The organism is Wenzhouxiangella sp. YN1, from assembly GCF_056324145.1.
The window spans coordinates 112189-165000 of sequence record NZ_JBJNIO010000147.1; the positions used below are offsets into that span (position 1 = coordinate 112189).

Sequence of the window (52812 nt, forward strand, 5' to 3'; positions counted from 1 at the left end):
CTCGCTTTCCGCCGCGGCCAGTCGAGCGACGCCGAAATCGAGCAGCCGCACCCGCCCATCCTGGCCGATGCGAACGTTGGCCGGTTTGATGTCGCCGTGCACCACTTGACGCTGATGCGCGTGCGCGACCGCCTCGGCCAGGCGAAGAAAGCGCGCCAGGCAGGCGCGATAGTGCGGGTATTGCTCCGCGCGGCACTGGTGCAGATCGCGACCGCTGACCCACTCCATGACCAGCCAGGCCTGGCCGTCGTCGGTGGTGCCACCGTCGAGTATGCGCGCGATGTTGGGGTGGTCGAGCCGGGCGAGCAGCTGACGCTCGATGGTCAGCCGCGTTCGCAGGCGCCGATCCCGGCGCAGGCGGATGACCTTGACCGCCGCGGTCATCTCGAAGGCGCCGTCGGCGCGCTCGGCGCGGTAGACCTGCCCCATGCCGCCACGGCCGACCAGTTCGATCACGCGCCAGGCACCGAGCTCGGTTCCCGGCTCCAGGCGATCACAGGCACGGTCGATTTCGGCTACCGCCGAGTCGGCCACCTCGCGAATCATGCCGTCGAGATGATCGGCCTTTGCCGACAGTGCATCGAGCAGCGGGCCGAGCCAGCGCATCAGCCGGGGGCAGCGCCGGGCGAGCTCACGCAGGCGCCTTGCCCGCGCGTTCTCGTCGAGCTCGAGCAGGCGCTCGAACTCCGCATCGAGCACGCGGCGACGCATCGGCGTCAGGCGCCCGGCCGGCAGATTCACTGCTCGGGCTCCCTGGCGAACGGGGCTGATGCAGCGGGCGCTGGTATTGCCCCGCGTCTGGATCGTCGGAAAGTCACCGGCTTGAAAGCCGGATCGCAGGCGTCGCTCATACCGCATTCCCTCCCGAATGACAGACTGCCGGGCCGGCGCGCCGCCTGGCTTTGCGGGCTTCCTCCGGGCCCGAAAAGGATATTAACCCGACAGCACCGTCGTTTGCATGCAGCCGGCGTCCGTGACGATTGGCCCATGCCCGTTGGTCGGGCAGTTGTTATATTCGGCCCGGAAAATCACTCACCACTGGAGAACCCGCCCGTGCCCATGCTCAGGATCTGCCTGCTCGCAGCGGCTTTCATGCTTTCGCATGCTGCCGCTGCCGAACCCGTTCGCCTGCTCAGCCAGCCCGCCGTCTCCGGCGAGCATCTGGCTTTTGTGTATGCCGGCGATCTGTGGGTGAGCGATCGCGATGGCGGCAACCCGCGCCGTCTGACCACGGCCGCCGCCGAAGAGAACAATCCGTATTTTTCGCCGGATGGCAGCCAGATTGCCTTCGCGGCCAACTACGGGGGCAACACCGACGTTTATGTCATTGCCGTCGAAGGTGGCCAGCCCAAGCGCCTGACCTGGCACCCCGGACGGGATGTGCCGGTGGGCTGGAGCGCCGATGGCAAAGCGGTGGCGTTTGCCTCTGGGCGCGAAACCGATCAGGGCCGTTCGGCGCAGCTGTGGCACGTGCCGGTTGCCGGCGGCGCGCCGGTCCGGCAGATGCAGGCGCGGTTTTTCCGCGGCCGCTGGGATGCTCAGGGCGAGCGCCTGGCCTACATCGATTTCGGGCCCGCCTACAACGGGCTTTACGGCGGCTCGGCCGGCTGGCGCGGCTATCGTGGTGGCACCACGCCCTCGATTCGCATCATCGCGCCCGATGACAACGAGGTCACCGATATTCCCGGCGAGCGCGTCAACGACATCCAGCCCTTCTGGATGGGCGACAAGGTGGTGTTCATCTCCGACCGCCACGACAAGCGGCTGAACCTGCATGTCTTCGATACCGCAACCGGCGAGATCGAGCGTCTCACCGATCAGGCCGACTGGGACGTGCACTGGGCCGACGGTGTTGGCCAGCACATCGTGTTCGAGGCCGGCGGCGAGCTCCACGAGCTGAACCTGGCCAACGGCGAGCAGCGCACGCTCGAAATCGCGATCAATCCCGATTTGCCGCAGCAGCGCGTGCAGTGGAAAAGCGTCCAGGGCAACATCGAGCGCGTCGGCATTTCGCCGCACGGCAAGCGCGTGCTCGTGACCGCCCGCGGCGAGGTCTTCACCGTTCCGGTCGAGCATGGCTCGACCCGTAATCTCACCGTTACCGACGGCCAGCGCGAATACCCGGCGCTGTGGTCGCCCGAGGGCACCGAGATTGCCTGGATCGTCGAATCACTCGACGGCCAGCAGCTGGTGATTGCCGACCAGCACGGCGAGGAAATCGCGCGCCACGCCCTGGGCCCCGACTTCTATACCCTGCAGGCCTGGGATGCCGCCGAGGGCCGGATTGCCTACAGCGACAACGGCGTGAGCCTGTTCGTGATCGACACCGAAAGCGGCGATCGCGACACCATTGCCCGCTCAGCGCGGATGGGCAGGTTTGACGTTGCCTTCTCCCCTGATGGGCGCTGGTTGGCCTATACCGTCAATCGCGACAACTACCTCAGCGATCTGATGATTCACGACTTCGAGTCGGGCAAGGCAACGCCAGTCAGCGATGGCATGGCCGATGTTGCCTCGCCGGCCTTCAGCCGCGACGGCAAGTATCTGTTCATGGCCGCCTCGACCAACGCCGGGCCGCTGCAGTTCGGGCTCGACATGTCGACCCAGGAGCGGCCGTATCGCGCCGGCATCTACGCGCTGGTGCTGGCCGCCGACGGCGATTCGCCGCTGGCGCCGCGCCGCGGCGACGAAGAGCCGGGTGACGAGAACGGCGAGGACAAGGACAAGAGCAAGAAGGACAAGAAGGGCGAGGAAGAGCCCGAAGTCGAGGTTCGCATCGACTTCGACGGCCTGGCCGAGCGCATGGTCGCCCTGCCGGTTGCCAAGGGCAATTATCGCAATCTCCAGGTCGCCGGTGACGGCAGCCTGTTCTGGATGCGTTATCCGCAGCCCGGATCAAGCGTGCAGATGCCCGGCGAGAACACGATTGACGAAAACCGCCTGCTGCGTTTCGATTTTGAAAAGCGCGCCGCCGCGACGGTGTTCAGCGGCCTCAACGGTTTCGGCATCAGCGCAGCCGGCAGCCATGTGCTGATTCACGGCAATGGCTCGGTTCAGGTGGCTGAAGCCGGGGAGACGATCAAGCCCGAGGCCGTTGACCTGTCGGGCCTGCGTATGCAGATCGACCCGCAGAAGGAGTGGGCGCAGATCTTCAATGAGGGCTGGCGCATGCAGAAGGAGTACTTCTACGCCGATAACCTGCACGGCCTGGACTGGGACGCCGTGTACGAGCAGTACCGCCCGCTGCTCCAGCACGTTGGGCGCCGCGAGGATCTCAACGCGGTGATGGTGGAGATGATCGCCGAGCTGCATGCTGGCCACAATCGCGTCAGCGGCGGTGATGTCCATCGCGAATCCGGCCCCGGCGTCGGCCTGCTTGGCGCCAATTACGTCATCGACAGCGGCCGCTGGCGCATTGATCGCATCTACACCGGCGAGTCCTGGAACGCATTCTTGCGCAGCCCGCTCGACCAGCCCGGCAACGAGGTGCATGAGGGCGAGTACATCCTGGCGGTCAACGGACAAACCATCACGGCCGACGACAATCTGCATGAGCATCTGTACAACACCGTCGGCGAGCAGGTGACTCTGACCGTCGCCTCCGAGCCCGGCGGTGGCGGCAAGCGCGAGGTCGTCGTCGAGCCGGTGGACAGCGAAAACCAGCTGCGCTTGTGGGCCTGGGTGGAGGCCAACCGCAAGCGCGTCGATGAGGCCAGCGACGGGCGGGTGGGCTATGTCTATCTGCCCAATACCGCCGGTGCCGGCTATACCTTCTTCAACCGCATGTTCTACGCCCAGCTCGACCGCGAGGCGATCATCATCGACGAGCGCGGCAACGGTGGCGGTCAGGCGGCCGACTATATCGTCGAGGTGCTCTCGCGCCCGCATCTGTCCAACTGGGTCTATCGTCATGGCGAGATTTCGCGCACGCCCTTCGGTAGCCTGCACGGGCCGAAGCTGATGATGATCGACCAGGATGCCGGCTCCGGCGGCGACTACCTGCCCTACGCCTTCCGCGAGCTGGGTATCGGCCCGCTGCTGGGCAAGCGCACCTGGGGCGGGCTGATCGGCATCTTCGCCAACCCGGGTTTCGTTGACGGCGGCACCATGACCGTGCCGCACTTCCGTTTCGCCAATGCCGACAACGAGTGGGCAGTGGAAAACGAAGGCGTGGCTCCGGACATCGAAGTTGCGCTCGATCCGGTGGCGACCAACAACGGCCGCGACAGCCAGCTGCAGGCAGCCATCGAGCAGATCATGACGATGCTCGAAGGCTATTCCGACGATATCTCCCGGGAGGCTCCAGCGCTGCCTACCGAGCTGGGTCAGTAGGGCCAGCCGGCTCACCGCACTTCGGCTCCGGGCTTGCTCCGGAGCCGAAGTACAGCGGTGTTTTTCAGCGGCCCAGTTCGATCAGTACCGCCACAACAAGCAGCGCCACGACGGCCGCGCTGTTGCCTGCCCGCATGCGTCGGTACCAGCCGGGCTGGGCCTTTCGTACCCACAGGTACTCGGCCGTCCAGTGCAGCGCAAACAGCACGGCCAGCAGCACGGCAGCGGAAATGGCCGGCAGCAGAAAGGCCGGCAGCGCGGCCAGCACCAGCACGATGCTGGCAATCAGCGGCGCTTCGGGCTCCTGCGGTTTGTCGAGCGCGGCCGACCACAGCGTGCCGCCCATGAAAGCCAGGATCAGCACGCCGTAGCCAATCAGCAGTTCGACCAGCCACTCCGGCGCCCCGGTCCATGCCACCAGGGTCCAGGCGGCAAAGGGCAGCACGCCGGCCCAGCCCAGAATCCTTGCCGTTTGTTGTCTGTTTCGCATGCTCGGTTCCTCGTGCGCCATGAAGGTGTGCAGCTCACAGGATACCGCCCGTTCGGCATGGCTTAGAATACCGGCCTGCTCACGCGGTCCGGTTGTGGTGTCCGAATTCTTCGCTTTTTTCGTTCCCTGGGAGTTCAGCTGGCTGGTCCAGATCAGCGTCTGGGGCGCATTGCTGCTGTATTTCAACGGCCTGCGCAACACGCCGGCGAGCGAATTGCCGGGCTACTGGCCGATTATCGGCTTTGTGGTCGGCGTGGTGCTGATGTATCTGGTGACCCAGACGCGCTATGACTACTGGTCGCAGTACATGTTCTTTGTTCACCGTATTCAGCACCTGGTGCTGCACCACACGGCGCCTTTCTTGATTGCGCTGGCCCTGCCCGCGCCGGTGCTCGCGCGCGGCATTCCCGCGCCGGTGCGCGCGTGGTTTTCCCGCCGGCGCTGGCTGCGCTGGATTTATGTGGCACTGTATCGTGTGCTGCAGCAGCCGGCGGTTGCCAGCATCCTGTTCGTGGGTCTGATCGCCTTCTGGCTGATGCCGGAGCTGCATTTCGACGCCATGCTCAGCCGCAATCGCTACTGGGTCATGAACTGGTCGATGGCGCTCGATGGGCTGCTGTTCTGGTGGCTGATGCTCGAGCGCGGCGGCCGCGGCATCACTCCGCGCTTGGGTTACGGTACGCGCATGCTGCTGCTGGCCGCGGTGATGGTGCCCCAGATCATCATCGGCGCGAGCATCACGTTTGCCGAAACCAATGTGTTCGATGTCTACGCCGTATGCGGGCGGGCCTGGCCGCTGGATCCGATGACCGACCAGCATATTGGCGGCCTGGTCACCTGGATTCCGGCGGCGATGATGAGCGTTGTGGCCGCGCTGGTGGTTCTCAGGTTCTGGGTGCACGACGACGCAAGGCAATACGCTGCAGGCGCTGAAGCGGCGCCGGCCTGATCGACCAATTGACAGGAGGAGTACAGAGAATGAAAGCCTTATCCGGGATCTTGCTCATTGTTGTGCTGCTGGGCGGCGCGATCTGGTGGGTGGCTGGCATGCCTCCGGCCGAGCCGATCGAAATAAATAACCCGCGCGTGCGCCTGGTGCCGGGCGGGGCGCCGATGGCCGGGTATTTCAGCATCGCCAATCACACCGACCTGCCCGTGCGTCTGGTGTCGGCCTCTTCGGAGGCTTTCGGTCACGTGATGATGCATCGCACCGTGGTTGATGACGACGGCGGCGCGCGCATGGAGCACCAGGACGGCGGGGTTCTCGTTGGCTCCGGCGAAAGCGTTGCCTTCGAGCCCCGCGGGCTGCACCTGATGCTGATGGACGCCACCACCGAGCTGGAGGTGGGCGAAGCCGTGGAGATCGTGCTCGAATTCGAAGACATCGAACCGGCCGAGCGGACGGTGAGCTTTACCGTGGTGCCGGTGACCTCGCAGTGACTCTTCGACGCGTTGTGCTGATCTTGGCTGTGGGGCTGATGCTTGCCGCCTGCAGCGATCGGAGCTGGAACGGCAAATCGATCGAGGGCCTGATGCCGCAACTGGAGTTCGAGCTCACCTCAGAAACCGGTGAGGTCGTTACCGAAGCGGTGTTTGCCGGTCGCCCGGTGGCGATCTATTTCGGTTTTACCCACTGCCCCGATATCTGCCCGGCCACCCTGGCGCGTCTGGTTGCCGCCGTGCGCCGCCTGCCCGAGCCGCTGCAGCAGGAGCTCCAGCTGGCCTTCATCAGCGTCGACCCCGAGCGCGACGGCCCGCAGCAGCTTGCCGACTACACCAGCGCCTTCAGCGACCGCATGCTTGGCCTGACCGGCGACACGAAGCACCTCAGAGAGCTGATGCACCGCTACCGCGGCACCTTTGGCTACGACGACAAGCGGCCCGACGGCAGCTACGACGTCAGCCACAGCTCGGCCATCTACGTCTTTGACGCCGCCGGTGAGCCCCGGCTGATGCTGCTCGACCGCCTCGGCGTGGAGGAAATTGCGGCCGACCTGCGGCGGCTGCTCTCCGACGGGGCAAAAAGCGCCGATGGCGCTTGATCTGCGGGCGGATCTGGGGTATAAAGTGCGGCTCGATTGCAACCAAATAAATTTCAGGAACATTCGTCATGTCCCGAGTGTGTCAGGTGACCGGCAAGCGCCCGCTGGTCGGCAATAACGTTTCCCACGCCAACAACAAGACCAAGAAGCGGTCGCTGCCGAATCTGCACCGTCACCGATTCTGGGTCGCCAGCGAGAATCGCTGGGTCCGGCTGCGGGTCTCCTCGAAGGCGCTGCGCATTATCGACAAGAAGGGTATCGACCAGGTGCTTACCGACCTGCGTGCCCGCGGCGAACACGTTTAAGGAGCTTCAGGCATGTCCAACAGCGCGCGTGACAAGATCAGAATGGTTTCCAGTGCCGGTACCGGCCACTTCTACACCACCGACAAGAACAAGCGAAACACTCCGCACAAGCTGGAGATGAAGAAGTACGATCCGGTGGTGCGCAAGCACGTGATGTACAAGGAAGCCAAGATCAAGTAAGCGCTCCGCCCCTCGCGGTGCCGCTTCGAAAACGCCGGGCATGCCCGGCGTTTTTGCGTTCAGGAGATTGCGCGGGGCGTTGGTGGCGTGCTTCGCTTCATGCATCTACGCAGGCCACGGTCACACCCCGCAATGCCTTGAGGCCCCGACCGCGGGCGGCGGTCACAGGGCATCTCATGGTGCCGCGCCGGGTAACGCCCGCCGGTCGAGAAGACCATCACGCCGTGGTCGTGGCGCAGCGCGAAACCCGAGCTGGTGACGCCCGCGCTTGCGCGCTACAATTTCCACCCATTCCGAATCCAGGGCCAGACAGCAGTCATGACCGACGATCTCATCCGCGGCAACGCCGCCTGGGCGGAGTCGATACGGAGCGGGGCTCCGAACTATTTCGAACGTCTGGCCGACGTTCAGAAGCCCGACTATTTCTGGATCGGCTGCGCCGATTCGCGGGTGCCGGCCAACGTCGTCACCGGCCGCGATCCCGGCAAGATCTTCGTTCATCGCAATATCGCCAACGTGGTCCATTCGACCGACCTCAATCTGCTTTCCTGCCTCGAGTTCGCCGTCGACGCGCTGGGTATTCGCAATATCGTCATCTGCGGCCACTACGGCTGTGCCGGCATCCGGGCCGCTACCGAGGACGTGATCCACGGCCTGGCCGATCACTGGATCGAGCCGATTCGGCGCGTGGCTCGCCACAAGGCTGACGAACTCGATGCGCTGGGCGATGGCGAGGCGCGCCTCAATCGGCTGGCCGAGCTCAACGTGGTCGAAAGCGTCAGCCGGACGGCTGAAACGCCGGTGATCCAGCGCGCCTGGTCACGCGGTGACGAGATTGCCGTCCACGGTCTGATCTACGGCCTCAAGGATGGCTTGCTCACGGATCTGGACTGCTCCGTTCGTCGCACCGCCGCGTAGCGAGCCAGCTGCAGGTCTTCGACTGGATCGCCGCGCTGGCCATCGCCAGCAGGCGAAGTGGGCATGGCTCAGACCAGGCCGCGTTCGGCCAGCGACACCACTTCGCCATCGCCGACGATGAAGTGGTCGAGCAGGCGGATGTCGACCAGCGCCAGCGCGTCGCGCAGCCGCCGGGTGATCGCCAGATCGGCCTGGCTGGGTTCGGCGACGCCCGAGGGGTGGTTGTGAGCGATGATCAGGGCCGCTGCCCGGCGTGCAAGCGCCTTTTCGACGACCACGCGCGGGTGCACATGCGCCGCGTCGATGGTGCCGGCAAACAGCTCGTCGAAGGCGACCACGCGGTGACGGGTATCCAGATGCAGTGCACAGAACACCTCATGCGGCCGGTCGCGCAGCGCCGCGCGCAGGAATTCCCGGGTGGCCTGAGGGCTGGTCAGTGGCTGGCCGCGTTCGAGATTTTCACGCAGGTGACGGCGGGCCAGCTCCAGCGCGGCCTGCAGCTGCGCGTACTTGGCCGGGCCGAGCCCCGGGGTGTCGCAAAAGGTATCGACATCGGCTTCCAGCAGTGCCCTCAGGCCGCCGTAGCGGTTGAGCAGGCCGCGCGCCAGATCCAGAGCCGAGCGGCCGCGCGCCCCGGTACGCAGGAGAATGGCAAGAAGTTCGGCGTCGCTGAGCCCCGCGGGCCCACCGGCCAGCAGCCGTTCACGTGGGCGTTCGGTCATGGGCCAGTCGGCGATTCGCATGATTTCCCTTAAGCTTGCGGGCCAGAACCGTTATTCTGGGAGACGGGACTGATCCAGCGTATCGGCCCTTGTCTCTCACGTGCGTAGGAAATCGCCTCGAAAGTCCATGAGTACGCTTGACGGAAAAAAGCTGCTGGTCGGCGTGACCGGCGGGATTGCCGCCTACAAGGCTCCAGAGCTGGTGCGCCGCCTGCGCGATGCCGGCGCCCGGGTGCGCGTGGTCATGAGCGCGGGCGCGGAGGCGTTCATCACGCCGCTGACGCTGCAGGCGGTCAGCGGCTACCGGGTGCGTACCGACCTGCTCGATGCCGAGGCCGAGGCCGGCATGGGGCATATCGAACTGGCCCGCTGGGCCGACGAGATCCTGGTGGCGCCGGCCACGGCGCACGCCCTGGCCCGCTTTGCCGCCGGCCTGGCCGATGATCTGCTGGCCACCATTCTGCTGGCCACCGAAGCGCGCGTCTGGCTGGCCCCGGCGATGAACCGGGTGATGTGGGATTCAAAAGCGGTGCGCGCCAACTGTACCGTGCTCGAGGATCGGGGTTTTCGCATTCTTGGTCCCGGTGCGGGCTCGCAGGCCTGTGGCGAGCAGGGCCAGGGCCGCATGCTCGAGCCCGATGAGCTGGTCGCCGCGCTGGCGGGCGGCGCTGGCCGCCTGCGCGGGCGGCGCTTTGTAGTGACCGCCGGGCCGACGCATGAACCGCTGGACCCGGTCCGCTTTCTGGGCAATCGCTCGTCGGGGCGCATGGGCTTTGCCGTGGCCAGCGCACTCGTGGAGGCCGGTGCGCAGGTCGATCTGGTGGCCGGCCCGGTGCCGCTGGCGACACCGGCGGGTGTTGCGCGTCGCGATGTGGACACCGCCCGCCAGATGCATGAGGCGGTGATGGAGCGCATCGCCGGCGCCGACGGTTATATCGGCGTGGCCGCGGTCGCCGATTATCGCCCGGCCAGCGAAGCGGGCGACAAGATCAAGAAGGCGGATGAATCGATGACGGTGGAGCTGGTTCCCAACCCCGATATCCTGCTTGACGTGGCCGCCCGCCCGGATCGTGAGCGGCCGCGAATCGTGGTCGGTTTTGCCGCTGAAACGCGCGACCTCGAGTCGGCGGCGCGCGGCAAGCTCGAGGCCAAGCGGCTCGACCTGATTGCCGCCAACCGCGTGGGCAAGAATCTGGGGTTCGACACCGACGAGAATGCGCTCGAGGTCTACAGCGCCGATCGTCACTGGACGCTGGCGCCCAAGGCCAAGGGAGACCTTGCGCGCGAGCTGGTTGCTATTATTGCCGAACGATTGCTCGAGAGGGAAAACCGATCCGATGAGAAACCTGAAAGTCAGGATTCTTGATCCACGCCTGGGCGGCGAGTGGCCGCTGCCGGAGTACGCGACCAGCGGCTCGGCCGGCATGGATCTGCGCGCCTGCCTGCAGCAGCCGATGACGCTCGCGCCCGATGACACCGCCTTGCTGCCGTCGGGAATGGCCATCCATCTGGCCGACCCGGCCCTGGCCGCGGTGTTGCTGCCGCGCTCCGGGCTGGGCCACAAGCAGGGTCTGGTGCTGGGCAACCTGGTCGGCCTGATCGACAGTGATTATCAGGGCGAGGTCAAGATTTCCTGCTGGAATCGGGGCCGGCAGCCGATTCACATCGAGCCGGGCCAGCGGATCTGCCAGCTGGTGGTGGTGCCGGTGGTTCAGGTGCAGCTCGATATTGTCGAATCCTTCGCGGTGAGCGAGCGCGCCGAAGGGGGCATCGGCCACACGGGAGTCGGCTGATCATGTCCCTTTCCCTGTCATCTTTCACTGCCGGCAGCGCGCGCGGGTTTCTGCCGCAGGTTCTTGTGGCGGTCGGTGCCGTCGCCTTGCTGCTGGCGGTGTGGCTGTTGTGGGGCGCGCTGTCGGCCGAAGATGCCAGCCCCACGGATCAGGCCGCGCGCAGCAGCATCGAGGAAATCGGTGCGGCCCTGACCGAGGTCAACGCGGCATTGGCGCAGACCGACATCCGCGACCGCGCCCGAGCCGTGCTCGACGGCAGCGTTGAGGTGCAGGAGCTGCGCCGCGCCCTGCAGTCGGCTGGCGTGACCAATCTGCTCGACGTTCGCGTATTTCCTCCGGGGGTGGAGGATATCGAGATCGGGGTCTACCCCGAGCCCGACTTCAGCGTGATCCAGATGCTGCTCGAGGCCCGCCGTGAAGGCGCGGCGCCGGCCGAGGTTCACTACCCCGGCACCGCCAACGAGAACCTCGCTTTTGCGCGCGCCATCCCGGCGGAAGATGCCGCTGCGGGGGATCCGCCGGCCGGCTATCTGTTCATCCGGCGCCCGGTCAGCGTGATTACCCGTCGCCTCGCACAGCCGGGGCCGGGCGGCTGGCTTGCGCTGCAGCAGGGCAAAGCGCTGATTGCCAGCAACGGCAGCTTGCCGGCAGAACGGGTGCCCGACGGTCAGGCGACCATTGCCGGCAGCGGTCTGCGCCTGCACTGGACCGCCGGCCATGGCGCCGGCGGTGGTTCGCCGCTTACTGGTGCCGCGATTGCGGTGCTCGGGCTGCTGCTGATCGGCGGCGGGCTGCTGCTGCAGCGGCGCACAGCCGCGGCGCCGGCCGACGAGGCGGTCGATGACGAATCTGCCGTGCCCACGCCTGACAGCGACCGTCGGGAGCCGGAGCCCTCGGCGCCTGCGCAGGGGGACCGGACCGAGCGCCCGCCGAGTGCTGGCCACGACTCCGATGATGCCGATGGCCGGGATCTGCCCGAGTGGATGCTGGACGCGCAGGAGGGTCGTGGGCGGGCCACCGACGATGACTTTGACGACGTGCCGAATCTCGACGATATCTATCGCCAGATCGACGCCGAGCAGGCCGAAACTCCCGCGCCCGCGCCCGAAGCAACCCCGGAAGACGCTGCCGATGCGCTTGATGACGACGGCCAGGGCGATGATGAGGATCTGAGCGCGCGCCAGGATGCCGACGCCGCCGCAGAGGCTGCCGCGTCGGACGAGGCAGCGCCGCCCGAGCTCGACCTGGATTTTTCCTTCAGCGATCGTGACGATGCGCCCGCTCCGGAGCCCGGCGACCAGCCCGACGAGGCGATGCAGGAGCCGCCCAGCGGCGAAGGGCTGGATCTGGCCCTGGAAGGGGAAGGCCCGCTGCCGCCGCAAGAAAGCCCGGCGGCGAATGGGGAGCAGCCGGAATCGAGCCGCGCCGAAGCCGTGGACGCGCCGGCCACGGCGCCGGAGGACCGGGCTACTGCGGCCAGCGCCACAGAGCCGGTCACGCTGCCGTCCGGCATCTTTCGCCCGAGCGATATTCTGGGCGTGGTTGACGAAGATCTGACGGCGGCAGTCGCCACCGACATTGGCCAGGCGCTGGGCAGTCTGATTTCCGAAGCCGGCTTTCAGCGCGTGGCCGTGGCCCGCGACGGGCGCTTCAGCGGTCCGGTCATGCTTTCGGCGGTCATTCGCGGGCTGCGCAACAGCGGTATCGATGTCATTGAAGTGGGCGCGGTGCCGACCCCGTTGCTGTGGTTTGCCGCCACCGAGCTGGCCGAGGGTTGCGGTGTCATGGTCACCGCCTCTCATCATCCGCCCAGCTACAACGGCTTTCGCGCGATGATCGGCGGCGACCTGATCGACATCGACGGCATGACCCGGCTGGCGCGGCGGGTGGCGCAAAAGGATTTTGTCAGTGGTGACGGCGGCTACGAACAGCAGGACATTCTGGGGCGCTATGCCACGCGCCTGACCGCCGATGTCCAGCTCGAGCGGCCGGTCAAGGTGGTGGTCGACTGCGGCAACGGCGTCGGCGGTGCCGTGGTGCCGAAGCTGCTGCAGGACGTCGGTGCGGATCTGATCCCGCTCTACTGCGATGTCGACGGCGCCTTCCCCAATCATCGGCCCGACCCTTCCTCGCCCGACGACCTTGAAGACCTGAGATTGTGTGTTCGCAACTTCCAGGCAGAGCTTGGCATTGCCTTCGACGGCGATGCCGATCGCCTGGCCGTGGTCACCCGCAGCGGTGAAATCGTCTGGCCCGATCGCCTGCTGATGCTGCTGGCAGCCGATGTGCTGGCCACGCGGCCGGGCGAGGCGGTGGTTTTCGATGTGCGCGCTTCCGGGCATTTTCAGCGCGTGATCGAGCGCGCCGGCGGACGCGGGTTGATGACCGCCAGCGGCCAGCAGCCGGTGGCACAGCGGCTGCGCAAGGAAGGCGCGCCGCTGGGGGGCGACATGCGCGGTCACGTGTTCATCAACGACCGCTGGTACCCCTTCGATGACGCCGTCTACGCTGCCGCCCGCCTGCTCGAGATCCTGGCCGCCGACGGGGGCAGCCTCGAAGAGCGGCTGGCCGAACAGCCACAGTATCGCGTCAGCCCCGAAATCGCGGTTGACATCGAGCGTGACCAGTCGCTGGACCTCATCGAGCGGATGGGTCGCGAAAGCGACTTTGGCGACGCCCTGATCACGCGCCTCGACGGCATTCGCGCCGACTGGTCCGATCGCTGGGGTCTGGCCCGCGTGGACGCCAACAGCGGCCGCCTGATCCTGCGCTTCGGCGCTGATGAGGCGACCGCACTGGGCCAGGTGCGCAGCGAGTTCCGCGACCGGCTGTTGGCGCTGGAGCCGAAACTGCCGCTGCCGTACTGAGCGTTACCGCTCGGAGAGGATCGCGGCAGGCCGGTCAGTAGGCGTAGTTCCTGAACAGGTGGCTGAGGTCGCCGCCCCACTCGTTCTCGAAGGCGGCGAGCTTGACTTCGGCGGGGGTCGTGCCGCGCTCGACCACTTTCTGCAGCGACTCCAGAAAGCCGCCTTCGTGTTCGCCGGTGCCGCTCAGCCGTTGCCGCCGCGCCAGGCCGGCATGGGCCATCTCGAGCAGCTCCCGGGCAATCGCGAGAACGCTTCGGCCGCCGATTTGTGCCGCCAGGCCCATGCGCGTAACGTCGTGTCGCAGCTGCTCGCGCTCGGCGGCGGTCCAGTCCCGGGTCATGTCCTGGCAGGCGGCCAGGTTGTCGGCATCGTAGAGCAGGCCAACCCAGAAGGCCGGCAGCGCACACAGTCGCCGCCACGGGCCGCCGTCGGCGCCGCGCATTTCCAGGAAGCGTTTCAGGCGTACCTCGGGGAAGGCCGTGGTGAGGTGATCTTCCCAGTCCGATAGCCGGGGCTGTTCGCCCGGCAGTGCCGGCAGCCGCCCGTCGAGAAAATCGCGGAAGCTCTGCCCGGCACAGTTGATCAGCTGGTCGCCGCGCGAGACGAAATACATGGGCACATCGAGCATGTAGTCGACATAGCGCTCGAAGCCCATGCCCGACTCGAATACCCACGGCAGCGTGCCCGTGCGGTCCGGATCGGTGTCCGTCCAGACGTGCGCGCGGTAGCTCAGAAAGCCGCTGGGGCGGCCTTCGACGAAGGGCGAGTCGGCGAACAGCGCGGTGGCGATCGGCTGCAGCGCCAGCGAGGTGCGGAACTTGGCCACCATGTCGGCCTCGCTGGAGAAGTCGAGGTTGACCTGCACGGTGCAGGTCCGCTTCATCATGTCATGGCCCAGGCTGCCGACCGTGGGCATGTAGTTACGCATGATCACGTAGCGTTCCTTGGGCATCCACTCGATGTCCTCGCGCGTGGCCGTGGGGTGGAAGCCCATGCCGAGAAAGCCGATGCCCAGCGGTTCGGCCACGGCGCGCACCTGGGCCAGGTGCGTGTTGACCTCGTTGCAGGTCTGGTGCAGATTATCGAGCAGGCCGCCCGACAGTTCGAGTTGTCCGCCGGGCTCCAGGGTGATCGAGTAGTCGTTTTTCTTCAGCGCGACGAGATGTTCGCCTTCGTGCACCGACTGCCAGTCGAATTCCCGTGCCAGGCCTGCCAGCATGGCGCGAATCGAGCGCTCGCCGTCGTAGGGCAGCGGCTTGAGGCTGTCTGTGCAGAAACCGAATTTCTCGTGTTCCGTGCCGATGCCCCATGCGGCCTTCGGTTTGCAGCCGGATTCCAGCCACTCGGTCAGCTGGCGCTTGTCGGTCAGGATGGTATCGGGATTCAAGGAGGTAACACCGGGCTAGAATGAAAATGCAATTATCCCTTTTTTGTTCGCCGGCTGCATGAGGCCGCCCGGTCGACGAGGAGTGCAAGGTCCACAAACCCCCGTCGGCGGCAGGGACCTGCGCAGCCATGAGCCCGTTGCGACCATGTCCCGGGTCGGCGGGGCGCTTCCGAGCGCAGCTGTGTCGCGCCGGTGTACTACCATGTCATCAGACATCCGGTGGACCTGCACATGCGCATATCTGAAGACCGGTCGATGAATGCACATCCCGCGCGCCGGGTGTTGCTGCGGTGAGGCGCCTGTGGCTGCTTTGTCTGCTGCTTCTGCTCGCCGCCTGCGGCGAGCGCGATGCGCATGCGCCCGGCGCGGCGCCGGCTCTGGCCCGCCCGGTCGAGGTGGTGCTCGACGACAGCGGGCGTCCGCTTGACGAGATCCTGGCCCCGACCCAGGTCGTCCATCGTGGCAACGGCGGCGAGCCCCAGACCCTGGACCCGCACCTGGCCGAAGGCGTGCCCGCGAGCAACATCCTGCGCGATCTGTTCGAAGGTCTGACCACCACGGCGCCCGATGGGCGCATTATTCCCGGCGCCGCTCGACACTGGGATATCAGCCGCGACGGGCTGACCTATACCTTCTTTCTCGACCCGGAGGGGCGGTGGAGCAACGGCGAGCCGGTGACTGCACACGATTTTGTCTGGTCCTGGCGGCGCGCGGTTGATCCGGCCACCGGTGCCTCCTACAGCCGCATGCTGCTGCCGATAGTCAACGCCGAGGCCATCCTTGCCGGTGAGCTGCCGCCCGAGGAATTGGGCGTGACCGCGCTCAGCGACTTGACCTTTCAGGTTGATCTCGCCGACCCCACGCCTTACTTTTTGGGGCTGTTGACCCATCCCACCAGCTATCCGCTTCATCGTTCGGCCGTCGTTGAACACGGCGATCGCCACGTGCGCCCGGGCAACCTCGTCTCCAACGGCGCTTTCATGCTCGACGACTGGCGCGTCCGCTCCCGCATCGAGCTGATCAGGAATCCGCACTATCGCGCCGCCGACAAGGTGATTGTCGAGCGCGTGGTCTTCTACCCTTTCGAGGATGAAAGTACCGAGTTCAACCGCTTTCGTGCCGGTGACCTGCACTGGACCTATCAGGTGCCCTCGAGCCAGTTTCAGTGGTTGCAGGACCACCTGCCCGATGCGTTGATGGTGACGCCGTGGTTCGGCACCTATTTCTTTTCGTTCAACCTCACCCGCGAGCCTTTCAAGGGCAATCTGCAGCTCAGGCAGGCGCTCAATCTCGCCGTTGACCGCGAAATCCTGACCGAACGGGTCAGCCGGTTCGGCGAGATTCCCACCTTCAACCTGGTGCCGCCCGGCCTGCCTGATTATCAGCCGCCGCAAACGCCCTGGGACGACATGACCCAGGCAGAGCGTGAGGCCGAGGCAAAGCGGCTGTATCGCCGGGCCGGATACAGCGAGAACCGGCCGCTGGAAGTGGAGCTTCGCTACAACACTTCGGAAAATCATCGCAAGCTTGCCGTGGCGATTGCGGCCATGTGGAAGCAGGTGCTGGGCGTGCGCACGCGCCTGATCAACGAAGAGTTCCGCGTGTTTCTGCAAAATCGCGCCCAGCGCCGGGTCACCGAGGCCTTCCGTTCCGGCTGGATCGGCGATTACCAGGACGCGTTCACCTTTCTGGAGCTGTTTCATTCCGGCCACGGACGCAACGACGCCGGGTATGACAACGAACGCTACGATCGCCTGATCGCGCGCATCGCCGCCGAGCGCAGTCCGGCCAGCCGCCGCAATCTCATGGCCGAGGCCGAGCGCATGATCCTGGCCGACCAGGTCATCCTGCCCGTGTTCCACTACGTCACCAAGCGCCTCATCGACCCGCGCCTGAAAGGCTGGAAGGAAAACGTCATGGATCAGCATCCGACGCGCCACATGTACTTGGTGAAGGCGCGGAGTGAAGTGGCGAATGAGGCAGCCGAGGAAAGCGCGGAGACGGAATCGTGAGTGCGCGCATGACCAATGATCGAGTGACCAGACGAGAGGTTGATTCCGGCATCAACCGGGCCGCAGTGGTGGTGTGGTTCATTGGTGTTCGGCCATTGTTTGTTAATTGGTGCTTGTTGTTTGGTCATCCCGGCCGAAGGCCAGCGCGATGTTGAAATACTCTCTCCGGCGACTCGGGTCGGCCATCCCGACGCTCTTCCTCCTGATCACTTTCGCCTTTTTCCTGATTCGGATTGCTCCCGGCGGACCGTTTGATTCCGAGCGCGCGCTGCCGTCCGATATCGAGGCCAACCTGGCGGCGAAATATCATCTCGACGAGCCGCTGGTGTTCCAGTACGCGCGCTATCTGTGGCAGATTGCGCGCGGCGATCTGGGGCCGTCGTTCCACTACCGCGACTGGACGGTCAACGACCTGATTGCCCAGGGCGCGCCGGTGTCGTTCACGCTGGGTGCGGCGGCGCTGCTGCTGGCGCTGGCCATTGGCGTGATCATCGGCGCCTGGGCGGCCCTGCGCCAGAACCGGCCGAGCGACTATGCGGTGATGAGTGTTGCCATGGTCGGTATCTCGATTCCCAACTTCGTCATGGCGCCCCTGCTGATTCTGGTGTTTGCCATCGTGCTTGGCTGGCTGCCGGCCGGCGGCTGGGCTTTCAGTGTCGATCGCATGGCGCTGCCGGTCATCACGCTGGCGCTGCCGATGATTGCCTACATCGCCCGCATCACCCGGGCCTCGATGATCGAGGTGCTGCACTCGAGCTACATCCGCACGGTGCGTGCCAAGGGCATGCCGGAAAAATGGGTGATCCTGCGTCACGCCCTCAAGCCGGCGCTGCTGCCGGTCATTTCCTACCTCGGGCCGGCTGCTGCGACGATTCTCACCGGCTCGGTGGTGATCGAGCGCATCTTCACCATCCCGGGCATTGGCTCCTATTTCGTGCAGGGCGCGCTCAATCGCGATTACACGCTGGTGATGGGCGTGGTGATCCTCTATGGTGTGCTCATCATTCTGCTCAACTTCCTGGTCGACCTGGTGTATGCCTTTCTGGATCCCCGCATTCGCTACGATGAGGGCGAGGCCGAGACATGAGTGAAGGCGCCCGCGACGCTTTCGAGCAGGCCCTTGATACCCGCAAGGTCAGGAGCCGCTCGCTCTATGTCGACGCCTGGCAGCGGCTGCTGCGCAATCGTGCGGCGGTGGCCGCGCTGGCCGTCCTGGCGCTGATGGTTCTGCTGGTCACTTTCGGACCGATGCTCACCAGCTGGGACCACGAGATTCCCGACTGGGACAATTACTCCACGGCACCGTCGCTGGAGGAGGGGCATGTGTTCGGCACCGATGCGCTGGGTCGCGACCTGTTCGTGCGCACCATGATCGGCGGGCGTATTTCGCTGCTGGTCGGCCTGGTCGCCACCCTGGTGTCGCTGTCCATCGGCGTGACCTGGGGTGCTTTTGCCGGCTACGTCGGCGGTCGTGCCGACAACGTGATGATGCGCGTTGTCGATGCCGTTTACGCCATGCCCTTCATGTTTTTCGTGATCTTGCTGATGGTGGTCTTCGGCCGCAATATCTTTCTGATCTTCGTTGCCATCGGTGCGGTCAACTGGCTTGATATGGCGCGTATCGTCCGCGGACAGACGCTCAGCCTCAAGAACAAGGACTTTGTCGAGGCCGCGCGCGCCTGCGGTGCCACCGAGTGGCAGGTCATTCGCCGCCACATCGTCCCCAATCTGCTCGGCGTGGTGATCGTTTATGTGACCCTGACGATTCCGCAGGTTATTCTGGTTGAAAGTTTTCTGAGCTTCCTCGGCCTGGGCGTGCAGGAGCCGCTGACCTCATGGGGCGCGCTGGTCAACGAGGGCGCGCAGGAAATGGAGGTTGCGCCCTGGTCGCTGCTCTATCCGGCCGGTTTTCTGGCCGTGACCCTGTTCGCCTTCAATTTTCTCGGCGACGGTTTGAGGGATGCGCTCGACCCGAAGGACAGGCTATGAAAAAGTGCGAAATTCGACAGTCGACATCCGGAGGAAGCCGGAAACACGAAGCACGAAATTCGCAACGGGCTGGTTCGGGGTCTGTCTTTCTGGAGGTTGGGACTTGTTTCGGTTTGGGTGCTTCGAATTTGAGATTTCGTGCCGAAGGGATGTCGAATGGCCTTGCTTGAAGTCAGAGACCTGACCGTCTCTTTCGACACTCCCGAGGGCGTTGTTCACGCCGTCAACGGGATCAGTTTTGACCTCGAGCCTGGCGAAACGCTGGGGCTGGTGGGTGAGTCGGGCTCGGGCAAGACGCAGACGGCGCTGGCGCTGATGGGCTTGCTGGCCGAAAACGGCCGGGCCAGTGGCTCGGTGAAGTTTCGCGGCCAGGAGCTGCTGGGGATGTCGCTGTCGGAGCTGACCCGCGTGCGTGGTTCGAGCATCTCGATGATCTTCCAGGATCCGGTCAGCTCGCTCAACCCCTATCTCACCGTGGGCGACCAGCTCGTGGAGGTGCTGACGCACCATCGCAACCTCAAGAAAAAGCCCGCTCGCGAGCGCGCCATCGAGATGCTGCGCCTGGTGCAGCTCAGCGATCCCGAGCAGCGCATGCGGCAGTTTCCGCACGAGCTGTCGGGCGGCATGTGCCAGCGCGTGATGATTGCCATGGGCCTGCTCTGCCAGCCGGACGTGCTGATTGCCGACGAGCCGACGACGGCGCTGGATGTGACCGTGCAGTCGCAGATCAACTCGCTCATGGGCGAGCTCTCCGAGCAGTCGTCGACGGCCATTCTGCTGATCACCCATGACCTGGGCGTGGTCGCCGGCCTGTGCGATCGGGTGCTGGTGCTGTACGCCGGCAAGGAGATGGAGCTGGCCGGCGTCGAGGCGCTCTACGCCGACCCGCAGCATCCCTACACCGCCGACCTGCTGGCTTCGGTACCGCGCCTGGATCGGCAAGACTCGGGCATTCTCCACGCCATTCCCGGCAACCCGCCCAATCCGTTGGAGGTGCCCGAGGGCTGTCCGTTTCGTGATCGCTGCGCCTGGGCCTGGGACAAGTGCCGCAGCATGCCCGCGTTCGAGGACCTCGGTGCGGGTCGCTTCAAGCGCTGCCATCTCGATGCCCTGCCGCCTGAAAAGGAGGCCGGATGATGCAAAAGCCGGTGCTGCAGGTGCGTGATCTGGAGGTGAGCTTCCGGGTGGATACCGGCACGCTGTTGCGGCACGAATACCGCATCATTCGCGCGGTCGATGGCGTGAGCTTTGACGTTCATCGCGCCGAGACCCTGGGCATTGTCGGCGAGTCGGGCTGCGGCAAGTCCACGCTTGCGCGTGCGCTGCTGGGCCTGCAGCGGCCCCGGCGTGGAGAGATTCTGTGGCTGGGTGAGGATCTGGCGCAGGCCGACGAGGAGACGCTGCGTCGCAAGCGCCGCGAGATCCAGCTCATCTTTCAGGACCCCCAGGGCTCGCTGGACCCGCGCATGACCGTCGGCGACATCATTGCCGAACCGCTGAGAAATTTCTTCCCGTCGATGTCGCGGCTGCAGATCCGCGAGCGCGTCATCGGCATTCTTACCCTGGTGGGTCTGCAGCCAAATCAGATCAATCGCTACCCGCACGAGTTCTCCGGCGGCCAGTGTCAGCGCGTTGGCATTGCCCGTGCCCTGGTGGTCAACCCGCGCCTGGTCGTGTGCGACGAGCCGGTCAGTGCGCTGGACGTGTCCGTTCAGGCCCAGATCGTCAACCTGCTGCAGGATCTGCAGAAAAAGCTGCAGCTTTCGCTGATCTTCATTGCCCACGATCTGTCGATCGTGCGCCACGTCTCCGACCGGGTCCTGGTGATGTACATGGGCAAGGTGATGGAGCTGGCCGACCGCAACAGCATCTACCGCCAGCCGCGCCATCCTTACACGCGGGCGCTGATCGAGTCGGTGCCGATTCCGGATCCCGTGCGCGAACGCAAGCGCGCCCGGCACTCGCTCAAGGGCGACATGCCCTCACCGCTGGACCCGCCGTCGGGCTGTGTTTTTCGCACACGCTGCCCGTTTGCCACCCAGCTGTGTGCTGACCAGGTGCCGGCGCTGGAAACGCTCGACGACGGCAATCAGGTGGCCTGTCACCACCATCGTGACCTGCCGCCGCTGCCCGTGCCGGGTGAGCAGGCTGACGAAGATGCTCGGACAAGAGCCCGGGATGAGGCTGCGAAAACAGCCCGGGGGCGGGCCCGGCCGTGAACACCGCCGCGCTGCGTGCCCGGCTGGATGCCCGCCTGGCGGAACTGGGTTTGACGCTCGACGAGCGCCGCAGGGACGCTCTGCTGGACTACCTGGCCCTGCTCTCGCGCTGGAATCGCGCCTATAATCTCACCGCGGCCGCCGCGCCGCTGACGATGGTCGACCGCCACCTTGTCGACAGCCTGAGCATCCTGCCCTGGATTGACGGCGACGATATCGTCGATGCCGGCACGGGCGCTGGTTTGCCCGGTGTGGTGCTGGCCATTGCCTGTCCGGAGCGGCATTTCGTGCTGGTCGACAGCAACGGCAAGAAGGTGCGCTTTCTGCGCCAGGTGCGTCGTGAGCTCGGTCTGGACAATATCGAGCCGATCCAGTCGCGGCTGGAGGCCTTTGCGCCTGAAAGCCTGCCCGATCAGGTGGTCACGCGCGCGCTGGCGCCGCTGCCGCGCCAGGTGCGGCAGCTGGGCCACCTGCTCGCCGGCGGCGCCACCCTGCTGGCCATGAAGGGCCGGCTCGAAGAAGACGAGCGCGCCGCAGTGGCGGATGCGTACAATGTCGAGATGATCGAACTGAACGTGCCCGGTGCGGACGGCGCCCGCAGCCTGGCCATTCTGAGGAAGCCATGACCCAGCGACGAGCCCGAATCGTGGCCGTAACCAACCAGAAGGGCGGCGTGGGCAAGACCACGACAGCGCTCAACCTTGCCGCCGGGCTTGCCGAGCTCGAGCGCCGCGTGCTGCTCATCGACAGTGACCCGCAGGGCAATGCCACCACCGGTTCCGGCATCGAGCTGGCCGAGGGCCAGGACACCCTCTGCGAGGTGCTCCTGGGCGAATGCGCGATCAGCGAGGCGGCGCTGCCGGCCGAGGCGATGGGTTTCGACCTGGTGCCGGCCAACGGCGACCTGACGGCCGCCGAGGTGGCGTTGATGGACGAAGACGACCGTGCAACGGTATTGCGTGAGGCACTGGCCAATGCCGCCTCGCGCTACCACCACATCATCATCGATTGCCCGCCGTCGCTGAACGTGCTCACGCTCAATGCCCTGACCGCCGCCGATTCGGTGCTGATTCCGATGCAGTGCGAGTACTACGCCCTGGAGGGGCTCAGTGCGCTGCTCAACACCATCGAGCAGATCCAGGGCTCGGTCAATCCCGAGCTCGAAATCGAAGGCCTGGTGCGCACCATGTTCGATGTGCGCAACAATCTCTCCGGTGCGGTTTCGCGCCAGCTCGCCGAGCATTTCGGCGACAAGCTCTATGCGACCGTTGTGCCGCGCAACGTGCGCGTGGCCGAGGCGCCCAGCTATGGTCAGTCGGTCATCCATTACGACCGCGACTCCCGCGGTGCCGTGGCTTATCTGGGTCTGGCCGGGGAATATCTGCGGCGCATGGGTGTGGCCGCCCGCGCGCCGTCGGCAACGGCGTCGGGTGCGGCTGCTGAAGAACAACGCATGTAGGACAACACGCTGATGGCCGCTTCACGCAAGAAAAAACCCCTGGGCCGCAACCTCGACGCCCTGCTCGGCAAGACCCGTGCGGCGGCCGAGCAGGCCAGCCCCGACGGCGAGCTGACCGGCTTGAAAGAGCTGCCGCTCGACGTCATCGAGCCCGGCCGCTATCAGCCCCGATCGGCGATGGATCCCGATCGGCTGCAGGAGCTCTCCGACTCCATCCGGGAGCAGGGCCTGGTGCAGCCGGTGGTGGTTCGCCCCCTGGCGAGGCCCGGCCGCTACGAGCTGATCGCCGGCGAGCGCCGCTGGCGCGCCTGTCAGATGGCGGGCATGGAAACCATTCCGGCGCTGGTGCGCGAGATCGCCGACGAGGCCACCCTGGCGCTGGCGCTGATCGAAAACATCCAGCGCGAGGATCTCAACCCGCTTGAAGAGGCCGTCGCGCTCAGGCGCCTGATCGAGGAGTTCGGCCTGACTCACGAGCAAGCCGCCAAAAGCGTGGGCCGTTCGCGCACTTCGGTGACCAACCTGCTCCGGCTCATGGAGCTGGCACCGGAAGTGCGCGAGCTGGTCGATCGCAGGCAGCTTGACATGGGCCATGCGCGCGCGCTGCTGGCCCTGGAGCGTCCCGATCAGATCCGTGCCGCCGGCGAGGTGATCGACAAGCACCTGTCGGTGCGCCAGACCGAGGCTTTGGTGCGCCGCCTGCGCGACGGCGGCACCGGGTCGAAGAAATCGAAGCCCGAGCGCAAGTCCGCCGACATCGAACGCCTCGAGCAGGAACTGACCGAAACCCTGTGCGCCCCGGTCAGCCTGCGCCACTCGGCCTCCGGCAAGGGCCAGCTCACCATCCGCTACACCAGCCTCGACGAACTCGACGGCTTGCTGGAGCGGTTCAGGCGAAATTGACCCGGCATCAATGCGACCTGCTTTGATGTCGGGTTAATGGCTCGAGCTGCCGTTCATCGAGCGATCAATACCGCTCAGAACCGGGTGTGATATGCACTGAAACTATTCGCGACCGTCCTTGCCCCAGCGAATGAACGCATAGAGACAAGGAGTTGGTCATGAAATATCACAAGACTATTCTTGCAAGCTCGATTGCCGCGATCCTGATGTCGGCCTCCGTAGTTGCCGAGCAACCCGAAGCGATGGCCGATGACAGCTGGATCAGCCTGACCGGCGAAGTCGAGTCGGTACAATCCGATCGCTTCATGCTCGACTACGGTGAAGGCGAGATCACCGTCGAAATGGACGACTGGGACAGTTACGGCGATGCCTGGCCGCTGGCCGAAGGCGATGAAGTCACCGTCTACGGCGAAGTCGACGACGGCCTCTACCAGGACAGCCGTATTGAGGCCAGCAGCGTTCATGTTGAAGGTCTGGACACGTTCTTCTATGCCAGTAGCGCGGACGAGGAAGAGCTCGGCGACTGGGTGCTCGACACCTCGGCGGAGTTCGGTGACCTGACCTACATTGGCCATGTTGAAAGTGTCTCGCCTGCGGCCGAGTCGTTCACTATCGATACCGGTGCCCAGGAGCTGACGGTGTACACCGTCCAGATGGCATACGATCCGTTGGATGACGACGGTTTTCAGCAGCTGGAGCCGGGTGATCTGGTAAGCGTCGAAGGGCAAGTCGATGCCGATCTTTTCGGCAACGGCGATCTTTACGCCGACAGCATCATCACGCTGTCGAGCTGACGCCGGCGGCCGGAGTTTCGTCGGACCCTCAGAGACAGGCGGGGCCTTCGGGCCCCGTTTTTGGGGTATTTCTACTTTGGGTTGACAGTGGGCGGTAATCGGCTTGCCGCTCGGTTTCAGAGCCTGCTATAATTGCGGAGATTTGTGGCCACCGATGATGCTCAAGCGTCGACGGTGGCATTTTTGTCGACCGTGGCGGGTATCGCGGCGTCGGCATGAACGCAGGATGTTGCAGGGGCCAAGCAGGTGCAGGAGAGGTTCGCTCACACCGTGGTCTGGCTGCTTCGCCTGCAGGCGGCACTCAGCGTGCTGGTTGCGCTTGTCTATGGCGCGTTCGCCGGCGGCTCGCAAGGGCTGGCCGTGCTGGCTGGCGGCGGTGGTGGCGCGGTGCTGACGGCTGTCAGTGCGCTGCGCGCCGGCGCGGTTGCGGGCGATGCCGAGCCGTCGCAGGTGATGCTGGCCTTCTACCGCGCCATGGCGCTGAAGCTGGCCCTGGCGGTGGTGTTGTTTGTCATCGTCGCCAAGTGGTTCGCCGGTTTTTTTCTGCCGGTGCTGACAGGGTACGTGGCCACGGTGCTGGCCTATTGGTTTGCGCTGTTGCGCCTCGGGCGCGCGGCTTCGTGAATGAATTGAGAGCAAGGACGATCCGATCGTGAGTTTCGCAGTCGCAGCAGCCGGTTCTTCCCCGACAGAATATGTCTCGCATCACCTTGTGCACCTGACGGTGGGCGAAGGTTTATGGTCGCTTCACATCGACACCATCGTGTTTTCCCTCCTGACCGGCGGCGTGATGCTGCTGATCATGTGGCTGGGTGCCCGACGTGCCACCTCCGGTGTGCCCGGCAAGCTGCAGAATTTCGTCGAGGTGCTGGTCGACTTCATCGACAACTCGGTCAAGGAAAGCTTTCACGGCCCGCGCGAGTTCGTCGCCCCGCTGGCGCTGACGGTCTTTTTCTGGGTGTTTTTGTGGAACGTGCTGGATCTGATCCCGGTGGACTACCCCGGGCTGCTGGCCTACAAGCTTTTCGGCATCGAATACCTGCGCGCCGTGCCGTCGGCCGACGTCAACGCACCGTTTGCGCTGTCGCTGTCGGTGCTGGTCTTGATTCTGGTCTACAGCGTCAAGGGCAAGGGCTTCGGCGGCTTCGGTCGGGAGCTTCTGTTTCAGCCCTTCGGCAAGAACCCGCTTCTGTGGCCCGCCAATCTGTTGCTCAATATTGTCGAGACGCTGGCCAAGCCGGTTTCACTGGCGCTGCGACTGTTCGGCAACCTCTACGCTGCCGAGCTGATCTTCATCCTGATTGCCATGCTGCCGTGGTATGTCCAGTTCCTGCCCGGCGGCGCCTGGGCGGTGTTCCACATTCTGGTGGTGCCGCTGCAGGCCTTTATCTTCATGACGCTCACGATCGTGTATCTGTCGCTGGCGTATGAAGAGCACTGATTCGCTCAACCCTTAAACCAAGCTCAAGTAGCAAACCACCAGGAGAGAAAAAGTGGAAGTAGTGGAATTGATCGCACAAGTCCAGGCCAACACCGCCATTGCCGTGGGTCTGATCTTCGCCTTTGCCGCGCTCGGCACCGGCATCGGTTTCGGCCTGCTCGGCGGCAAGTTTCTCGAAGGCGCCAGCCGCCAGCCGGAACTGGCCAACATGCTTCAGGTCCGTATGTTCATCATTGCCGGCCTGCTCGACGCCCTGTCGATCATCGGTGTGGCCTTTGCTGCTCTGCTGCTGTTCGCCAACCCGCTGCTGGCAGCCCTCGGCAGCTGATCGACGAACGTGTTCGTCTACCTGAATCCAACCGTGAACTAGCAGGGAAATGCTATGGATATCTCGCCACTGACCCTGATCGGTGAGGCAACGACCTTCCTGGTGCTGGTGTGGGTGATGATGAAATTCATCTGGCCGCACGTGATCCGGGCGATGGAAGAGCGTCGCCGCAAGATCGCCGAGGGTCTGGCCCACTCCGAAGAGGCCGAGCAGGCGCTGGAAAAGGCCAACTCCGAAGCCGAGGACATCATTCGCGAAGCCCGTCGCAAGGCTGGCGAAATCATCGAGCAGGCAAGCCAGCGCGGCAACCAGGTTGTCGAGCAGGCCAAGGAGGAGGCCATCAGCGAACGCGATCGCCAGGTGCAGATGGCCGAAGCGGAAATCCGCCAGGCTACCAACCAGGCCCGCGAAGCACTGCGTGAACGCGTCGCCGAGCTTGCCATTACCGGGGCGGCTCGGGTGATCGAGTCCGAGATCGACGACAAGCGCCATCACGAAATGCTCGACAAGCTGGCCGCGGAGCTCTAGGCCATGCTCAATCGGACCACGCTTGCCCGACCTTACGCACGTGCCGCCTTCGAGGCGGCGCGCAATGCTGAAACGTTGCCGCGCTGGAGCGAGGCGCTCGAGCTGGCAGCCGAAATTGCCGCCACCGAAGAATTGCACTATCTCTCCGGAGATCCGCGCGTGGGTGGCGATCGGCTGCTTGAGCTGTTTGCCGATATTGGCGGCAAGCGCTTCGACGAGCAGTTCATCAACTTCATGAAGATGGTGATCACCAACGGGCGCCTGGAGCTTCTGCCGGAGATGGCTGCTCAGTACGAGCAGTATCGCCGTGAGGCCGAACAGCGCATCCGGGTGGAGGTGTACTCCGCCAGGCCGATGGATGACCAGGAAACCGCTGCGCTGGCCGAGCGCCTGAAAGCGCGCTTCGAGTGCGAGGTCGACGTGCATGTCGAAGTCGACGAGTCGCTGATCGGCGGCGCCGTGATCCGCGCCGGCGACAAGGTGATCGACGGCAGCGTACGCGGGCGCCTCGAGCAGCTGGGCCGGCGAATCAACGCTTAAGTGAATCGGTCGCGACAGGTACTGGGTCGGCGACCGCAATGAATCGAATGTTCAAGGATTGCAAAAATGCAGCAGACCCTCAACCCGACTGAAATTTCCGAACTGATCCGCAAGCGCGTCGAGCAGTTCGAAATCTCTTCTGAAGCGCGCACCGAAGGCACGGTGGTGAGCGTCTCCGACGGCATCTGTCGTCTCCACGGCCTGGCCGATGCCATGCAGGGGGAGATGATTGAATTCCCCGGCGACACCTACGGCCTGGCGCTCAACCTCGAGCGCGATTCCGTCGGTGCGGTGGTCATGGGCGATTACACCCACATCAAGGAAGGCGACACCGTGCGCTGCACGGGCCGCATTCTGGAGGTGCCGGTGGGTGACGCGCTGCTGGGTCGGGTGGTCGACTCGCTGGGCAGCCCGATCGACGGCAACGGCCCCATCGAGGCGGAAACCACCGAGCCGATCGAGAAGATCGCGCCGGGTGTGATTACCCGCCAGGGCGTCGACCAGCCGGTACAGACCGGCCTGAAGTCGATCGACGCCATGGTGCCGGTCGGCCGCGGTCAGCGCGAGCTGATCATCGGCGACCGTCAGACCGGCAAGACCGCGGTGGCGATCGACGCGATCATCAACCAGAAGGGCACCGGTATCAAGTGCATTTACGTGGCGGTGGGTCAGAAGAGCTCGTCGGTCGCCTCGGTGGTGCGCAAGCTCGAAGAGCACGGTGCGATGGAGCACACGATTGTCGTGGCCGCCAACGCCTCCGAGTCGGCGGCGCTGCAGTACATTGCGCCTTACGCCGGCTGCGCCATGGGCGAATACTTCCGTGACCGCGGCGAAGACGCGTTGATCGTCTACGACGACTTGACCAAGCAGGCCTGGGCCTACCGCCAGGTGTCGCTGCTGCTGCGTCGCCCGCCGGGCCGTGAAGCCTATCCGGGTGACGTGTTCTACCTGCACTCGCGCCTGCTCGAGCGCGCCTCGCGCGTCAACGCCGAGTTCGTCGAGGAAAAGACCGGCGGCAAGGTCAAGGGCAAGACCGGTTCGCTGACCGCGCTGCCGATCATCGAAACTCAGGCCGGCGACGTGTCCGCGTTTGTTCCTACCAACGTCATTTCCATTACCGACGGCCAGATCTTTCTGGAAACCGACTTGTTCAACGCCGGCATCCGCCCGGCCATCAACGCCGGCCTTTCGGTCTCGCGGGTGGGTGGTGCTGCGCAGACCAAGATCATCAAGAAGCTTGGCGGTGGCGTTCGCCTGGCGCTGGCCCAGTACCGTGAGCTTGCGGCGTTCTCGCAGTTTGCCTCTGACCTTGACGAGGCGACCCGCAAGCAGCTCGAGCGCGGCCAGCGCATTACCGAGCTGATGAAGCAGGCGCAGTACACGCCCTTGTCGGTGGCAGAAATGGCGATCAGCCTGTTTGCCGGCAACGAAGGCTATCTTGACGACATCCCGCTGGAGAAAATCACTGACTTCGAGCTGGCGTTGCGCGACCACATGAACGCTACCCATGAGGATCTGATCAACAGGATCAACGAGTCCGGCGACTGGAATGATGAGCTCCAGAGCGAGATGACCAAGGCTCTGGATGAGTTCAAGAAGACCGGTAGCTGGTAAGCGCGAGCAGTGGCGGGACGCAGCGATGAAACCTGCGGGTCGAGCAGATGAGCGCAGACTCGGCTGATGGGGATGCCCATCACCACAGGCGCAGTTTCATGAAATCAAGCAACATGTGAGAGACGTATGAGCGGATCAAGAGAAATTGTCGGTCAGATCAAGAGCGTCAAGAACACGCGCAAGGTTACCAGCGCGCTGGAGATGGTCTCGGCCAGCAAGATCCGCAAGGCCACTGACCGCATGGAAGCCTCGCGGCCCTATGCCCGGATGATGCGCCAGGTGATCGGCCATCTGGCGCACGCGAACCCGGAGTATCGCCATCCATTCACGGTTGAGCCCGAAGAGGTCAATCGGGTGGCCTATGTGATCATGGCGAGCGATCGCGGCCTGTGTGGCGGGCTGAACAACAACCTGTTTCGCAAGCTCCTGGGAGATTTCCACGAGTGGCAGCAAAAAGGCGTCGAGGTCAGCACCGTGCTGATCGGGCGCAAGGCCTCTCAGTTCTTCCGCAACGTCAAAGTAGATGTGGCCGCCGCCACACAGGACCTGGGAGAACAGCCGCGCCTGGAAGATCTGATCGGACCCATCAAAGTGGTTCTCGACGGCTATCGGGAAGGCGAGATCGATCGCGTGTTCCTGTGCTACAACCATTTCGTCAACACCATGACGCAGGAAATCACGTCCGAACAGCTGTTGCCGCTGCCGCCGACCGAAGAGGAGCCCATGCTGCAGTACTGGGACTACCTCTACGAACCTGATGCCGAGCAGCTGCTCGACGATGTGCTGACCCGCTACGTCGAATCGCTGGTCTATCACGCAGCCCTGGAGAACGTCGCCAGCGAGCAGGCGGCGCGGATGGTGGCGATGAAGAGTGCATCCGACAACGCCAGCAACCTGATAGACGACCTGCAGCTGGCCTATAACAAGGCCCGCCAGGCTGCCATCACCCAGGAAATCTCGGAGATTGTCAGCGGCGCTGCCGCGGTCTGACCGGCCGCTGTCGCCTGCAACGAATTGAAAACCCGGCGGGGCCCGAAAGGTCCCGACCCAACAAACACTGAGGTCGAAGCATGAGTTCCGGAAAGATTGTTCAGATTATCGGCGCCGTCGTGGACGTGGAATTTCCGCGCGGTGAAGTCCCCAAGGTCTACGATGCGCTGACCGTCGACGACAGCGACATCATGCTGGAAGTCCAGCAGCAGCTCGGCGATGGCGTGGTGCGTACCATTGCGCTGGGTTCCACCGACGGCCTGATGCGTCACCGGCCGGTGACCAGCACCGGCGCACCCATCAGCGTGCCGGTCGGTACCAAGACCCTGGGCCGGATCATGGACGTTATGGGCAACCCGGTGGATGAAGCCGGAGAAATCGGTGAGGAAGAGCGCTGGCCGATTCACCGCCCTGCCCCGAGTTTCGAAGATCAGGCCGCCAGCAGCGAGCTGCTGGAGACCGGCATCAAGGTCATCGACCTGGTCTGTCCGTTTGCCAAGGGCGGCAAGGTCGGCCTGTTCGGCGGCGCCGGCGTGGGCAAGACGGTCAACATGATGGAGCTCATCCGCAACATCGCCATCGAGCACTCCGGTTACTCGGTGTTTGCCGGTGTCGGCGAGCGTACCCGCGAGGGTAACGACTTCTACCACGAGATGAAGGACTCCAACGTTCTCGACAAGGTGGCGCTGGTCTACGGCCAGATGAACGAGCCGCCGGGTAACCGCCTGCGCGTGGCCCTGACCGGCCTGACCATGGCCGAATACTTCCGTGAGGAAGGCCGTGACGTGCTGATGTTCATCGACAACATCTATCGTTACACCCTGGCCGGTACCGAAGTTTCGGCGCTGCTCGGTCGCATGCCGTCGGCTGTGGGTTACCAGCCCACGCTCGCTGAGGAAATGGGCGTGCTTCAAGAGCGCATCACCTCGACCAAGACCGGCTCGATCACTTCGATTCAGGCCGTTTACGTCCCCGCCGACGACCTCACCGACCCGTCGCCGGCCACAACCTTTGCTCACCTCGACGCCACCGTCGTGCTCTCGCGCCAGATCGCCGAGCTGGGCATCTATCCGGCCGTTGACCCGCTCGACTCGACTTCGCGCCAGCTCGACCCGCTGGTGGTCGGCCAGGAGCACTACGACGTGGCCCGTCAGGTGCAGGGCACGCTGCAGCGCTACAAGGAGCTCAAGGACATCATCGCCATTCTCGGCATGGACGAGCTCAGCGAAGAGGACAAGCTGACGGTTGCGCGCGCGCGCAAGGTCGAGCGCTTCTTCTCGCAGCCGTTCTTCGTGGCTGAAGTGTTTACCGGCTCCCCGGGCGTCTACGTTTCGCTGCAGGACACCATTCGCGGCTTCAAGGGCATTTGTGAAGGCGAATACGATCACCTGCCCGAGCAGGCCTTCTACATGGTCGGCACCATCGAAGAGGCCGTGGAGAAGGGCGAGAAGATGGCAGAGAAAGCGGCGTAATGGCGCTCACCGCCTCGGCCCTCGCTTCACGGCCAGGGTCCCGGGCACAATACGCAGCTTCGGAGTAGCTTAAGGAATGGCATCAACAATTCATTGCGATATCGTCAGCGCTGAAGCCGAGATCTTCTCGGGTTCCGCCAGCATGGTCGTGGTCACTGGCGAGGAAGGCGAGCTGGGCATTGCGCCGCGGCATGCGCCGCTGCTCACGCGGCTGAAGCCGGGTCAGGTTCGCGTCATGCTGCCCGAGGGCGGGGAAGAGTTCTATTACATTTCCGGGGGGCTGCTGGAAGTGCAGCCGCACGTGGTCACGGTCCTGTCAGACACGGCCTCGCGGGCTGGCGATCTTGACGAGGCCGCGGCGCTGAAGGCCAAGGAAGACGCCGAGAAAGCACTCTCCGACCGTCAGGCCGGCATGGAAGTGGCCGAGGCCCAGGCCCAGCTGGCCGAAGCGGTTGCGCAGCTTGCCGCCCTGGAGCGCCTGCGCCGTTCGCTCAAGCGTTGAGTGTGGCCCGGTTGCCGGAGCTCTCCTCCCCGAGCGCGGCGCCATGATCGATGACGCCGCCGAACTCACACGCCGACTGCACCAGCTTCGTGAAGAGCACCGCGACCTCGATCAGGCGATCGAGCGCATGGCCGACGATCCCGCCTTCGACCAGCTTCAGCTGCGCCGGCTGAAAAAGCGAAAGCTCCGCCTCCGCGACCAGATTGCCTGGTACGAAAGCCGGCTGATCCCCGATCTCGACGCCTGAGCATGGCCGCAGTCGTGCGGTTGCCGGGCGCTGCGGCCGGTTAGCCCGCTTCGCGCAGCCGAACGACGAACTCGGTCAGATACCAGGTGGTGCCCGACTCGAAGGCGGAGTCGCTCAGGCCATAGACCCAGATTCTCCCGGTCGCGTCGCTGCGGACGGCAAAGGCCTGGCCGGCGGTCGAGACGCGCTTGAGCCGCCACGGTCGATGGTCAGCGCTGCAGTACGATTCATCCGCTCCATTGGCCATATCGCCGGCGCTCAGGGCGCGCTTGCCCGGCTTTGCCTGCTGCCCGAGATCCAGCGCCGGCCGGCGGAAGCCGTCCACCAGGACATGGCCGGGTTTTTCGGTGGCCGCACCCAGGCGCATGTAGACCGATTCGCCCGGCGAGCCGCCGGCCCCGGAACAGTTGTCAGGTACGCTGGTGGCAAACTGCATTTCCAGCTCGAGTTCATAGCGCGTGTCGGGCTCCAGACCGTCAACGGGCCGCATCAGCAGCATCATCAGATCATCGGAGCGGTTGTCGCCGCTGATGCGCATACCCGACAGCTCTTGCCAGGGTTCGGGCAGTGCAGCATATCCCGACGCCAGTTTGTAGAACGTTTCTTCGCCGTCCGGGTAATCAAAAAATGCGGCTTCGAAACCCGGCGATGACTCGCTGGGTTGCCAGCGCCGCTGTTGTTCCCAGCCCGCTGCCTGTGCGCAATGGGCACCGTCAATGCGCGTCAGCCGGCTGAGCGCGATCTTTCCGGACTGATAGGCCGGATCGATCGGTTCATAGGAAAGCGTCGCGCTTTCGCAGCTGCCGAGCTGGAAGGTCACCTGGCCCCAGGTTGTACCCTTCACGCTGGAGCTGTTGAAGTCCGGAGGAAACGCCGTGCCGGAGAAACGGCTCAGTTCGGCGTGCAGCGTGTCGCCCTCGATCTCGCCGGTGCCGAACAGCCACAATGGCTCACCGGCCTGATCGAAGGTGTACCAGGCCAATAGCCCACGACTGAGGTCGAGGACTTCTAGCTGCAGCCCGTGACCCGGTTGCTCGGCGTTGTACCAGTTGCCGCTGGTATCACCATTGATCACCGCCGCCGACACGGGCGCAGCGAACGTCAATGACCCCAGCACGGCCGCCGATACGAGGATGGATCGAAGACTTTTCACCACTCCAGACTCCCGCGACATTTATGTATCCAATAAGCGAGGTTTGTCACGATACCCGTCGGCCCGAGAGCGGTCAATACGCAAATCGTTGCCGATGAGGTGCCAGTTGTCAGCCACGTTATGGAAGCCGGTTTGGCAATATGCGATACTACTCTGCTCCGTACGCTGCGGTACTGCGCTGGCGTACGTTGTCCGGGTTTCCCGTCCGCGTTTTCCCGTCCACGTCTACCAAGGAGAGCCCAGGTGTCTGAACGCAAACTCACTCTGACTGACCCCGAATCAGGAAAAACCCTTGACCTGCCGGTGGTTGCCGGTACTGAAGGCGACCCGACGCTCGATATCAGTCGGCTGCATTCCGAGTTGGGCTACTTCACCTATGACCCGGGTTATGGCGCAACCGCCAACTGTCAGAGCGATATCACCTATATCGACGGGGACGCCGGCATCCTGCGCTACCGGGGCTACCCGATCGAGCAGCTTGCCGAGCATTCGAGCTTCCTGGAGGTGTCCTATCTGCTGCTCTACGGCGAGCTGCCGACCAGCGATCAGTTCGCCACTTTCGAGCGCGACATCACCTATCACACGATGGTCCACGAGAAGCTCAACAGCTTCATTTCGGGCTTCCACTACAACGCCCATCCGATGGCCATTCTCTCCGGCGTGGTGGGCTCGATGGCGGCGTTCTATCACGACAAGCTCGACGCCAGCGATCCGGAGCAGCGAGACCTGGCTGCCAAGCGCCTGATCGCCAAGATGCCAACGATTGCGGCGGCTGCCTATCGCCACTACATGGGCTGGCCCAGCGCCTATCCGCGCAACTCGCTGAACTACTCCGAGCGCTATCTCGACATGATGTTCTCGGTGCCGGCCGAAGATTACGAAGTCAATCCGGTCGCGGCCCGGGCGCTGGATCTGTTGTTCATCCTGCATGCCGACCACGAGCAGAACGCCTCGACCTCGACCGTGCGCCTGGTTGGCTCGACCGGCGCCAACCCTTATGCGTGCACGGCCGCCGGCATTGCGGCGCTCTGGGGGCCCGCCCACGGCGGCGCCAACGAGGCCGTGCTCAATATGCTCAACGAGATCGGTGATGTCAGTCAGGTCGGCAAATATGTCGACAAGGCCAAGGACAGGAGTGACTCGTTCCGTCTGATGGGCTTCGGGCATCGCGTGTACAAGAATTTCGACCCGCGCGCGAAGATCATTCGCAAGGCCGCATACGAAGTGCTCGAAGACCTGGGTCAGTCCGATCCCCTGCTCGATCTGGCCATGGAGCTGGAAAAGATCGCCCTGGAAGACGACTATTTCGTCGAACGCAAACTCTATCCGAACGTCGATTTCTACTCGGGCATCATCTACAAGGCGCTGGGCATTCCCCAGAGCATGTTCACCGCCATGTTCGCGGTCGGCCGCACCGTCGGCTGGGTCAGCCAGTGGCTCGAGCAGTCGGCCACGCCGCACCGCATCGGCCGGCCGCGCCAGGTATATACGGGCGCAGGCGAGAGGGAGTACACACCGATCGAGCGCAGAGGCTGAGGCCGAGGCCGCAAATTCCGGATACGAAGCACCAGATCCGAAGCAAACTACAAGCACGAAATTCGAAGCGGTTGGGTTCCTGCGCGCTGCCATGAGGGCTCGAGCGGAACCGTCTCTGTCATTCAACCATTGGAGTTTCGTGCTGGTTTCGGATCTGGTGCTTCGGGTTTCGATTTTTCCGACCTGTTCATCACCCGGGTTTCAGGGTTACAGAAACAGGTCGGGTAACAGCTCCTTCCCCGGCTGAACCGCGTACTGATCGAGGTCGGTCACGCCCATCTTCTCGAGCACCTCGTCGTCGATGAAGAAGTTGCCGCTGACCTCGCGCGAGCGCTGCGCGAGAACCCAGTGAGCGGCGTCGGCCATGATTTCGGGCTTGCGGCAGTTTTCCGGCTTGACAGCGTCGCCCAGCATGGCCAGGGCGGCGGTGGCGATGACGGTCCGTGGCCACAGCGCGTTGACCGCAATGCCCTGCTCGCGAAACTCCTCGGCCATGCCCAGCACGCACATGCTCATGCCGTACTTGGCCATGGTGTAGGCCACGTGCGGCGCGAACCATTTCGGCTCCATGTTCAAAGGCGGTGACAGGTTCAGGATGTGGGGGTTGTCGGCCTTGACCAGATACGGCAACGCTGCCTGTGAGCAAACGAAGGTGCCGCGGGTGTTGACCTCATGCATGAGGTCGTAGCGCTTCATCGGCACCTCAGGCGTCGGGGCCAGGTAGATTGCCGAGGCGTTGTTGACCAGCGCGTCGATACCGCCGAAGGCTTCGGCGGTTTTCGCCATGGCGTCGGCAACCGCCTGCTCGTCACGGATGTCGACCTTCAGCGCCAGTGCGCGACCGCCGGCGGCCTCGATTTCCTCGGCCGCGGTATGTATGGTGCCGGGCAGTTTGGGGTGGGGCCGGTCCGTCTTGGCGGCAACGGCGACGTTGGCGCCGTCAGCGGCGGCCTTGCGGGCGATGGCCAGGCCGATACCGCGCGACGCGCCGGTAATGAACAGGGTCTTGCCTTTCAATGATGCGGTCATGAGTTTACGGTTCCTCAAATGGGGCTGACAGCCTATCCTAATGGCCCCGACCCGCATTCGCACGCACGCGTTCTGGATCAACCGGCATGGAAGCGACCCTGATCGATCGAGTATTCGAGCTGGTCCAGACCAATAAGGGCTGGCTCATCGGCCTGTCGGCGGTGTTCGCCTACTTCGAGTCTCTGGCGGTCATCGGTCTGCTGTTGCCGGGTGTGCTGCTGCTGTTCATCATCGGGGCGGTGGTCAGCGGCGATATGTCGTTGTTCCTGCTGTGCTGGTTGTCGGCCTTCATCGGTGCGCTCGGTGGCGACTGGACAAGCTACTGGGTGGGGCGACGCCATCGCGCCCGGATCGATGGCTGGCCCCTGCTGCGGCGCCACCCGGAGCTGATGGCGCGCGCCCGGCAGGCGGTGGCGCGGCATGGCGCAAAGGGCGTGTTCGTTGGCCGCCTGCTGGGGCCGACAAGGCCGGTCAGCGCGCTCATCGCCGGCGCCATGAACCTTTCCCCGCGAACCATGTTACTGGCCACCGTTCCCGCCTGCGCGGTGTGGGTGCCGATCTACATGCTGCCGGGGCTGCTGTTTGGCGCATCGCTGGAGCTGGCCGCGGAATTTGCCGGCCGGCTGGTGCTGCTGCTGGTTCTGCTGCTGGTGCTGCTGTGGCTGGTGGTCTGGGCCACGCGCGTGGTCTATACCTACACCGCGCGGCGCAGCGGCTGGTGGCTGCGCAGTCTCATTCGCTGGTCGCTGGAGCATCCGCTGATCGGCCATTGGGTCGCGCCGCTATTCGGTGGCTCCGGTCGGCGCGAGTTGCTGTCGGTCACGTTGCTGGGCCTGTTTCTGATGCTATGCCTGGCCGTGCTGATGGGCGTGTTGGTGGCCGTGCCGTTTGCAGCCGGAACCTTCGACGCCGAACGCCAGCTTGTTTCGGTTGCGGCCAGTCTGCGCAACCACGTGGCCGACCCGGCGATGATCGTTGTGGCGCTGGCCGCTGATCTGCGCGTGGTCACGCTGGTGGTGGGAGGCATGGCGTTGCTGATGCTCGCTCTCGGCCGCGGGAACGCCGCCGCACACTGGCTGGCCGCCGCGGTGGGCGGCTGGTTGTTGGCCGAGCTGCTCAATGCCTGGTTCGGGTTTCTGTTCCAGGCCCCCGGAGCTGCGCCCGGGTATGGTGAGGTCCCGCATCGCGGTCTGACCCTGGCGACCGTGATGTTCGGGTTTTTTGCCGTCATGGTGTCCAAGGACATGCGTGCCTCCCGAAGAAAATGGCCCTACCTGGTCAACTCCGCGTTGTTGGCCCTGGTGTCTTTTGCCAGCTTTTATCTGGGCCTGGTTACCCCGCTGGGGCTGGTGGCGGCGCTGGCGTTGGGGGGTGGCTGGCTGGCCATGGTGGGCATCGGCTATCGCCAGCGGGCGTTGCCTCGTCGGCATCCGGGCATGCTGGCCGTGCTGTTCTACGGACTGTTGATCGCGGTGACGGCTTTCGAGGTTGATGGCGGCTATCAGCGGCTGGCCGCGCAGACGCGCCTGGAGCTGCCGCGCCAGACGCTGGCGCCGGAAGCCTGGCGGGAGGAAGGCTGGCAGCGCCTGCCGACCTTTCGCTCGCGGCTTGGGAGCCGCCGGGGGCAGCGTTTCGACTTTCAATATGCCGGTCCCCGGTCCCGCCTGGTCGCGCAGCTGGACGAGGCCGGATGGCGCCGGCCTGAAAGCCGCTCTCTGCGCTGGTCAGCGCTGCTGAGCCCGCGTTCGGGCGCCGATCAGATGCCGCATTTGCCGCGTGATTTCGCCGGCCGTCCCGAAGACCTGATCATGGTTCGCGACCGTGGCGATGGCCGCCGCGCGGTCGTCCGCTTGTGGGCTTCGGGCGCCGCGCTGGGGAGTGAGGATACACCGGTCTGGCTAGGCCAGGTACGTATCGAGGCCGTGGACGATCTGCTCGGCCTGTTCAATCGCTGGCGTGATACCGGCGAAGGCGAAGCGGCGATCCGGGCCCTCGAGGATTCGTTCGACGGCTTCGAAGCGCGTCTGGTGGGCGATCCGCCGCTGCGTCTGATCAGGGCAGCGCCGGAAAACTGAGTCGGCGCTCAGTCGTGGTCTTCGCCGGCGTCCTGCAGCAGGCTGATCAGGCCTTCCAGCCGGGCAACCGGATCGGTCATTTCAAGCAGGGCCTGGGCGTGCTCTTCTGCAAGCGCAAGGCTGGCGGCCAGAGCGCGCCCCAGGCTGCTGGCATCCTCGATGTCGACCTCGAGGTTATCGGCCAGTTCGCGCTGGCGCAGCAGCTCCTGCATCAGGGTCTGCAGGGCAGCAAAGCGCGGCGGCACGGGAACGGCCGGTTCCGGCGGGAGCCAGTCGACGGCGCCAATCAGCAGGCCGTCGTCGCGAGCATGAGTGTCGCGGATCAGAAAGCGCCGCTGCCCGCGGCAGGTCACGCCCAGCAAGCCGTCGTCGAGCTGGTCGAAATCGATCATCATCGCCTCGGTGCCGATACGCGCATGCGCCGCGCGGCCTTCCTGCTCACCAGGCCAGGCGCAGACCACGCCGAAGCCGGCGCCTGAACGCGCGCAATCGCGCACCATGTCGAGATAGCGCTGTTCGAAGATGCGCAGGCTCAGCGGTGCGCCGGGAAAGAGCACCGTCTTGAGCGGGAACAGGGGCAGCTTTTCGCGGCTCACTCCAGGGCCTCGAAAAATCGCCGCGGTGCGCGCTCGAAGCCGCGGTTGCTCATGAAAATCACGTGATCGCCCGGTCGGGCTTCGGCCAGCAGGTCTTCAATGAGATTGTCGACCCGGCTGCGCGGGCGGCCCTGGCTCCCGGTTCTTTCGATGACCTCGTGCGGATCCCAGTCCATGCCGTCGGAGCTGCGCAGCCAGATGAAATCGGCAGCGGTCAGGGACGATGGCAGGTCGGTAACGTGAAACCCGGCGCGCATGGTGCTGCTTGCCGGTTCGAGAGCGACCAGAATGCGCGCGTTCCCGACCGCGCGGCGCAGGCCCTCGAGGGTCAGCCGGATGGCCGTGGGATGGTGGGCAAAATCATCGTAGACATGAATGCCGCCGCGCTCGCCGAGCAGCTCCAGACGGCGCTTGACGCCGCGAAACTCGGCCAGCGCTGCCAGCGAAGTCGATGGTTCGACCCCGGTCGCTTCCGCGGCGGTAATGGCGGCCAGCGCATTGAGCGCATTGTGGCGTCCGGTCAGTGACCACTCGAGCGAGCCGATCAGCTGGTCGTTCCGGTGGAGCGACAGCCGGCGCCCAGCGGGGTCGTCGAGCTTGATCTGCCACTCTCCGGATGGCTTGTCGTGCAGCCCGAATCCGGCCACGGGCGTCCAGCAGCCGCGATCGAGCACTGCCTGCAGGTTGTTGTCATCCGCGTGCACGACCAGTTTGCCGTTACCCGGAATGGTGCGCACCAGATGATGGAACTGGGTCTGAATCGCCGCCAGGTCGGGGTAGATATCGGCGTGATCGAATTCCAGGTTGTTGAGCACCGCGATGCGCGGGCGGTAATGCACGAACTTGGCGCGCTTGTCGAAAAAGGCGGTGTCGTATTCGTCGGCCTCGACCACGAACAGATCCTCACCGGTTCGTGCAGAAAGCTCGAAGTTGACCGGAATGCCGCCGATCAGGAATCCGGGATTGCGTCCGGCGTATTCGAGAATCCAGGCCAGCATGCTGGCGGTGGTCGTCTTGCCGTGGGTGCCGGCGACCGCCAGTACCGTGTGGTGACGCAGATAGGTCTCGCCCAGCCAGCGCGGCCCGGAGGCGAAAGGGATGTCGTTGTTTAGTACGTACTCAACGGCAGGGTTGCCTCGGCTGAGCGCGTTGCCGATGATGACCAGATCGACATCGTCGGGGATGTCGCCCGGGTCGTAGCCTTCGCGCAGCTCGATTCCGAGCGCTTCGAGCTGAGTACTCATGGGCGGGTAGACGTTCTGGTCCGAGCCGCTGACCTGGTGGCCATCGGAGCGCGCCAGGGCGGCCAGTCCGCCCATGAACGTGCCACAAATGCCGAGAATATGAATTTTCACAATGGACCTGCTATCGAAGTGATGACGTACATCGAGACGGCAAACAGTATGACCGCCACGGCGAGGCCGGCGGCAAACGAGGTATCCAGCGCGTGGCGCCAGATATGACCGTCGACTGAAAATGACCAGAAAAAAAGCACCAGGCTGACGATGGTGGCCAGCGCGCCGGGTGCGTCGCCGCTTACGGTCGAAAGTGGCAGCGACAGCAGTGACAGCAGTGCGCTGGTGCCGAACAGAGCGCTGACGGTCTGCGCCCAGCGCGCCGGGCGTCCGCGCAGGCCGAGGACAATGCGCGCCAGAACCAGCGGCAGAACGGCGGCCAGCGCAAGAACGGCGACCGGATTTTCTGCCTGGCCAGTCAATGAGAGCGAGATTCCGGTGACGATGATGTAGAGCGCCATGGTCAGCGTTACCGGCCGCCTGCCCGCGGGCAGGTGTTGCGGGCCGCTGCTGAGGATCAGGATACCGACCAGACGGGAGAGGAGTTCAGACATGAGCAATCATGATTCTCGCCTTGAGGTGGTCGGCTGTCGAGGCCCGGTGTGCCCGGCACCGATCTGGCGAGTGCGCCAGGCGCTGCAGCATCTTGCTGCCGGTACCGAGGTGCAAGTGGGGGCCACGGAGCCGCCAGACGAGCTCGATCCTGCCGTATTCTTTCAGCGCAACGGCCACGAGCTGTTGCATGCCCAGACGCGAGAGCAGGTGTGGTACGCCAGGCTTCGCGTCAGGTCAGCGCCTCGGTCAGGCGCTGATTGATTTCCTCGACTCCGCCGATACCGTCGACTCGGGTCAGCAGGCCCTGGCGGGCGTAGTGCTCCGACAGGGGCGCCGTCTTTTCGCGATAGACTGCCAGGCGGTTGCGGATGACGTCCTCGGTATCGTCTGCGCGTCCTTCTTCCCGGGCCCGTCCAGCCAGCCGTTCAACGATCTGTTCTTCGTCCACGACCAGCTCCAGTGCCCGGTCGATCGGCTGCTCCAGGCGAGCAAGCAGTCCGTCCAGCGCTTTGGCCTGGGCGAGATTGCGGGGGTAGCCGTCGAGAATGAAGCCGGGCTCGGCCTCTGGTTGGGCCAGCTTTTCCTCTATCAGGCCCAGTACCAGCTCATCGGACACCAGCTCGCCGGCATCCATGGCCGCCCTGGCCTGCTTGCCGAGCTCCGAGCCTTCGGCTACCGCGGCCCGCAGCAGCTCGCCGGTGGAAATATGCGGCACACCCAGCTTCTCCTTGAGGAGGGTGGCCTGAGTGCCCTTGCCTGAGCCGGGTGGGCCAAGTAGTACGATACGCATGGTCGTTCACGGGCGCGCTGGCGCGCGGTTGTGTAGTCAAGCCGACAAAACTAACGCCGAAGGGGTGGGGTGTCAAATGCAGACTTCCCTTGCGCCGGCCGCACCCGGTTCGGCGCTGGTGGCATCAGGTGTCTGTTGGCTGGTTCGCCGACTGGCTGGCCAGCGAACACAGCGAGGATTCGCTATCCTCTGAAGCAGGCTTCGATCCCGAGCAGCTCGCCATGTCCGGAAAAAACATCCTCTACGCACAATCCGGCGGGGTGACCCCGGTCATCAATGCCACGGCCGCGGCGGTGATCGAGCGCGCGCGTGCCAGCGGCGGTCGTGTTGGTCGGGTGCTGGCAGCCCGGGACGGCATCATCGGCGCGCTCGAGGAGCGCTTGATCGACACCGCCCAGCTCGGCGAGCCGGAGCTGGCGGCGCTCAATCACACGCCCGGGGGCGTGTTCGGCTCCTGTCGCTACAAGCTCAGGTCGATTGACGAAAACCAGCGCGAGTACGAGCGCCTGATCGAGGTTTTCCGGGCGCATGATATCGGCACCTTCTTGTACAATGGCGGCAACGACTCGGCCGACACCGCCTGGAAGATCTCGCAGATCGGTGACCGGCTGGGCTTTCCCGTGCAGTGCATCGGCATTCCCAAGACCATCGACAACGATCTGATGGTGACCGACAACTGCCCCGGCTTCGGCTCGGTCGCCAAGTACGTGGCAGTGTCCATTCTGGAGGCCAGCCTTGATGTGATGGCGATGGCTTCGAGTTCGACCAGGGTCTTCATCATGGAGGTCATGGGGCGCCACGCCGGCTGGATCGCTGCGGCCGGCGGACTGGCCGCCCGCGAACAGGGTGACCCGCCGCAGGTGATCCTGTTTCCAGAAGTGCCCTTTGACCGCGAAAAATTCAGCGCGCGCGTTCGTCGCTCGGTGGCGGAGAACGGCTACTGCTCGGTGGTTGTTTCCGAGGGGGCGCGTACGGCCGATGGCAGCTTGCTGGCCCACGCCGGCACTACCGACGCCTTCGGTCACAAGCAGCTCGGTGGCGTCGCGCCGATGATCGCTGACCTGGTCAAGGCTGATCTCGGCTACAAGTGCCATTGGGCGGTCTGTGATTATCTGCAGCGTTCGGCGCGCCATATCGCCTCGGCAACGGATCTGGCGCATGCGCGTGCGGTCGGCGAGGCGGCCGTCGAGCTCGCGATCGCTGGAAAGTCAGGCGTGATGCCGGTCATCAAGCGCTCCAGCGATGAGCCGTATCGCTGGCGGGTCGAGGCGGCGCCGCTGTCGGAGATTGCCAACCGCGAGAAGAAAATGCCGCCCACGTTCATCAGTCCCGATGGTTTCGGCATTACCCCGGAGTGCCGTGCCTACCTTGCTCCGCTGATCCGCGGCGAGGCTTATCCGGCCTACGGTGAGGACGGCTTGCCCGGCTATGTCCGACCGCCCCTGGCCGACCTCGAACGCAAGCTCGCGCGCTTCGAGTTGCAGGGCAATGGTCGCTGATTATTGGGTCTGCCATACATGTTCGGCTCGAGCATTGGATAATCCGATGCAGATGGATTGATTCCGGCGGCACAAGCCGCTAATCTGCCGGGCCTTGGTCATTCACGAAAACTGGCGTTCCAATGTCATCCAAACTGCAAGCGCTCAATGAGTGGGTCAACCGGGTTGCTGAACAAACCCGTGCGGCCCGGGTTCACTGGTGTGACGGGTCCGAGGCGGAAAACCGGAAGCTGATCGAGGTCATGCTCGAGTCCGGCGATCTGGAGCGCCTCAATCCCGAAACGCATCCCGATTGTTTCCTGCATCGCTCCGACCCGTCGGATGTCGCTCGCGTGGAGCATCTGACCTACGTCTGCACGGAGCGTGAGGAAGACGCCGGCCCCAACAACAACTGGATGGCGCCAGCGCAGGCTCAGGCGCTGATGAAGGGCCTGTTCGCCGGCTGCATGGACGGGCGCACGATGTACGTGGTGCCCTACTGCATGGGGCCCCTCGAGTCGCCGTTTTCGCGCTGCGGCGTCGAGATCACCGACAGCCCTTACGTGGTGGCCAACATGCGCCTGATGACGCGCATGGGCCGCGAGGCGCTGGCCCGGATCGAGCGCGAGGGCACTTTCGTCAAGGGCCTGCACTCGACCGGTGAGCTGGATCCCGATCGCCGCTACATCATGCACTTTCCCGAGGAGCTCAGCATTCAGAGTTTCGGCTCGGGCTACGGCGGCAATGCCTTGCTGGGCAAGAAGTGCCACGCTTTGCGCATCGCCAGCTATCAGGCTCGCAGCGAAGGCTGGCTGGCCGAACACATGCTGATCGTCGGCATCGAGAATCCCGCCGGCGAGATCCGTTATGTGGCCGGTGCGTTTCCTTCCGCCTGCGGCAAGACCAATCTGGCCATGCTGATTCCGCCCGAGGCCTATCGGGAAAAGGGATGGAAGGTCTGGACGGTGGGCGACGACATCTGCTGGCTTCAGCCCGGCGCCGATGGTCGCCTGTGGGCGATCAATCCCGAAGCCGGTTTCTTTGGGGTCACGCCGGGTACCAGCGAAAAGACCAATCCCAACGCGCTCGCCATGCTGGATCGCGAGACGATCTTTACCAACGTGGCGGTGACCGAAGACAATCAACCGTGGTGGGAAGGCCTGGATGACCGCAAGCCGGCGCGGGACTGGCAGGGCCGCCCCTTCGATGACCGGAACGGCCCGGCGGCGCACCCCAATTCACGCTTTACCGTGTCGATCAAACGCTGCCCGAGCTATTCCGAGCAGGCGGAGAATCCCGACGGTGTGCCGATCGACGCGATCATCTTCGGTGGCCGGCGCGCCAGCCTGGCGCCTCTGGTGCTCGAGGCCCGCAACTGGTCCCACGGCGTGCTTGTCGGTGCCGGCATGGCCTCTGAAACCACCGCAGCGGCCACCGGTCAGGTCGGCGTGGTGCGGCGCGATCCGATGGCCATGAAGCCGTTCTGCGGCTATCACTTCGGCGACTACTGGGCGCACTGGCTCGAGGTCGGCAACAAGCTCAGCCGGCCGCCGAAGATCTTTCAGGTCAATTGGTTTCGTCGTGACGAGGACGGCCGTTTCATCTGGCCGGGCTTCAGCGACAACATGCGCGTGCTCGAGTGGATCATCGCGCGCTGCCGCGGCGAGGCCGACGCGGTGGAGACACCCGTGGGTCATCTTCCCGATATCGCCTCGCTCAACCTCGAAGGCCTCGACGAGCGTCCGGACATGGAGCGGCTTCTGGCCGTTGATCCGGCCGAGTGGCGCGAGGAGCTCAAGGCGGTGGGTGCGCACCTCGACGCCTTCGGCGACCGCGTGCCCGAAGCGCTTGTCAACGAGCTCGAGGTCAGCCGTTCGGCGCTGAAGTAGCGCCCGGCTGGGGCGGGCGGTCGGCGGCTGTCGACAACCGCCTGCGGACAGCGTCCGGGCACTCTGCTAACATGGGCGCCGTCGGAGTAACAGGAAAATAAAAGCCAATGCGCGTCTGCACGCTTCCATGGTGGAAAGGTGTAGCTCTGGCCGTTGCTTTCGCCGCCAGCGCGACCGCGTGGGCAGCTCCGACAGGTTATGCCATCAATTCAAAGGGTTATGATCTCGACAACTCACGAGTGGCCGCCTTGTGGGCAGTCGACCTGGCCACCGGCAAGGCGGATTATGTGGGCTGGACCGGGCGCGATTACTTCATCGATATCGAGGGGTTGGGGTTCGATGCGCAAGGGCGACTCTACGGCGCCGATGACAGCGAAGACACGCTCGTTCGCATCAGTACGAAAACCGGTAACGCCGCGCCCGTTGGCGGCTCGCGTGGCAATATGGGGGTCCCGGCCGGCGCCCATATGGATTTCGGTCTCACGTTCACCTGCCGAGGCGACCTGCTGATCTCATCATCGGGCAAGCAGGAGCTTTACCGGGCTGATCTGGAAACCGGTGAGCTGACTTCCATCGGCAGCCTGGGGGTGGCGATCGTGGATATGGCCAGTATCGGCGAGCGCGTGTTCGGGATCGGCCTGGGCACTGATGATCAGGGCAATGCGCTGACACCCAACCTCTACGAGATCGATACTGAACTGCCGGCCGCTGAGCTGATCGGCCCCCTGACCGGGGCGAGTCCCTACATTCAGGCCGGGCTGGCCGCCGATGAAGACGGCCAGCTGTGGGCCATTACCGACCGCAACAGCATTCCGCCTTCAACCGACAGGCTGCCCAGCGAAATTCTGCGCATCGACCCGGCAACGGGTGAGGCCACGCCCGTGGCCGAAACCATCGTTGGCATCGAATCTTTGGCCATTACCGGCCCCGGCAGCTGCGATGGCGATGACGCTGGTGCTGGCGCTGACGATCAGGCACACCCGGTTCCGGTGCTTTCCCCCGGGGTTCTGGCTCTGTTCGGGGCGCTGATGCTGGCGCTGGCGTACGCGCCGCTTCGCCGCCTGGCAGCAAGCTGATAAACTGACGGTTTCCCCGAACGGGTCGACTTCGGCCCCGAACCAGAGGTCAGACGCATGGGTATTCCTGGTATCAGTTGGCCCCAGATATTGATCATTCTTCTCATTGTGCTGCTGGTCTTCGGAACCAAGCGTATCCGTAACATCGGCAGCGACCTCGGCGGGGCCATCCGCGAGTTTCGCAAGGGGGTGGACGACAAGGGCGAGTCCGGCAGCGAGGCGCCAGACAAGGACGAGTCTGACGCCACCGAGTCGCAGGCGGCACGCAACGATGAGGGGCAGGCGCAGGGCGAATCGGCCTCGAAGCAGGAGCGCTGATCCGTGGGCGGTGTTGGCGTCAGCGAGCTGCTGCTGCTGGCCCTGATTCTGCTGCTGGTGGTCGGCCCGCAGCGCCTGCCCGAGGTGGCCCGCACCGTGGGGCGCTGGGCTGGGCACGCGCGCGGCGCCTGGGCCAGCCTGAAATCCGAATTTCAGGACGAAATGGACCGCGACCACAACCGTCGCATCCTCGAGGCAGAGCGGGCCCACAAGCCCGGTGACCCCGGAGACAAGGATCGGCATGAGCGAGAAGACAACGCGGACCGATCCTGAGCTTTCGCTGATCGATCACCTGGTCGAGCTGCGCAGCCGCCTGCTGCGGGCGGTGGCCGGGGTGGTTGTGGTGCTGTTGCTGCTGGTGCCCTTCGCCCGCCAGCTGTATGCCGTGCTGGCTGCGCCGCTGGTGCGCCACCTTCCCGAAGGCGGCAGCATGATTGCCGTCGACGTGGCCTCGCCTTTTCTCACGCCTTTCAAGCTGGTGCTGATTCTGGCGGTGTTCATCGCCATGCCCTGGGTGCTCTATCAGGTATGGGCCTTTGTCGCGCCGGGGCTGTATCGCCACGAGCAGCGCCTGGCCCGCCCTCTTCTGGGCATGGCCGTGGGCCTGTTCTTCGTCGGCTGCGCCTTCGCCTATTTCGTCGTCTTTCCGGTGGTGTTCGCGTTCTTTGCCAGCATGGCCCCCGAAGGCGTGGCGATGATGACCGACATCAACCGCTATCTGGACTTCGTGCTGACGCTGTTCATCGGTTTCGGGCTCGCCTTTCAGGTGCCGGTGGTCACGATCATTCTGGTTGCGCTGGGCGTGACCACGCCCGAGGCGCTGGGCCGGATCAGGGGCTATGTCGTCATCGGCGCCTTTACCGTGGCCATGTTCATGACCCCGCCGGACATGATCTCGCAGACCCTGCTGGCCCTGCCGGTGCTGGCGCTGTTCGAGCTGGGGATCATCGCCGCGCGTATTCTGGTGCGACAGCCGGATCAGCCCGACGACGCGCCGTGACTCGGCGGTCAGGCCAGCAGTTGGCCACCGCTGTCGCCCGGCCCGTCTTCGCGGCCTGCGAGAGGCGAGCCATACACGCTGCAGAAGGCGACCCACTGGCAGCTGGCCATGAGCACCTGGAACAGCATGGCCACCAGCATGAGCAGAATCTGGGCGACGGCCTGCCCGGCGCTGCCCATGGCCAGGCTGAGCAGCAGCATGACGATCCCGAAGAGGAATCCCAGCGCGATGCACAGGCCGATGACGGCCAGCCCGAAGCCGAGGAAGGCCGCCCAGTTGGCGCCTACCGAGCGCAGGCTGGCGGTCAGGGCGGCGATGGCGCCAATGCGGTGAAACAGCACCAGCGGAATGGCAAAGTACAGCGCGGCCATGACCACCGCGGCAATGCCGGCTGCGACCAGCAGCAGCGGACCCGGCGTGACTTGCTCGAGCAGCCCGGCCATGGCGTCGGGCGATTGCTGGGCCGCCTGGATCTGATCGATGGACACCTGGTTGGCCAGCCAGGCGGACACCGCCATCATCGCCAGAATGGCGCCCACTATCCCGAAGACTCCCAGCGCGAGCAGACGCGTGCGCAGATCACGTCGGCCCCAGGCGGCAAACAGCAGGCCGGGCGCAGGCCGTCGACCCGCCGACACCTGGCTGACGGCCACGATGGCGCCGGCGGTCAGCATCGGCGTGATCAGCATGATGGCCAGCTGGCCAAGAATCGGGACCACGGCCAGCATCGATATCAGCAGCCAGAGCGCGGCCAGGCCGGACAGCGGCCCGAGGCCGGCGAGCAGCAGCTCTGCCGCCGTCGCCAGCCAGCGCAGGCCGGCGGCAAAGCCCACTTTTCTGTGGCTGGGTGCGCTCATCGGGGGCGCTGCACCGCCGCCGTGTCGAGCGCGTCGCGACCGGACCAGGCGCTGGCGTCACGTACCGCCGCCAGCGCATCCTCCGGTTCGGACACCGTCTGCCACACGCCCAGATGCGCCGGATTCATGAACTGCTCGTCCACACTTTGATGCAGGAATTCGAGCAAGCGATCATAATATCCGCCGGTGTTGACCAGCACGATGGGTCCCAGGAACTGGCCCAGGCGCTTCAGGGTCATGGCCTCGAACAGCTCCTCGAAGGTGCCGCAGCCGCCTGGCAGCGTGACGACGGCGTCGCCCTCCTCCAGCATCCGGGCCTTGCGAATGCGCATGTCGGCAACCACTTCAAGTTGGTGCAACCCCTGGTGCCCGCGCTCGACACGCGTGAGAAACTCGGGGATGATGCCGTGGACCTCAGCGCCCTCGGCCAGCGCACCATCGGCCATGGCGCCCATCAGGCCGGTGCTGCCGCCGCCGTAGACGATGCGCAGCCCGGCGCGACCGAGGTGACGGCCCAGTCGCTCGGCAGCATCGAGATAGGCGGCGTCCAGCGCCTGGCTGGAGGCAGCGTAAACCGTAACGCAGTTGATGGACATGACAGGAAGGATAAGCCAATTGCCGCGCAACTTGCATTGTAAACCGCTGCCGATTGCGGCACTGCTGCTTGCGGTGTTGCTGGTCGCTTGCGGTGACGGCTCCGGGCCAGAGGCCGATCAGACCCCGGGCGGGGCCGCTTACGCGCGCTTCTGCGCCGGCTGTCACGGTGTGGAGGGTCAGGGTCGTGCGCCGACGTTTCCGCCGCTGGCTGAATCCGAGTGGCTGGCCCTGCCGCCCCGCGGCCTGACGGCGCTGATCCTGCTGGGCCTGCGTGGCGAGATCGAAGTGGTCGGGCAGCGTTATGCCGGCTACATGCCGCCAATGCAGCATATCGATGATGCCCGCGTGGCCGCGATCGTGACCCATATCAAGCAGCGCTGGTCGTCTGATTCGCCGGTATGGACAGCTGCTGACGTGGCCCGTGTGCGCGCTGCGGTGGGCAGTGGCAGGGCCATCGAGGGTCGCGCTGGTCTTGAGGCCTGGATTGAGGAGTTGCAATGAACCGGATGCGCAGGCTGGGCGGCCGGAACTCGCCCCCGGTATCGATGATTCTGCTGGGAGTCACGGTGTTGGCGTACTTTCTGCAGATGACGGCCATGCAGGATGTGCTGCGCCTGTTTGCCCTGTGGCCGCTGGCAACGCCGGACGTCATTCGCTTTTCCGACGGCAGCAGCATGGCGACCGGATTTGTGCCGTGGCAGCTGGTGACTTACGGTTTTCTGCACGGCGGGTTTGGGCACCTGTTCTTCAACATGTTTGCGCTCTACATGTTCGGCCTGCCGGTCGAGCGCGTGTGGGGTGCGCGTCGTTTTCTGACCTACTATTTCGTCTGCATGATCGGCGCGGCCGTGATTCAGCTTGCCGTGGCCGCGTTCGCCGGTGATGTCTATCCCACCATCGGCGCCTCGGGGGCGGTCTTCGGCCTGTTGCTGGCGTTTGGCATGATGTTCCCCAACAGCACCATCGTCTTGCTGATTCCGCCCATTCCCATGAAGGCCAAGTACTTTGTCGTCGGCTATGGTCTGCTGACGCTGTTTTTCGGCATGACCGGCACGATGGCCGGGGTGGCGCATTTTGCCCACCTGGGCGGCATGCTGTTCGGTTTCGGCCTGATTCTGTACTGGGGCAGTCGCCGTTCGCGCGGGCGTTTCTAACAATTGCGGCGGAATTTTGCGGCGGTGTCGCGCGCTGAATCTCCTGGCGCCTTTTCCTAACCCCTTGATTTTGTGAATATATCTTCAATTTCTTTTGCCGGGCAATATTATTTCGCCAAATCTTTAGCCACCAAGATGATTTTCGGCATATAATTAGCCGCAAATGAGATCCCGTGAATCGAACAACCAGGTAGCCAACGGTTCGCAATCGTCGCCTGAGGCGGCGATCAGCAGCGCGCTGGTGAACGAGCCCGATGACCCCCGCGTGATGGGGGTTGTACGGAACTTTCGTGTGGCTGTGCGTGCCGTTCAGGCGCATTCGGCCTGGGTAGAGCGCCAGTGCGGCCTCAGCGCGGCCCAGTTGTGGGCGCTGTGGGAGGTTGACCGCAAGCCCGGGTTGAGCGTGTCCGAGGTGGCGCGTCGGCTGTCGATCCGGCCGGCTACGGCCAGCAACCTGCTCGACAAGGTCGAGGGCAAGGGGCTGCTGCGCCGCTCACGCCAGGGTCCGGATCAGCGAGTGGTTCAGCTGTTCGTGACCGATCAAGGCGCACAGCTGCTCGCCACCGCACCTTTGCCGGCGCAGGGCGCTTTGCTCGATGCCTTAACGCGGCTGCGGGAAGAACAGCTCGACGAGCTCAGTCAGAGCCTCGAAGCGCTGGTCGACATCCTGCACACCAAGGACGAAGGCTCGGCCCTGGCGCCCATGCACCCGGGCAAGAGCTGAAACAGAGCAGACTTTTCACTCAAATCAAAGACGATCTGAAAGATGGAAATCATCGTTCAAAAATATGGCGGTTCCTCGCTGGCCGAAGACAAGCAGCTTCAGGCCGTGGCCGAACGCGTTGCCCGTTGCAAGGAAGCGGGCAAGGGCGTTGTGGTTGTGGTGTCGGCGCGTGGCAAGACCACCAGCCAGCTGCTGGCGCGTGCCGGCAAGCTCAACTCCAATCCCGAGCATCGCGAGCTCGATATGCTGCTCGCGGCCGGGGAGCAGGCTTCGGCCTCGATGTTGAGCCTGGCGCTGCACGACCTGGGTCACGAGGCGGTGTCCTTGACCGGCCTTCAGGCCGGCGTCAAGACCTGTGATTCACACATGAACGCCTGCATCAATACGGTTGATCCCGAGCGCATGCTCGAGACCCTGGCCGAGGGCAAGATCGTCGTTGTGGCCGGCTTTCAGGGCGAGAGCCCGGACGGCGACATCACCACGCTGGGCCGTGGCGGTTCTGACACCACGGCGGTTGCGCTGGCGGCGGCCGTCGGCGCTGGTCGCTGTGAAATCTATTCCGACGTTGACGGCGTCTACACGGCGGATCCGCGCAAGGTGCCTGACGCCACGCGGCTGAACAAGATCAGTCTGGCGGAAATGAAAACCCTGGCGCATCACGGCGCTGGCGTGCTCAACGAGCGTGCCATTGACTACGCCATCAAGCACGGCGTGACCATCGTTTGCCGCAAGGCGCACGGCGAGGGCAGCGAAGAGACCATCGTGCGGGCCGAGCCCGAACTCAAGCACGCGCGCATCGTTGGCGTAGCCAGCCATGACGAGCTGCTGCAGGTCGAGTTCGATGCCACCGCCAACCACGCCAAGCTGGCTGATCGGCTCGACGACCTCGATATCTTCGTGCCCGAGCTGGCCGAGGGCGAGTCGGGCCGCTATCTGATCTCGATCGGTCAGCTGGCCGACGATGAGGGCCTGGCCAACTCGATTCGCGAAGAGTTCGACCACGGCATCGTCGTCAGCGGCCCGATTGCCAGCGTCTCAGCAGTGGGCTACAAGGCCGGCAGCGACGCGCGCGTTGAAGAGATTGCCCGTCGCAAGCTCGAATCCGAAGGGATTGCCGTGCATGAGGTCATGCGCTTTGAGCATGCGGTGACCTGCCTGATCGACTGCAACGCCGTCGAGCGCGCCATGCAGCTCTTCCACGACCGTTTCGATATCAATGACAGTGATACCGAGGTGGGCAATGTCGCTGCCTGAACAAGCGTCAGCGCAGAGCCAGCCGGTGTTTCGCCAGGCGCGCGCCGAAGACGGTGGGCGCATGTACGAGCTGGTCAGGGAGATGGGCGGTCTTGAATTGAACACCGCTTACTTCTATGTATTGTTCTGTATCGACTTTGCCGACACCTGCGTAGTCGCGGAGGTCGACGGCAAGCTGGCCGGCTTCGTGCTCGGGCATCGCCCGCCGCAGCGCCCTGACACCGTGTTCGTCTGGCAGGTGGGTGTTGCGCCCTTCATGCGCAAGCAGGGCATGGCGCGTCGGCTCCTGGAGGCGTTTCTGGAGCAGAACCCGGATGCGCGCTGGCTCGAAGCCTCGGTGACGCCGGACAACACGGCGTCTCGAAAGCTCTTTCGTGGGGTCGCCCGCGACCGGGGCGTTGAGTGCCGGGTCAGTGATTTCATGCTGGCCGAACACTTTCCTGACGGCCACGAGCCCGAAGAGCTGTTTCGCATCGGCCCGTTCAAACCGAATTCAAACTTGAGTTAGTGAGTGTATAAATGAGTCATCATCTTGAAACCATCAATCGACTTGAATCGGAAGTGCGCAGTTACATACGCAACTTCCCCACCGTGTTCACGCATTCGCGGGGCGCGCGTCTGATTGCCGAAGACGGAACCGAGTACATCGATTTCTTCGCCGGCGCCGGCGTGCTCAACTATGGCCACAACAATCCCGAGATCAAATCGGCGCTGATGGATTACCTCGCCGAAGATCACATCGTGCACAGCCTCGATATGGGCAGTGCTGCGCGTGGCCGCTTCCTGGAGCGTTTCGAAGAGGTCATCCTCAAGCCGCGGGGAATGGACTACAAGATCCAGTTTCCGGGGCCTACCGGCACCAATGCCGTCGAGGCGGCGCTGAAGCTGGCACGCAAGGTCACTGGTCGCCAGAACGTGATTTCGTTTACCAACGGCTTCCACGGCATGACCCTGGGTTCGCTGTCGGTGACCGGCAACTCGGGCAAGCGTGCCGGTGCCGGCGTGCCGCTGGCCAATGCGTCCCAGATGCCTTTCGATGGCTACCTGGGTCAGGACAGCGACAGTAGCCTTCAGCTGCTGGAGCGGGTTCTCGAAGACGAAGGCTCGGGAGTGGACAAGCCGGCCGCCGTCATTCTCGAGACGGTGCAGGCCGAAGGCGGCGTCAACGTGGCGCGCATGGAGTGGCTGAAGAAGCTCGCAGCCATACTGGACCGACACGGCGTCTTGCTGATCGTCGACGACATTCAGGTGGGCTGCGGGCGCACCGGCCCCTTCTTCAGCTTCGAGGCAGCCGGCATCAAGCCTGACATCATCTGCCTTTCGAAGTCGCTGAGCGGCCTTGGCCTGCCGTTCGCCATCACC

56 protein-coding genes (2 of these 56 cut by a window edge) are annotated in these 52812 nt (G+C 64.6%); 44 read left to right on the plus strand and 12 right to left on the minus strand.

Annotated features, from left to right (window positions below; all coding sequences use genetic code 11):
* On the minus strand, window positions 1–741 hold the beginning of the coding sequence (locus ACEWQZ_RS07790; RefSeq protein ID WP_476482516.1) for a tetratricopeptide repeat protein. It extends 1809 nt beyond the left edge of the window; 741 of the gene's 2550 nt are visible here — the first part of the coding sequence; the start codon lies at window positions 739–741; its stop codon lies off the left edge, out of view.
* A 318-nt stretch (window positions 742–1059) separates the two neighbouring features.
* Between ACEWQZ_RS07790 and ACEWQZ_RS07795 the strand changes: the two genes are divergently transcribed.
* Window positions 1060–4332, plus strand: coding sequence for a S41 family peptidase (locus ACEWQZ_RS07795; protein ID WP_476482708.1), 3273 nt, complete (start codon window positions 1060–1062; stop codon window positions 4330–4332).
* Between the two features lie 64 nt (window positions 4333–4396).
* Here the strand turns inward: ACEWQZ_RS07795 and ACEWQZ_RS07800 are convergent, their stop codons facing one another.
* Complete coding sequence (locus ACEWQZ_RS07800) at window positions 4397–4822, minus strand: DUF3429 domain-containing protein (protein ID WP_476482517.1); 426 nt, start codon at window positions 4820–4822, stop codon at window positions 4397–4399.
* 97 nt (window positions 4823–4919) lie between these two features.
* Here ACEWQZ_RS07800 and ACEWQZ_RS07805 point away from each other — a divergent pair, with 97 nt between their 5' ends.
* The 6 genes from ACEWQZ_RS07805 (at window position 4920) to ACEWQZ_RS07830 (ending at window position 8267) form a co-directional block, all read left to right on the plus strand.
* Window positions 4920–5771, plus strand: coding sequence for a cytochrome c oxidase assembly protein (locus tag ACEWQZ_RS07805; protein WP_476482518.1), 852 nt, complete (start codon window positions 4920–4922; stop codon window positions 5769–5771).
* 29 nt (window positions 5772–5800) lie between these two features.
* Entirely contained in the window at window positions 5801–6262 is a 462-nt protein-coding gene (locus ACEWQZ_RS07810; RefSeq protein ID WP_476482519.1) for a copper chaperone PCu(A)C, read from the plus strand.
* Complete coding sequence (locus ACEWQZ_RS07815; protein WP_476482520.1) at window positions 6259–6864, plus strand: SCO family protein; 606 nt, start codon at window positions 6259–6261, stop codon at window positions 6862–6864. The genes ACEWQZ_RS07810 and ACEWQZ_RS07815 overlap by 4 nt, the downstream gene beginning before the upstream one ends.
* Window positions 6865–6932: 68 nt before the next feature.
* Window positions 6933–7169, plus strand: a complete 237-nt coding sequence (gene rpmB, locus ACEWQZ_RS07820; protein ID WP_476482521.1) for a 50S ribosomal protein L28 — start codon at window positions 6933–6935, stop codon at window positions 7167–7169.
* A gap of 12 nt (window positions 7170–7181) precedes the next feature.
* Window positions 7182–7349, plus strand: a complete 168-nt coding sequence (gene rpmG, locus ACEWQZ_RS07825; RefSeq protein WP_476482522.1) for a 50S ribosomal protein L33 — start codon at window positions 7182–7184, stop codon at window positions 7347–7349.
* Between the two features lie 318 nt (window positions 7350–7667).
* Window positions 7668–8267, plus strand: coding sequence for a carbonic anhydrase (locus ACEWQZ_RS07830; protein WP_476482523.1), 600 nt, complete (start codon window positions 7668–7670; stop codon window positions 8265–8267).
* A 68-nt stretch (window positions 8268–8335) separates the two neighbouring features.
* Here ACEWQZ_RS07830 and radC read toward each other — a convergent pair whose 3' ends face one another.
* Window positions 8336–9010, minus strand: coding sequence for a RadC family protein (gene radC / locus ACEWQZ_RS07835; protein WP_476482524.1), 675 nt, complete (start codon window positions 9008–9010; stop codon window positions 8336–8338).
* Between the two features lie 106 nt (window positions 9011–9116).
* On the opposite strand from radC, the gene coaBC reads away from it, so the two are divergent.
* The 3 genes from coaBC to ACEWQZ_RS07850 are packed head-to-tail and all read left to right on the plus strand — an operon-like array spanning window position 9117 to window position 13649.
* Window positions 9117–10355, plus strand: a complete 1239-nt coding sequence (gene coaBC / locus ACEWQZ_RS07840; RefSeq protein WP_476482525.1) for a bifunctional phosphopantothenoylcysteine decarboxylase/phosphopantothenate--cysteine ligase CoaBC — start codon at window positions 9117–9119, stop codon at window positions 10353–10355.
* Window positions 10327–10782, plus strand: a complete 456-nt coding sequence (dut, locus tag ACEWQZ_RS07845; protein WP_476482526.1) for a dUTP diphosphatase — start codon at window positions 10327–10329, stop codon at window positions 10780–10782. Before coaBC ends, dut begins: the two co-directional genes overlap by 29 nt.
* Before the next feature lie 2 nt (window positions 10783–10784).
* Window positions 10785–13649, plus strand: a complete 2865-nt coding sequence (locus tag ACEWQZ_RS07850) for a phosphomannomutase/phosphoglucomutase (RefSeq protein WP_476482527.1) — start codon at window positions 10785–10787, stop codon at window positions 13647–13649.
* Window positions 13650–13683: 34 nt separating this feature from the next.
* Here ACEWQZ_RS07850 and ACEWQZ_RS07855 read toward each other — a convergent pair whose 3' ends face one another.
* The gene (locus tag ACEWQZ_RS07855; RefSeq protein WP_476482528.1) at window positions 13684–15036 is read right to left on the minus strand and encodes a glutamate--cysteine ligase; all 1353 of its coding nucleotides are present in this window, start codon (window positions 15034–15036) and stop codon (window positions 13684–13686) included.
* A gap of 290 nt (window positions 15037–15326) precedes the next feature.
* Here ACEWQZ_RS07855 and ACEWQZ_RS07860 point away from each other — a divergent pair, with 290 nt between their 5' ends.
* The 19 genes from ACEWQZ_RS07860 to ACEWQZ_RS07950 all read left to right on the plus strand — a co-directional run bounded on the left by ACEWQZ_RS07860 (window position 15327) and on the right by ACEWQZ_RS07950 (window position 32074).
* Window positions 15327–17048 carry a peptide ABC transporter substrate-binding protein gene (locus ACEWQZ_RS07860; RefSeq protein ID WP_476482529.1) on the plus strand — a complete coding sequence of 574 codons (1722 nt, stop codon included), beginning with the start codon at window positions 15327–15329 and terminating at the stop codon, window positions 17046–17048.
* 148 nt (window positions 17049–17196) lie between these two features.
* The gene (gene oppB / locus ACEWQZ_RS07865) at window positions 17197–18135 is read left to right on the plus strand and encodes an oligopeptide ABC transporter permease OppB (protein ID WP_476482530.1); all 939 of its coding nucleotides are present in this window, start codon (window positions 17197–17199) and stop codon (window positions 18133–18135) included.
* Complete coding sequence (locus ACEWQZ_RS07870) at window positions 18132–19037, plus strand: ABC transporter permease subunit (RefSeq protein ID WP_476482531.1); 906 nt, start codon at window positions 18132–18134, stop codon at window positions 19035–19037. The genes oppB and ACEWQZ_RS07870 overlap by 4 nt, the downstream gene beginning before the upstream one ends.
* 156 nt (window positions 19038–19193) lie before the next feature.
* Window positions 19194–20174, plus strand: a complete 981-nt coding sequence (locus ACEWQZ_RS07875) for an ABC transporter ATP-binding protein (protein ID WP_476482532.1) — start codon at window positions 19194–19196, stop codon at window positions 20172–20174.
* Entirely contained in the window at window positions 20171–21256 is a 1086-nt protein-coding gene (locus ACEWQZ_RS07880) for an ABC transporter ATP-binding protein (RefSeq protein WP_476482533.1), read from the plus strand. The genes ACEWQZ_RS07875 and ACEWQZ_RS07880 overlap by 4 nt, the downstream gene beginning before the upstream one ends.
* Window positions 21253–21882, plus strand: coding sequence for a 16S rRNA (guanine(527)-N(7))-methyltransferase RsmG (rsmG, locus tag ACEWQZ_RS07885; RefSeq protein ID WP_476482534.1), 630 nt, complete (start codon window positions 21253–21255; stop codon window positions 21880–21882). Before ACEWQZ_RS07880 ends, rsmG begins: the two co-directional genes overlap by 4 nt.
* Window positions 21879–22715 (plus strand): ParA family protein, encoded by an 837-nt coding sequence (locus tag ACEWQZ_RS07890; protein ID WP_476482535.1) that lies wholly within the window; start codon window positions 21879–21881, stop codon window positions 22713–22715. Before rsmG ends, ACEWQZ_RS07890 begins: the two co-directional genes overlap by 4 nt.
* 12 nt (window positions 22716–22727) lie before the next feature.
* Window positions 22728–23618: a ParB/RepB/Spo0J family partition protein gene (locus ACEWQZ_RS07895; protein ID WP_476482536.1), complete on the plus strand. Its 891-nt coding sequence runs from the start codon at window positions 22728–22730 to the stop codon at window positions 23616–23618.
* 158 nt (window positions 23619–23776) lie between these two features.
* Window positions 23777–24412 (plus strand): NirD/YgiW/YdeI family stress tolerance protein, encoded by a 636-nt coding sequence (locus ACEWQZ_RS07900; RefSeq protein ID WP_476482537.1) that lies wholly within the window; start codon window positions 23777–23779, stop codon window positions 24410–24412.
* 246 nt (window positions 24413–24658) lie between these two features.
* The gene (locus ACEWQZ_RS07905) at window positions 24659–25036 is read left to right on the plus strand and encodes an ATP synthase subunit I (protein ID WP_476482538.1); all 378 of its coding nucleotides are present in this window, start codon (window positions 24659–24661) and stop codon (window positions 25034–25036) included.
* Between the two features lie 28 nt (window positions 25037–25064).
* Window positions 25065–25853: a F0F1 ATP synthase subunit A gene (gene atpB / locus ACEWQZ_RS07910; RefSeq protein ID WP_476482539.1), complete on the plus strand. Its 789-nt coding sequence runs from the start codon at window positions 25065–25067 to the stop codon at window positions 25851–25853.
* A 52-nt stretch (window positions 25854–25905) separates the two neighbouring features.
* On the plus strand, window positions 25906–26181 hold the full coding sequence (atpE, locus tag ACEWQZ_RS07915) for a F0F1 ATP synthase subunit C (protein ID WP_476482540.1): 276 nt from the start codon (window positions 25906–25908) through the stop codon (window positions 26179–26181).
* Window positions 26182–26235: 54 nt separating this feature from the next.
* Entirely contained in the window at window positions 26236–26709 is a 474-nt protein-coding gene (locus tag ACEWQZ_RS07920) for a F0F1 ATP synthase subunit B (RefSeq protein WP_476482541.1), read from the plus strand.
* A gap of 3 nt (window positions 26710–26712) precedes the next feature.
* Window positions 26713–27249, plus strand: a complete 537-nt coding sequence (locus ACEWQZ_RS07925; RefSeq protein WP_476482542.1) for a F0F1 ATP synthase subunit delta — start codon at window positions 26713–26715, stop codon at window positions 27247–27249.
* A gap of 66 nt (window positions 27250–27315) precedes the next feature.
* Window positions 27316–28863 carry a F0F1 ATP synthase subunit alpha gene (atpA, locus tag ACEWQZ_RS07930; RefSeq protein ID WP_476482543.1) on the plus strand — a complete coding sequence of 516 codons (1548 nt, stop codon included), beginning with the start codon at window positions 27316–27318 and terminating at the stop codon, window positions 28861–28863.
* Window positions 28864–28989: 126 nt separating this feature from the next.
* A complete protein-coding gene (gene atpG / locus ACEWQZ_RS07935) occupies window positions 28990–29853 on the plus strand; it encodes a F0F1 ATP synthase subunit gamma (RefSeq protein WP_476482544.1) in 864 nt (287 codons plus the stop codon).
* Window positions 29854–29933: 80 nt separating this feature from the next.
* A complete protein-coding gene (gene atpD, locus ACEWQZ_RS07940) occupies window positions 29934–31325 on the plus strand; it encodes a F0F1 ATP synthase subunit beta (RefSeq protein WP_476482545.1) in 1392 nt (463 codons plus the stop codon).
* Window positions 31326–31401: 76 nt separating this feature from the next.
* Window positions 31402–31827, plus strand: coding sequence for a F0F1 ATP synthase subunit epsilon (locus ACEWQZ_RS07945; RefSeq protein ID WP_476482546.1), 426 nt, complete (start codon window positions 31402–31404; stop codon window positions 31825–31827).
* 46 nt (window positions 31828–31873) lie between these two features.
* A complete protein-coding gene (locus ACEWQZ_RS07950; RefSeq protein WP_476482709.1) occupies window positions 31874–32074 on the plus strand; it encodes a YdcH family protein in 201 nt (66 codons plus the stop codon).
* 40 nt (window positions 32075–32114) lie between these two features.
* Here ACEWQZ_RS07950 and ACEWQZ_RS07955 read toward each other — a convergent pair whose 3' ends face one another.
* On the minus strand, window positions 32115–33227 hold the full coding sequence (locus ACEWQZ_RS07955) for a hypothetical protein (RefSeq protein ID WP_476482547.1): 1113 nt from the start codon (window positions 33225–33227) through the stop codon (window positions 32115–32117).
* A gap of 243 nt (window positions 33228–33470) precedes the next feature.
* On the opposite strand from ACEWQZ_RS07955, the gene ACEWQZ_RS07960 reads away from it, so the two are divergent.
* Window positions 33471–34763 carry a citrate synthase gene (locus ACEWQZ_RS07960; RefSeq protein WP_476482548.1) on the plus strand — a complete coding sequence of 431 codons (1293 nt, stop codon included), beginning with the start codon at window positions 33471–33473 and terminating at the stop codon, window positions 34761–34763.
* 207 nt (window positions 34764–34970) lie between these two features.
* On the opposite strand, the gene ACEWQZ_RS07965 is transcribed toward ACEWQZ_RS07960, so the two are convergent.
* Window positions 34971–35792, minus strand: a complete 822-nt coding sequence (locus ACEWQZ_RS07965) for an SDR family oxidoreductase (protein WP_476482549.1) — start codon at window positions 35790–35792, stop codon at window positions 34971–34973.
* An 86-nt stretch (window positions 35793–35878) separates the two neighbouring features.
* Here ACEWQZ_RS07965 and ACEWQZ_RS07970 point away from each other — a divergent pair, with 86 nt between their 5' ends.
* Window positions 35879–37867: a VTT domain-containing protein gene (locus tag ACEWQZ_RS07970; RefSeq protein WP_476482550.1), complete on the plus strand. Its 1989-nt coding sequence runs from the start codon at window positions 35879–35881 to the stop codon at window positions 37865–37867.
* Window positions 37868–37875: 8 nt separating this feature from the next.
* Here ACEWQZ_RS07970 and ACEWQZ_RS07975 read toward each other — a convergent pair whose 3' ends face one another.
* From ACEWQZ_RS07975 to ACEWQZ_RS07985, 3 genes are read right to left on the minus strand one after another with little or no spacing between them, the layout of a single operon-like run.
* Window positions 37876–38463, minus strand: a complete 588-nt coding sequence (locus ACEWQZ_RS07975; protein WP_476482551.1) for an LON peptidase substrate-binding domain-containing protein — start codon at window positions 38461–38463, stop codon at window positions 37876–37878.
* A complete protein-coding gene (gene mpl / locus ACEWQZ_RS07980) occupies window positions 38460–39818 on the minus strand; it encodes a UDP-N-acetylmuramate:L-alanyl-gamma-D-glutamyl-meso-diaminopimelate ligase (protein WP_476482552.1) in 1359 nt (452 codons plus the stop codon). Before mpl ends, ACEWQZ_RS07975 begins: the two co-directional genes overlap by 4 nt.
* A complete protein-coding gene (locus tag ACEWQZ_RS07985; RefSeq protein ID WP_476482553.1) occupies window positions 39815–40312 on the minus strand; it encodes a hypothetical protein in 498 nt (165 codons plus the stop codon). The genes mpl and ACEWQZ_RS07985 overlap by 4 nt, the downstream gene beginning before the upstream one ends.
* On the opposite strand from ACEWQZ_RS07985, the gene ACEWQZ_RS07990 reads away from it, so the two are divergent.
* On the plus strand, window positions 40311–40574 hold the full coding sequence (locus ACEWQZ_RS07990) for a sulfurtransferase TusA family protein (protein ID WP_476482554.1): 264 nt from the start codon (window positions 40311–40313) through the stop codon (window positions 40572–40574). The genes ACEWQZ_RS07985 and ACEWQZ_RS07990 overlap by 2 nt on opposite strands.
* On the opposite strand, the gene ACEWQZ_RS07995 is transcribed toward ACEWQZ_RS07990, so the two are convergent.
* Window positions 40543–41103, minus strand: coding sequence for an adenylate kinase (locus tag ACEWQZ_RS07995; protein ID WP_476482555.1), 561 nt, complete (start codon window positions 41101–41103; stop codon window positions 40543–40545). The genes ACEWQZ_RS07990 and ACEWQZ_RS07995 overlap by 32 nt on opposite strands.
* Window positions 41104–41324: 221 nt before the next feature.
* On the opposite strand from ACEWQZ_RS07995, the gene ACEWQZ_RS08000 reads away from it, so the two are divergent.
* The 6 genes from ACEWQZ_RS08000 to tatC all read left to right on the plus strand — a co-directional run bounded on the left by ACEWQZ_RS08000 (window position 41325) and on the right by tatC (window position 46864).
* Window positions 41325–42602, plus strand: a complete 1278-nt coding sequence (locus tag ACEWQZ_RS08000; protein ID WP_476482710.1) for a 6-phosphofructokinase — start codon at window positions 41325–41327, stop codon at window positions 42600–42602.
* A gap of 122 nt (window positions 42603–42724) precedes the next feature.
* Window positions 42725–44470 carry a phosphoenolpyruvate carboxykinase (GTP) gene (locus ACEWQZ_RS08005; protein WP_476482556.1) on the plus strand — a complete coding sequence of 582 codons (1746 nt, stop codon included), beginning with the start codon at window positions 42725–42727 and terminating at the stop codon, window positions 44468–44470.
* Between the two features lie 107 nt (window positions 44471–44577).
* Complete coding sequence (locus ACEWQZ_RS08010) at window positions 44578–45546, plus strand: NHL repeat-containing protein (protein ID WP_476482557.1); 969 nt, start codon at window positions 44578–44580, stop codon at window positions 45544–45546.
* Between the two features lie 90 nt (window positions 45547–45636).
* Entirely contained in the window at window positions 45637–45864 is a 228-nt protein-coding gene (tatA, locus tag ACEWQZ_RS08015) for a twin-arginine translocase TatA/TatE family subunit (RefSeq protein ID WP_476482558.1), read from the plus strand.
* A gap of 3 nt (window positions 45865–45867) precedes the next feature.
* Window positions 45868–46137 (plus strand): Sec-independent protein translocase protein TatB, encoded by a 270-nt coding sequence (gene tatB / locus ACEWQZ_RS08020; RefSeq protein WP_476482559.1) that lies wholly within the window; start codon window positions 45868–45870, stop codon window positions 46135–46137.
* Window positions 46106–46864 carry a twin-arginine translocase subunit TatC gene (tatC, locus tag ACEWQZ_RS08025; RefSeq protein WP_476482560.1) on the plus strand — a complete coding sequence of 253 codons (759 nt, stop codon included), beginning with the start codon at window positions 46106–46108 and terminating at the stop codon, window positions 46862–46864. Before tatB ends, tatC begins: the two co-directional genes overlap by 32 nt.
* A gap of 8 nt (window positions 46865–46872) precedes the next feature.
* On the opposite strand, the gene ACEWQZ_RS08030 is transcribed toward tatC, so the two are convergent.
* Window positions 46873–47721, minus strand: coding sequence for a BPSS1780 family membrane protein (locus tag ACEWQZ_RS08030; RefSeq protein ID WP_476482561.1), 849 nt, complete (start codon window positions 47719–47721; stop codon window positions 46873–46875).
* The gene (locus ACEWQZ_RS08035; protein ID WP_476482562.1) at window positions 47718–48317 is read right to left on the minus strand and encodes an LOG family protein; all 600 of its coding nucleotides are present in this window, start codon (window positions 48315–48317) and stop codon (window positions 47718–47720) included. Before ACEWQZ_RS08035 ends, ACEWQZ_RS08030 begins: the two co-directional genes overlap by 4 nt.
* Window positions 48318–48336: 19 nt before the next feature.
* Here ACEWQZ_RS08035 and ACEWQZ_RS08040 point away from each other — a divergent pair, with 19 nt between their 5' ends.
* From ACEWQZ_RS08040 to ectB, 6 genes are all read left to right on the plus strand, one after another.
* Window positions 48337–48819, plus strand: a complete 483-nt coding sequence (locus ACEWQZ_RS08040; RefSeq protein ID WP_476482563.1) for a c-type cytochrome — start codon at window positions 48337–48339, stop codon at window positions 48817–48819.
* On the plus strand, window positions 48816–49472 hold the full coding sequence (locus tag ACEWQZ_RS08045) for a rhomboid family intramembrane serine protease (RefSeq protein WP_476482564.1): 657 nt from the start codon (window positions 48816–48818) through the stop codon (window positions 49470–49472). The genes ACEWQZ_RS08040 and ACEWQZ_RS08045 overlap by 4 nt, the downstream gene beginning before the upstream one ends.
* 163 nt (window positions 49473–49635) lie before the next feature.
* The gene (locus tag ACEWQZ_RS08050; RefSeq protein ID WP_476482565.1) at window positions 49636–50196 is read left to right on the plus strand and encodes a MarR family winged helix-turn-helix transcriptional regulator; all 561 of its coding nucleotides are present in this window, start codon (window positions 49636–49638) and stop codon (window positions 50194–50196) included.
* Between the two features lie 42 nt (window positions 50197–50238).
* Window positions 50239–51450, plus strand: coding sequence for an aspartate kinase (locus ACEWQZ_RS08055; protein ID WP_476482566.1), 1212 nt, complete (start codon window positions 50239–50241; stop codon window positions 51448–51450).
* Complete coding sequence (ectA, locus tag ACEWQZ_RS08060; RefSeq protein ID WP_476482567.1) at window positions 51437–51958, plus strand: diaminobutyrate acetyltransferase; 522 nt, start codon at window positions 51437–51439, stop codon at window positions 51956–51958. Before ACEWQZ_RS08055 ends, ectA begins: the two co-directional genes overlap by 14 nt.
* An 11-nt stretch (window positions 51959–51969) precedes the next feature.
* Window positions 51970–52812 carry the 5' portion of a diaminobutyrate--2-oxoglutarate transaminase gene (gene ectB, locus ACEWQZ_RS08065; protein WP_476482568.1) on the plus strand. It continues 444 nt past the right edge of the window, so 843 of the gene's 1287 nt are visible here — the first part of the coding sequence; the start codon lies at window positions 51970–51972; its stop codon lies beyond the right edge, outside the window.

Bases quoted from the DNA above. Each gene is read 5' to 3' on its own strand.
- ACEWQZ_RS08035 (WP_476482562.1), bottom strand. From the start codon at position 48,317: ATGTCCATCAACTGCGTTACGGTTTACGCTGCCTCCAGCCAGGCGCTG.
- ACEWQZ_RS07800 (WP_476482517.1), bottom strand. From the start codon at position 4,822: ATGCGAAACAGACAACAAACGGCAAGGATTCTGGGCTGGGCCGGCGTG.
- coaBC (WP_476482525.1), top strand. From the start codon at position 9,117: ATGAGTACGCTTGACGGAAAAAAGCTGCTGGTCGGCGTGACCGGCGGG.
- ACEWQZ_RS07945 (WP_476482546.1), top strand. From the start codon at position 31,402: ATGGCATCAACAATTCATTGCGATATCGTCAGCGCTGAAGCCGAGATC.
- ACEWQZ_RS07965 (WP_476482549.1), bottom strand. From the start codon at position 35,792: ATGACCGCATCATTGAAAGGCAAGACCCTGTTCATTACCGGCGCGTCG.
- ACEWQZ_RS07810 (WP_476482519.1), top strand. From the start codon at position 5,801: ATGAAAGCCTTATCCGGGATCTTGCTCATTGTTGTGCTGCTGGGCGGC.
- ACEWQZ_RS08010 (WP_476482557.1), top strand. From the start codon at position 44,578: ATGCGCGTCTGCACGCTTCCATGGTGGAAAGGTGTAGCTCTGGCCGTT.
- ACEWQZ_RS07850 (WP_476482527.1), top strand. From the start codon at position 10,785: ATGTCCCTTTCCCTGTCATCTTTCACTGCCGGCAGCGCGCGCGGGTTT.
- ACEWQZ_RS08045 (WP_476482564.1), top strand. From the start codon at position 48,816: ATGAACCGGATGCGCAGGCTGGGCGGCCGGAACTCGCCCCCGGTATCG.
- ACEWQZ_RS08030 (WP_476482561.1), bottom strand. From the start codon at position 47,721: ATGAGCGCACCCAGCCACAGAAAAGTGGGCTTTGCCGCCGGCCTGCGC.
- atpG (WP_476482544.1), top strand. From the start codon at position 28,990: ATGAGCGGATCAAGAGAAATTGTCGGTCAGATCAAGAGCGTCAAGAAC.
- ACEWQZ_RS08050 (WP_476482565.1), top strand. From the start codon at position 49,636: ATGAGATCCCGTGAATCGAACAACCAGGTAGCCAACGGTTCGCAATCG.
- rpmB (WP_476482521.1), top strand. From the start codon at position 6,933: ATGTCCCGAGTGTGTCAGGTGACCGGCAAGCGCCCGCTGGTCGGCAAT.
- tatC (WP_476482560.1), top strand. From the start codon at position 46,106: ATGAGCGAGAAGACAACGCGGACCGATCCTGAGCTTTCGCTGATCGAT.
- ACEWQZ_RS07900 (WP_476482537.1), top strand. From the start codon at position 23,777: ATGAAATATCACAAGACTATTCTTGCAAGCTCGATTGCCGCGATCCTG.
- ACEWQZ_RS07970 (WP_476482550.1), top strand. From the start codon at position 35,879: ATGGAAGCGACCCTGATCGATCGAGTATTCGAGCTGGTCCAGACCAAT.
- ACEWQZ_RS07985 (WP_476482553.1), bottom strand. From the start codon at position 40,312: ATGTCTGAACTCCTCTCCCGTCTGGTCGGTATCCTGATCCTCAGCAGC.
- ACEWQZ_RS07895 (WP_476482536.1), top strand. From the start codon at position 22,728: ATGGCCGCTTCACGCAAGAAAAAACCCCTGGGCCGCAACCTCGACGCC.
- ACEWQZ_RS07920 (WP_476482541.1), top strand. From the start codon at position 26,236: ATGGATATCTCGCCACTGACCCTGATCGGTGAGGCAACGACCTTCCTG.
- ectA (WP_476482567.1), top strand. From the start codon at position 51,437: ATGTCGCTGCCTGAACAAGCGTCAGCGCAGAGCCAGCCGGTGTTTCGC.
- ACEWQZ_RS07995 (WP_476482555.1), bottom strand. From the start codon at position 41,103: ATGCGTATCGTACTACTTGGCCCACCCGGCTCAGGCAAGGGCACTCAG.
- ACEWQZ_RS08005 (WP_476482556.1), top strand. From the start codon at position 42,725: ATGTCATCCAAACTGCAAGCGCTCAATGAGTGGGTCAACCGGGTTGCT.
- ACEWQZ_RS07795 (WP_476482708.1), top strand. From the start codon at position 1,060: ATGCTCAGGATCTGCCTGCTCGCAGCGGCTTTCATGCTTTCGCATGCT.
- oppB (WP_476482530.1), top strand. From the start codon at position 17,197: ATGTTGAAATACTCTCTCCGGCGACTCGGGTCGGCCATCCCGACGCTC.
- rpmG (WP_476482522.1), top strand. From the start codon at position 7,182: ATGTCCAACAGCGCGCGTGACAAGATCAGAATGGTTTCCAGTGCCGGT.
- ACEWQZ_RS07880 (WP_476482533.1), top strand. From the start codon at position 20,171: ATGATGCAAAAGCCGGTGCTGCAGGTGCGTGATCTGGAGGTGAGCTTC.
- atpA (WP_476482543.1), top strand. From the start codon at position 27,316: ATGCAGCAGACCCTCAACCCGACTGAAATTTCCGAACTGATCCGCAAG.
- ACEWQZ_RS07925 (WP_476482542.1), top strand. From the start codon at position 26,713: ATGCTCAATCGGACCACGCTTGCCCGACCTTACGCACGTGCCGCCTTC.
- ACEWQZ_RS07875 (WP_476482532.1), top strand. From the start codon at position 19,194: ATGGCCTTGCTTGAAGTCAGAGACCTGACCGTCTCTTTCGACACTCCC.
- ACEWQZ_RS07890 (WP_476482535.1), top strand. From the start codon at position 21,879: ATGACCCAGCGACGAGCCCGAATCGTGGCCGTAACCAACCAGAAGGGC.
- ACEWQZ_RS07990 (WP_476482554.1), top strand. From the start codon at position 40,311: ATGAGCAATCATGATTCTCGCCTTGAGGTGGTCGGCTGTCGAGGCCCG.
- ACEWQZ_RS08000 (WP_476482710.1), top strand. From the start codon at position 41,325: ATGTCCGGAAAAAACATCCTCTACGCACAATCCGGCGGGGTGACCCCG.
- atpD (WP_476482545.1), top strand. From the start codon at position 29,934: ATGAGTTCCGGAAAGATTGTTCAGATTATCGGCGCCGTCGTGGACGTG.
- ACEWQZ_RS07870 (WP_476482531.1), top strand. From the start codon at position 18,132: ATGAGTGAAGGCGCCCGCGACGCTTTCGAGCAGGCCCTTGATACCCGC.
- ACEWQZ_RS07830 (WP_476482523.1), top strand. From the start codon at position 7,668: ATGACCGACGATCTCATCCGCGGCAACGCCGCCTGGGCGGAGTCGATA.
- dut (WP_476482526.1), top strand. From the start codon at position 10,327: ATGAGAAACCTGAAAGTCAGGATTCTTGATCCACGCCTGGGCGGCGAG.
- ACEWQZ_RS08055 (WP_476482566.1), top strand. From the start codon at position 50,239: ATGGAAATCATCGTTCAAAAATATGGCGGTTCCTCGCTGGCCGAAGAC.
- radC (WP_476482524.1), bottom strand. From the start codon at position 9,010: ATGCGAATCGCCGACTGGCCCATGACCGAACGCCCACGTGAACGGCTG.